This is a genomic window from Nocardia barduliensis (assembly GCF_013315795.1).
In the GTDB taxonomy this organism is placed as follows: domain Bacteria; phylum Actinomycetota; class Actinomycetes; order Mycobacteriales; family Mycobacteriaceae; genus Nocardia; species Nocardia barduliensis.
In genome coordinates this window covers 1-48,009 of record NZ_JABLTE010000062.1, presented here as the reverse complement: position 1 = coordinate 48,009, position 48,009 = coordinate 1, and the positions used below count along the sequence as shown (strand labels likewise).

Sequence of the window (48,009 nt, the reverse complement as noted above, 5' to 3'; positions counted from 1 at the left end):
TTTGCAGCGCCTGCGGCGCTGCGTGTTCGCGGCCCCTTGATGGCTCGCGTTCCAGCGGTCGAGACTCGCGCCTGCGGCGCATGCGCTTCGACCGCTGGAACGCGAGCCGGGCCGCGAACGGCGCTCGCAAGACTCGCTTCTCGGTGCTCGGCGAGTGGTTGGGAGGTCGCGTGGGCGGGTCGGTGTGTCGTTCGCGCACGACAGAGGCCCACGGCCGGTGCGCACGGCGGATGGGATCGGGCGGGTTCAGCGCACGCGGGTCGGTTTCGCCCGGACGCGTAGGAACTGCTGGATGGCGTGGTTCACCGGCTCGGGGTGGGTCATCGTCACCGCCAGTCGGGCGTCCGCGATCTCGATGAACGTGGCGCCGGACAGCCCGTGGGCCAGTTCCTGGGCGCGCTCGCGGTCCATGCCGCTGTGCGTGGGGTGGATCACCAGAGCGGGACAGGAGATCTCGCGCAGGCGATCCAGCACCGAATCCCGGCTGAGCAGGCAGCCCGCCGCGACCTCGATGCCGCGGCGGTCGCGAACCAGCCAGCGCTGGGTCCAGATCGAGCGGTACCACTCGTCGTCGCCGATCAGCCAGGAAGCCAGCTGGTGCACGGCTCGCTCGCGGGAGCCGTCGTCGTACCACTGCTCGAGGAACTTCTGCGTGGCGGTCGACTGCTCCGGGGTGGGGCCGTGGGCCTCGGTGCTGATCAGGATCAGCGCGGAGACGCGTTCCGGCGCGATCAACGCGGTGCGCAGCGCGGTGAAGCCGCCCTGCGCGGTGCCGCCGATGACGGCCTGCTCGGCGCCGAGATGATCGAGCACGGTCAGCGCGTCCCTGGCCGCGGTCCAGTACGTGAAGGGTAGGCCCTCGTCCCTGGTGCGGCCGTGGCCGCGGGCATCCCAGGAGACGATCCGGAATTCCGGTGCGAGCGCGGCCGTTTGGGCGGCGAACATGGTGCGGTCCATGAAGAACTCGTGCGCCAGCAGTACCACCGGGCCGTCCCCGCCGCTGTCCTCGTAATGGATGTCGGCATCGATCGCGCGGGCGAAGGGCACGAGCAGAAGGATAACCAGCGAGCCGGGCCGCGCGGGACGATTCGGGCGGTCGGCTCGACTCCCGCGCCGGGCCGCTGTGCCGATGATTCGCTCGATTCGCCGCTCACTAAACTGGGTGGGTGGCACAAACCCAGAGACCGGTCCTCGTCGTCGACTTCGGAGCACAGTACGCCCAGCTGATCGCACGGCGCGTTCGCGAGTCGAGTGTGTACTCCGAAGTGGTTCCACACACCGCGACGGTGGAGGAGATCGCAGGCAAGCAGCCGCTCGCGGTGATCCTCTCCGGCGGCCCGGCCAGCGTGTACACCGAGGGCGCGCCGCAGCTGGATCCGCGGTTGTTCGACCTGGGTCTGCCGGTCTTCGGCATCTGCTACGGCTTCCAGGCGATGGCCCAGGCGCTGGGCGGCACGGTCGCGCACACCGGCACCCGCGAGTACGGGCGTACCGAGCTCAACATCGATGGCGGTTTGCTGCACGGCGGCCTGCCCACCATTCAGCCGGTGTGGATGAGTCACGGTGACGCGGTCACCGACGCGCCGGAAGGCTTCGAAGTCACCGGCACCACCGCGGGCGCTCCGGTCGCCGCGTTCGAGCACCGCGCGCGCCGCCTGGCCGGTGTGCAATACCACCCGGAGGTGCTGCATTCTCCGCACGGGCAGCAGGTGCTGAGCCGTTTCCTGCACGAACTCGCCGGCATTCCGTCCACCTGGACCCCGGCGAACATCGCGGATTCGCTGGTCGCCTCGGTGCGTGAGCAGGTCGGTGACAAGCACGCGATCTGCGGACTGTCGGGCGGGGTGGACAGCGCGGTGGCCGCCGCGCTGGTGCAGCGCGCCATCGGTGACCGGCTGACCTGCGTGTTCGTCGACCACGGCCTGCTGAGGGCGGGGGAGCGCGAGCAGGTGCAGCAGGATTTCGTCGCCGCGACCGGCGCCAAGCTGGTGACCGTCGACGCGGTGGACAAGTTCCTCGGTGAGCTGAAGGGCGTGACCGATCCCGAGGAGAAGCGCAAGATCATCGGGCGGGAGTTCATCCGGTCCTTCGAGGACGCGGTGGGCGAGGTGGTGCTCGAACACGGCGACGCCGACGGCGCTACGCCGAAGGTCGAATTCCTGGTGCAGGGCACGCTGTACCCGGATGTCGTGGAGTCCGGCGGCGGCACCGGCACCGCGAACATCAAGAGCCACCACAATGTCGGCGGCCTGCCCGACGACCTGGAATTCGAGCTCGTCGAACCGCTGCGCCTGCTGTTCAAGGACGAGGTCCGCGCGGTGGGCCGCGAACTCGGCCTGCCCGAGGAAATCGTTGCCCGTCAACCGTTCCCGGGGCCCGGCCTGGCCATCCGGATCGTCGGTGAGGTCACCGCGGACCGGCTGGAGACGCTGCGCCGGGCCGACGCCATCGCCCGCGAGGAATTGACCGCGGCGGGTCTGGACCGGCAGATCTGGCAGTGCCCCGTCGTGCTGCTCGCGGAGGTCCGCAGCGTGGGCGTGCAGGGCGACGGCCGCACCTACGGCCACCCGATCGTGCTGCGTCCGGTCTCCAGTGAGGACGCCATGACCGCCGACTGGACCCGGCTGCCCTACGAGGTGCTCGAACGCATCTCCACCCGCATCACCAACGAGGTGGCGGAGGTCAACCGCGTGGTCCTGGACGTGACCAGCAAGCCGCCGGGCACCATCGAGTGGGAGTGAGCGCCCGGCCGCCCAGCGGACGGTAGCCGCGCCGCGTCAACTCGCCCGAGTTCAGCGGGGGCGGTGGAAGGCGCTGTGCAGGATCAGGTGGCCGAGAAGCGTGCCGTGGGCGGTGCCGGGGCGTGGCGGAGGATCCGGCGGTGTGGTCCGCCCGGTCGGAGGCGCTTGATCTGTGGGTTTGCCGGAGTTCATTCGGATTCTCCTGTCGTTACGGCGAGGGGCCTGTGGGCGGCGGCTGATCTCCAGCGCCCCAACTCGGGATGTACGGGCAACGGCCCGTCCGGATGGACGGGCCGTTCCGCGTCTTCAGGGTCGTTTGCGTGGGGATATCACCAGCGCGATGCCGATGACGATCGCGGCGAGCACGACGATCCAACCGATCGGGATCATGCTGGCCGCGGGCACGGAGGCGGGGCCGACGAAGGCCCACGCGCTGACCGCTAGGGCCAGCAGACCGGCGATGAGCAGCGAGGCGGCCGGGCCGCGGCGGGATTCGGTCGTCTCGTTCTTCTCGGTTTCAGCCACGGCGCACCTCCACGTTTCCGGCGCGGACGTCGACGTCGAGATCGAGCACCGGCGCGCCGGGAGTATTCGGACCGCTGATCCCCTCGGCGCACAGCGCCTCGGCCATGGTCGCCGTGCAGTGGGTGCGGACGGTCATGTCCGCGGGCAGCAGGATGTGGGCTTCGCCCATCCGGACGTCGACGTTGACGGTGCGGTTCTCGGTCAGTTTCACCGAGCGCAGGTCCAGCGTGCCGGAACCCATGGTCACCTGGTAGTCCGACGCCAGATCGGCGGCGGAGGCCGGCGCCCAGGTTCGGTCGCCCATCGCGGCTTGGTCGAACTCGACCGGACCGACCGCGGAGGCGAGCAGCACGAACCCGGCGAGTGGCGCGGTGAGCACCAGCAGGCCGTAACCGCGCCGCAGGAACGCGCCGAGCACCAGGCCCAGACCGATCACGGCCAGCGCCGCGGCGGCGATCCGGCCGGGCGTCATCCACTCCATGCCCGAGGCCGCGGCCGCACCCGCGCCCGCTGCCGCCAGGATGGCCGAGCCGAGCACCACCGGCGTCAGGCGCGAGCGCGGACGCTTCTGCGGCGGGGCGACGACGGTGCGGGCCGGTGGAGGTTCCGGGAGGTCCCAAGCGAGCGGGGCGACGCCGAGCGGGTCCCAGGACGGCGGGGTCGGGCCGCCGATGATCGCCGGGTGAGCGGCCACGACACGGTGCGGGTCACGTTTGCCCAGTGCCACCGCACTTTCGGGCCGTGCCGTGGATCTGACCGACTCGACATCGTTCGAGCTGCTCGGCGTATTCGGCGTGGGGGGCGCTGCGACAGACGTGCCCGCGTCCTCGCCGGCCGCCGAGGTCGGGCCGGTTTCGCCCACGTCGCCCTCGGTCTTCCGTCCGACCGAGGGCGCGGGATCCACCGGGCCGATGGCCGTATCCGATCCGGTTCGGTCGGCGATCGATGGGGCCGGACCGGCCTGGCTCGATCCGGTTTTTTCGCCGGTGGAGGGCCCCGAACCGGCATCGGCGCGGGTGGCCGCCGATTTGTCCAGCACCACGGTCGCGGGGTCGGCCTCTTGCTCGGCGGCGGGTTTGTGCAACGGGGTCGTTGCCGCATCGCCGTTCGCGGGGTACACCGGCGTCTCCGGGACATATGAATCCGGCAGCTTGGTGTACGGCGTGTACACGGCGGTCGGCGGCACGTACAGGTCGCCGACGGTGCGGGGCGCTCCCGGCGGGAAGACCGCGCCGGGGTATCCGGTGGCGGTGATCCCGCCGTCGGGGACGAATCCGCCGAACGCTTCGGCGGTGCCAGGCGGGGGGTTGGGCGTGCGCAGGTGCAGCATCCACCAGCCCGCCAGCATCAGCGCGAGGCTGATCAGGCCGGATCCGCCGAGGCCGACGCCCACCGGGCCCATCGTGCTGACCGCGATGGCCAGCGCGACGATCAGCACGATGGTCTTGGTCTGGGACTGCGAGCTGTGGCCCTTGCCGACCAGCGACTCGGCGGCGGACGCCTGGTCGCCCGCCGCGCTCAGCAGCAGCCAGGCCAGCAGATACAGCACGATGCCCGCGCCGCCGAAGATCGTCGAGACCACGAACGCGACGCGCACCAGCACCGGATCGATCTCGTAGCGCCGCGCGAACCCGGCCGCGATGCCCGCGACGGGGCCCTGCCGCGGCAATCGGACCGGCCGGGTCTGCCATATCTGCTGGACCTGGTCGCCGAAGCTCGTTTTCGTCATGTTTCTCATGGTGTGCCCGATTCGCGTATCGGCGCATCGGGGGGAACCCTGAAAAACAGCCTGAACACTTTGGACCGATCCGCTGATGTAGCAATCATTCGGCTATGTGCGCGACCGTACCGCGCGTGATCGTTGCGGTCCTGGTCGAGGCGGGTGCGGGCCAGCAAGATCAGGGTGATTACCGATGGCTGGCGGTTGCGTGGCCGTGCCAGTATCGAAGACATGTACCCGTCTGTTCCCGCGTTCGACACTCGGGGGTTCGACGCTGCCCGCGGGCTGGGTCCCGCGCCCGTGCCGCTGCCCGGACCGCCGCAGGTGCGGATGGTCCGTCGTTCCGGCGGCCGGATCGTCGGCGGGGTGGCGGGCGGTGTGGCCGACCACCTCGGCGTCGACGTGTTCAAGGTGCGGATGGCGTTCGTGCTGCTGTCCGCGCTGGCCGGGGCGGGCATCATGGCGTACGGGCTGCTGTGGATCTTCACGCCCGGTGGCTCGGACCAGGTGAGACCCTCCGGTGCGGAGCGGCGGCAGGCGATCGGGCTGGCCATGCTCGGGCTGGGCCTCGCGGTCGCCGTGTCGTGGGTGTTCAGCGGGACGGCGGCGAAGGTGATCGCGCCGATCATCGTGGTGGCGGTCGGCGCGGCGCTGGTGTGGCGGGAGTACGACGTCGACGGGCCGCGTTCGCTGCTCGGGCTGCCCGCGCGGCCTTCGGTGGTGACCTGGTCGCGCATCGTCGCCGGGACGACGCTGATCGTGGCGGGTCTCGGCGTGGTGGTGCTGGCGCGGATCGATCTCAGCTCGCTCGGCTCGGCACTGCTCGCGGTGGCGGTCACGCTGATCGGCGCCGGAGTGCTGACGGTTCCGCTGTGGCTGCGCATGATGCGCGCGTTGAACGCCGAGCGCGCCGCCCGCATCCGCAACGAGGAACGCGAGGAGATCGCCTCGCACCTGCACGATTCCGTGCTCCAGACCCTCGCCCTGATCCAGCGCCAGGCCGACGACCCGCAGGAGGTGCTGCGGCTGGCCCGCAGCCAGGAACGGGAACTGCGGAAATGGTTGTTCGAGGATTCCGGTCCCGCGCAGTCGAGCCTGGCCGCGGCCCTGCGCACCATCGCGGGCGAGGTGGAGGACCAGCACGGCGTGAAGGTGACGCCGGTGACCGTCGGTGACGTGTCGATGGACGTCGACGGCTCCGGATCGGGTCTGCCGAAGGAACACTTCACCGCGCTGCTCGGTGCGAGCAGGGAAGCGCTGGTCAACGCCGCCAAGCACGCGGGTGTTCCGGAGATCGACCTGTTCGCCGAGGCCGAACCGCACCAGGTGAGCGTCTTCGTGCGCGACCGCGGCTCGGGCTTCGACCTCGCGTCCGTGCCGGAGGACCGCCGCGGCTTGGCCAAATCCATCCGTGGCCGGGTCGAGCGTCGCGGCGGTCAGGTGGAGATCGTGTCGACGCCGGGCCGCGGCACCGAGGTCCGGATCACCATGCCGCGCACGGACTCCGGTTCCCCGCTCTCGGACGAAGAGCCCGCTCGAGCCGCCCGCTAGCCGTCGGTCTCGCCGAGGCCAAGCGGGTTCGCGCGGTTCGCAGCGCGGATGCGGTATGCGCGGAGCGCGTGGGGGACAGGTGTGGTACGGGTTGGGGGTCGAGGGTCAGTTAGGAGAAGTAGGTGGCCGTGCGGGTCTTTCTCGTCGATGATCACGCCGTTTTCCGGTCGGGTGTGCGTGCTGAGCTGAGCCGGGAGGCGGACATGGAGGTGGTCGGGGAGGCCGGTGGGGTGGCGGAGGCGGTGGCGGGGATCAACGCCGAGCGTCCGGACGTCGTGCTGCTCGACGTGCACATGCCCGACGGGGGTGGGGTCGCGGTGCTGGCGGGTATCGAGCCGGGGCCGGTGTGCCTGGCGCTGAGCGTGTCCGACGCGGCCGAGGACGTGATCGCGGTGATCCGGGCCGGGGCCAGAGGGTATGTGACCAAGACGATTTCGGGCACCGAGCTGGCCGACGGCATCCGCCGGGTGGCGGGCGGCGACGCGGTCTTCAGTCCGCGCCTGGCCGGTTTCGTCCTCGACTCGTTCACCGGGAAGTCACCGGTACCCGAACCGCCGCTGGACCCCGAACTGGACTCGCTGACCCCGCGCGAACTGGAGGTGCTGCGCCTGCTCGCCCGCGGCTATACCTACCGCGAGATAGCCGAATCCCTGTTCATCTCGGTCAAGACCGTGGAAACGCACGCCTCCAACGTGCTGCGCAAAACTCAGCAGTCCAATCGCAACGCTCTGACCCGCTGGGCCCACCGCCGCCGCATCGACTGACGCCGCGTGGACCGTCGTGGCGCGGACGTCAGAGGACGGCGACGATGATCCCGATGATGATGATCAGGCCGATCAGCAGGCCCACGGCGATGGCCAGGGGGGCGTTGCTCGGCTGCGGGTTCTTGGCGCGCTGCGCGGGAGCGGCCGCGGACGCTCCGGCGAGGTTGCGGTGCGGGCGGGGCAGCGGCGTGGAGTGGGGGCTGCGGATCCCGGACGCCGAATTGCGGGCGGCCCAGGCCGGGATGGTCCCGTCCTCGGTGCGGACGGGCGCGCCGAGAATGTACGGTCCGGTGCCGGGACCGAATGCGGCGGTGAGGATCTCGTCCCGCGCCTCGGCCATGGTCGGCCGCCGCTGCGGCGCGGGTTCCATCATGTGCAGCAGCGCCTGGGTGAGCACGCCGCTGCGGGTCGGCGGGATGATCTGCGCCATCGCGGCGCGGTGCACGATGACGTCGCTGTCCTCGTCGAAACCGAACGGCGGCTGCCCTTCGATCGCGGTGTAGAGCGTGGCGCCGAGGGAGAACACGTCGCTGGCCTTGGTCGGCTGTGCTCCGCGCGCCACCTCGGGGGGCAGGTAGGAGGGGGTGCCGGTGATCACGCCGTCCGGTTCGTCGGACATCTCGCCCGCACCGCGTGAGATGCCGAAGTCGCTGAGCTTCGCCATGCCCACGCCGGGGCCGCGATCGGCGACGAGGATGTTGCCGGGCTTGATGTCCCGGTGCACGATGCCGACCGCGTGCGCGGCGGCCAGCGCGTCGGCGACCTGGGCGCCGATCTGCGCGACCTCGATCGGCGGCAGCGTGTCGACCAGTGCGAGCGCCTTCGCGACACTGCGCGAGGGTAGGTGCTCCATCACCAGCCAGGGCTCACCGGCTTCGAGCACCACGTCGTACACGGCGATCGCGTGGTCGTGCGAGAGCTTCGCGGCGACCCGGCCCTCGTGCATGATCTGGTTGCGGACCGCTTCGGCCTCCTCCTCGCCGAGCCCGGCGGTGGTGAGCACCTGCTTGATCGCGACGTCCCGGTCGAGCAGGCGGTCGTGCGCCAACCAGACCGCGCCCATGCCGCCGCCACCCAGCTTCGATTGGAGACGGTAGCGGCCTGCGACGAGGTACTGGGGGCCGACAGTGGGACGAGCGCGTTCGGTCACGGTGCGAGGGTAGCGGAAAATGAGGCTAGCTGGCCTGATTCGTGTTCGCGCAGGCGAGAGACATGGGCACGAATCGTACGCCGCGCCCGCCCTCGGCCCTCGGTTCGGATGCGTGCCACTCACCATACCGCTGAACCGGGGCCGGGCGTCGGAGTCGGGCACGCCGGCCTCATCGCGATCACGCCACTCGGCGAGCGGGAAGTAGCGGCCTCCGCGACACGAGGCTCGAACCCTTGACGAAACCCGGGGGTCGGTTTCTACTGAGTCCGTATCGAACGTATATTCGATATCAATCGATAGCTGAATCGGTGCTGCCGCTCGAATCAGGCCGGCCGCTCCGCATGCTTCGCCTCGGGTCCATCGTGGGAAGTGGGTGGTTGAGATGGGTTCGGATGCGATATCGCAGGGAGGGGTGAATCGGGGCGCGCTGCCGCGCGGTGGCGGGCGGGAGAATGCTCCCACGCTTGCTGAGCTGCGCAGACGCATGGAAGCGGTGCCGGGGCGCGGTGAATCTTCGGCGCAGCGGGTCCCGCTCGACGGCGGGTCGCGCAGCGCGGCGTTGCCGGTGCCCGCCGCGCTCGCTCCGCTGTTGCCTGATGGTGGCTTGGTCAAGGGTTCCGTCGTGGCGTACACGGGCGCCAGGTCGCTGCTGGCCGGTCTGCTGGCCGCGGTGACCGAGAGCGGCGGGCATGCCGCGGTGGTCGGCATGCCCCGGCTCGGTCTGCTGGCCGCGGTGGAGATGGGGGCGCAACTGCGGCGGCTGGCCGTGATCGCCGATCCCGGCCCCGATCCGGTGGAGGTGGCCGCGGTGCTGCTGGACGGACTCGATCTGGTCGTGCTCGGGCTCGGGGGCGGGACCGTCGCGCCCGCCCGCAGCCGGGTGATCGCGGCCCGCGCGCGCAACAAGGGCGCCACCCTCGTGGTCGCCGACGGTCGCTGGCCCGGTGCGTCCCTCCAGCTCGACGCCCGCGTCGCGGGTTACACCGGTCTCGGCCGCGGGCGCGGACGCTTGCGCTCGCTCGGCTTGACGGTCGAGGTGCGCGGCAAGGCGGGGCCACCGCGGTGCGGACGGCTGGATCTGTGCCCGAATGCGGGTCGCGTGGAATGGGTGCTGCGCGAAAACGCGGCCCGTGCCGCCGAAGCCGTCGACACACAGGAAGCGGTGTCGTGAGCGCGTCGGCCTGCGCAGCGGCTTGCCTCGGCGGCTCGATCCGAGCGATGGCCGAGGCGCACCGCTGTCGTGTCCGGTCGCTGCGCGCCTGGTCCGGTGCGCCGATCGAGCGATTCGATTCCGCAGGCCACGCCTGCCTCGGGCGTGGAACGCTGCCGCGAACGGGCGGCGGCCGGTGCGCGGAGCCTGGCCGGAGCTGCTGGGCGGGTCTCGTATGCCACTGCGATGGCCTGTCGCACGCTATGAGGGTTTTCGCCGTGCGCGTGCGTCTGCGCGGACTCGATCCTCGGCAACCGCGGGTTGCGGGGGACGAAGGTGGCGCGTCGCCGTGAACCGGCCGGGGTCGAGGCGGGTACTGGCGCTGTGGTGCCCGGACTGGCCCGCGGTCGCCGCGGCGGCGATGGCGGGGCTGCCCGCGACGCGGCCGGTGGCGGTGCTGTTCGCCAATCGGGTGGTGGCGTGTTCGGCGATCGCGCGCGCCGAAGGGGTGCGTCGTGGCCTGAAGCGCAGAGAGGCGCAGGGACGCTGCCCCGAGCTGTTTCTCGCGCAACAAGACGTGGATCGGGACGCGCGGCTGTTCGAACCGGTGGTCGCGGCGGTGGCCGCGACGATGCCCGGTGTGGAGGTGCTGCGTCCCGGATTGCTCGTGCTCGGCGCGCGCGGTGCGGCGCGATTCTTCGGGTCCGAGGAGGCGGCGGCCGAGCGCCTGGTCGACGCGGTGGCCGCGGCCGGGGCGGAAGCGCAGGTCGGGATCGCCGACGAGCTGTCAACGGCGGTGATCGCCGCCCGGCGCGCCGCGATCGTGCCCGCGGGTGCGGGAGCGGGATTTCTCGCACCGCTGCCGGTGCGGGAACTCGCGGCCGAGCCGAGCCTGGCCGCCCCGGAACGCGCCGACCTGGTCGACCTGCTGCACCGCTTGGGCTTGCGCCGGATCGGTGATTTCGCCGCGCTCTCCGCGGCGGAGGTCGCCTCCCGGTTCGGGACCGACGCCGTGCTGGCGCATCGCTGTGCCAGGGCCGAGCCGGAGCGTCCGCCGTCCGCGCGGCAACCCCCGCCGGATCTGGTGGTGGAGTACCGCTGTGATCCGCCGATCGAGCGGGTCGATGCGGCCGCCTTCGCCGGGCGGCTGCTCGCCACCCGGCTGCACAGCGCGCTCGCGGATGCCGGGCTGGCCTGCACGAGGCTGTCGGTGCACGCGGAAACCGCGGCGGGAGAGGATCTCTCGCGAATCTGGCGATGCGCGGAGCCGCTCACCCCGGAGGGCACGGCGGACCGGGTGCGCTGGCAACTGGACGGCTGGCTCACCCGGCGGGACGGCGCGCGGCCCACCGCGCCGATCACCGTGCTGCGGCTGGAACCTGTCGAGGTGGTCACCGCGGGCGCGCTGCAACTCGGGCTGTGGGGCGGGGCCGGGGAAGAGGACGAGCGCGCCCGCCGCGCGCTGATCCGGGTGCAAGGGTTGCTCGGCGGGGCAGCGGTGCGGGTCGGCGTGCTCAGCGGCGGACGCGGCCCCGCCGAACGCGTCACCATGGTCGCGCTGGGTGACGAACTCGTGCCCGCGGCCGACCCCGCGCAGCCTTGGCCGGGCCGGCTGCCCGAGCCCGCCCCCGCCGTGCTCCTGCTGAACCGTCCGCCGGTGCGGCTGGAAGCCGCCGACGGCGCGCTCGTCGAAGTCACCGATCGCGCCATGTTCGACGCCGACCCCGCACTGCTGCGCTGGGGAAGCAGACAGTGGCGGGTGACCGGCTGGGCGGGACCGTGGCCGGTGGACGAGCGCTGGTGGGCGCCCGATTCGGCCGACACGGAATTCACCGCCCGCGCTCAAGTCCAACTGGACGACGCCCCCGCCGCCGACAAAGTCCTGCTGCTGGTCTATCACGACGAAACCTGGCGCGCCGAAGGGCTTTACGACTGACCGTCCCAGCGCGCGCCGAATGCGACTGCGAACCTCTGGGAGCGAGCCCGGTCCGATCCGGTGACCTGTACCGCCCGGCGATCCGCTGCCCGTGCTGCCGAGCCGTCGCGCTGTCGCCTGTCGCGCTGTCGACGTGCCAAGGTGACGGCCCGGTCGTGATCCGCGCCGGTTCAGTCCGGGCGTGACCACACCGTCGCCAAGGTGAACGGATGTCCGCGCAGGGCGGCCCATTTCGGCTTCCGGGCCAGGAACTTGTCGTCCACCAGCGCCTCGGCGACCTCGGTGAGGACCCATCCGGCGGCCAAACCGGCCGACAGGTGCTCGCTGATCAGATGCAAGTGGGTGCTGATGGCCACCGGTTCGCCGGAGGGGTCGGTGTAGTGCGTCGGCATTCCGGACACCATGATGAATTGCGGGTGGTAGCTGACCAGTACGCAGCGCGCGCCCGGCGCGGCCAGGCGCCACGCCTCGGCGTAGAACGGCGCCAATTCCGGTAGGTGCTCATCGATCAGCGACGCGATCACCAAGTCGTAGGCGCCTTCCGGCAGGCCGGTGGCCCGCACGTCCGCCTGGGTCAGCGTGGTGTGGGCGCCGCGCGCGGCCGCCAACGCCAGCATCCCTCGGCTCACGTCGACCCCGTCGAGGTGCGGGATTCCCTTGTCCCGCAGCCATGTTCCGGTTCGCCCGGTGCCGCAGCCGAGGTCGGCCGCGCGCCGCACTCGGCTCAGGTCCAGGTTCAATCGTCCGAGCAGCGCGAGATCCATCTCGTCCAAGACGGTCTGCTCGTAAGTGGGCGCCCACCCGTCGTAGCCTGTGGCGACGTCGACGGTGCGGTAGTCGCGGCGGTCGAAATCGGCGAAGGAAGGCATGCGGCGAGTATCGTGCCGTGCGCACTCCCGCGCCAGGCAATTATCGAGTTGCTCGAAACACCGTTGTGCGCCGGAAAGTTCGCGACGTCCGATGCTCCGGTAAACGTGCTTGGGTGGGTGATCCGTGCTACACCGCGCAGGCCGCGTGCATAACGGCCGGTATCCTCGTTCGTCGTGGATCTGACGGTGGGCCAAGTGGCATTCGGCGACGTGCGGATCGCCTATCGGGATTCGGGGGTGGGCGCGGTCAGCGACATCCCCGTGATGCTGGTGCACGGCATGGGCGGCGACGGGCACACCTGGGACCGGTTCGCGCGTGTCCTGGTGCAATCCGGGCGTCGGGTGATCATCCCCGACCTTCGCGGGCACGGCCGTAGCTCACACGCCGATTCCTATCTCTTCGACGACTTCGGCGACGATCTGCTGCGCCTCTGCGATCAGCTGGAGCTGCCCGCGGTGGACCTGGTCGGGCATTCGCTCGGCGGCTACGCGGTGTCGCGCGTGGCGCAGGAGCGGCCGGAACTGGCGCGCAGGCTGGTCATCGAGGAGTGCCCGCTCCCGCTGCAATCCGGCGCCGAGGAATTGCGCCTGACCCGCCGCTTTCCCACCGCGCCCGAACTGTGGCACGCCACATCCAGCCTGGTCCGGCACCCGCGCGCGGTGCTCGCCTTCGATCGCTCCATGACGAAGACGGCGCTGGAGCAGTTCCGCAAGCCGAACCCGGAGTGGTGGGATCGGCTCTCCGACATCACCGCGCCCACCCTGGTGTTGTGCGGCGGGCCGGGCGGCATGGTGGATCCGGACAAGCTCGCCGTCTTGCAGGCCCGGCTGCCCGACTGCACGGTGACCACGTTCACCTGCGGCCACAGCATCCATCGCGACCGGTACCGGGAGTTCGCCGCGACTGTCCGGCCGTTCCTGGCGGGCTGACGGGGGCGCGCGGCGTCCTGAGCCGGCGCCGAACGCGCGGGTTACGCGCTCGTCCTGGTTTCTCGGTACGAAACCACCGGCTCACCAGTGCGTGCCGGGCACCCATCGGGCAGCGCGCCGCAAGGCCGTGCCCGTGACCCGCCGCGCGGCCGATCGGGGCCGTCGCGGAGGAAGCACATCAGCGGGTTCGGCCGTTTCGTCGCCGGGTGCGCTCTGCTCGCCCTTGGCCGCTGGGGAGTCGGGCAGGGAGCGGTAGTAGCGGTGCAGGACGCGGTCGCGGATCTTCGGGGTGAGCAGGGCGCCGTACTCGGCGATGGTGCCCAGCGGGACGTCGATGCGTTTGGGCCGTTCGATCAGCGCGCGCACGATGGTCGCCGCCGCCCACTCGGGAGACTCGGCCGGGCCCTGATCGCCGCTCGGGGCGATCATCGGCGTGCGCACCAGCGGCAGGTGGATGGTGGTGAACGTGACCCCGTCCGCCAGGGTCTCCACGGCCGCCACCTCGGTGAACTTGTCCAGCGCCGCCTTGCTGGCCAGATACGCCGAGAAGCGCGGCGTGGCCATCTGCACGCCCGCGCTGCTGATGTTCACGATGTGCCCGAATCTGCGTTCCCGCATCTGCGGCAGCAGGGCCAGCGTCAGCCGCAGCGCGCCGAAGTAGTTGACGGCCATGGTGCGTTCGAAGTCGTGCAGCCGGTCGGTGGAGCGGTGGATGGCGCGGCGGATCGAGCGGCCCGCGTTGTTCACCAGCATGTCCACGTGGCCGTGCTCGTCCAGGATGGTCTCGACGACGTGGTCGACGGAGCCGGAGTCGGTGATGTCGCAGGCGTATCCATGGGCCGAGCCGCCCGCGGCCCTGATCTCGTCGACGACCGAGGCGAGTTCGTCGCCCCGGCGTGCGAGCAGGAACACGCTGGCGCCCTTGCCCGCGACGGCCACCGCCGCCGCCCGGCCGATGCCGGAGGACGCTCCGGTGATGAGGACATGCCGTCCGGTGAGGTCACGGTTGCGGCGCCGGGCGGGCACAGCGGCTGCGTCGGTCATCACTGCTCCTTTGCAGGTCTGGTGGCCAAGAACTTACTCTGAAGTAAGTTAACTGCCAAGTGGTCCTGGTCACAGCCGTGGGGGTCCGCTTCGGCTGTCGCGGCGCGTCGCCCGGTGTGGCGGGCGCGTTCGAGACCGCACGGGCGTCGGGGTTTCGGGGGGCGGGAAACGCATCGAACAACGCTCGAAACGTTCGAACATATGTGCGATACTTCAGCGCATGTCGGACGATCGGATGGCGGAGGTGTTTGCCGCGGTGCGGCTCGGTGGCCTCGACCCCGCGGCGGGGCGACGGGCGTTGGAGAAGCTTTGGGACGAACTCGGCGATCACGGCGAAGCGCTGCATCGCTGCGTGGTCGCCCATCATCTCGCCGACCTCCAGGAGGAGGCCGCCGAGGCGCTGCGCTGGGATCAGCGCGCGCTGGCCGCGGTGTTCGGGCCCGGCGTGCCGCTGGACGAAGGTCTGCGTGGATTCCTGCCGTCGCTCTATCTGAACCTGGCCGACAGTCATCGCCGGGTCGGTGAGTTCGAAGTGGCCAAGATGCAATTGGCCATCGCTCGTGGGCATCTCGACGTCCTGGCCTCCGACGCCTATGGCGCGCTCATCCGGGCCCGTCTGCGTGGCGTCGAGGACGCGCTTGCCGCCGGGTCCGTCGAACGGCTCCAGGCATCCTGACCTGCCTGTACATCCCCTGTCTTCGAATGTATGTTCGAGAAAAGGAGGTGTGTGGTGGGCTGGGACGACGGTCCGCCCAGCTGGGCGGAGATGGAGCGGGTGCTGTCCGGCCGGGCCGGGCGCAACCCCGACGCGGAGTATCCGGGCGACGGCGGCGACAGCCCCGCGTGGTCGCGCAAACGCGAGCCGTACCGGCCCGAGCCGGTGCGCCGCGCGGACGCGCCGTCGGTCCCGTACGCCGAGCTGCACGCGCACTCGGCCTACAGCTTCCTGGACGGCGCCAGCCATCCGGAGGAGCTGGTGGAGGAGGCGGTGCGGCTCGGCTTGGCGGCGATCGCGCTCACCGACCACGACGGCTTCTACGGCACCGTCCGCTTCGCCGAGGCGGCCAAGGAATGGGGGATGCCCACCGTCTTCGGCGCCGAACTGTCCCTCGGCACGGCGCCCGAGCCGCGCGTTCCCGGCACCGGACGCGGGCACGCCGCCGCCCCCGACTCCGCGCCGCGCACCGGAGCGCCGGACCCGGCCGGTCCACACCTGCTGGTGCTGGCCCGCGGCCAGGAGGGCTACCGCAGGCTGTCGCGCGAGATCGCCGCGGCGCACATGGCCGCGGGCGAGAAAGGCGTTCTGCGCTACGATCTCGACACGCTCACCGCGGCGGCCGAAGGGCACTGGCAGATCCTCACCGGATGCCGGAAGGGACACCTGCGCCGAGCCCTCGAACTCGACCTGCGCACGGGAAGCACCCGGCTGGAGCGGGCGGAGGCCGCGCTGCGCGAGCTGACCGACCGCTTCGGCGGGGACCGGGTGAGCGTGGAACTCACCCACCACGGCATCCCGGAGGACGACGAGCGCAACGCTCACCTCATCGCCTTGGCCGAGCGTCTCGGCCTGCCCGTGCTCGCCACCACCGGAGCGCACTTCGCCGCACCGAGCCAGCGCCGCCGAGCCATGGCGCTCGCGGCGATCCGGGCCAGGCAGAGCCTGGACGAGATGGCGGGCTGGCTGGCCCCCGCGGGCGGCGCGCACCTGCGATCCGGGGCGGAAATGGCGCGGTTGTTCGCCGACTGCCCGCAGGCGGTGGCGAACGCGGCGGCCCTGGCCGGCGAATGCGCCTTCGATCTGCGGCTGATCGCCCCCCACCTGCCGCCGTTCGACGTGCCCGCCGGGCACGACGAGCAGTCCTGGCTGCGTGAACTCACCCTCACCGGCGCCGCGTCGCGCTACGGCTCGCCCGCGCAGAGCCCGGAAGCCTACCGGCAGATCGAGCACGAACTCGCGGTGATCAACGACTTGGAGTTCCCCGGCTACTTCCTGGTGGTGCACGACATCGTCAGCTTCTGCAAGGACAACGACATCCTCTGCCAGGGCCGGGGTTCGGCGGCCAACTCCGCGGTCTGCTACGCGATCGGCATCACCAATGTCGATCCGGTGCGCAACCAACTGCTGTTCGAACGTTTCCTCTCCCCGGAGCGCGACGGTCCGCCGGACATCGATGTCGACATCGAATCCGACCGTCGCGAAGAGGCGATCCAGCACGTCTACCGCAAGTACGGCCGCGAGTACGCCGCGCAGGTGGCCAATGTGATCACCTATCGCGGCAAGTCCGCGGTGCGCGATGCCGCACGGGCGCTGGGGTTCTCGCCCGGCCAGCAGGACGCGTGGAGCAAACAGGTGAGCCGCTGGACCGGCGTCGGCGCCGAGACGAACACCGACATCCCCGCCGAGGTGCTGGAACTGGCCGCCGACATCGAGGGCCTGCCCAGGCACCTGGGCATCCACTCCGGCGGCATGGTGATCTGCGACCGGCCGATCGCCGACGTCTGCCCGGTGGAGTGGGCGCGCATGTCCGGCCGCAGCGTACTGCAGTGGGACAAGGACGATTGCGCCGCCGTCGATCTGGTGAAGTTCGACATGCTCGGCCTCGGCATGCTCTCCGCACTGCACTACATGATCGACCTGGTGCGCGAGCACAAAGGCGAGACCGTCGAGCTGCACTCGCTCGACCTGGCCGAACCCGAGGTCTACGAGATGCTCTCGCGCGCCGACTCGGTGGGCGTCTTCCAGGTCGAGTCGCGCGCGCAGATGGCCACCCTGCCCCGGTTGCGTCCGCGCAGCTTCTACGACCTGGTGGTGGAGGTGGCGCTGATCCGCCCCGGTCCGATCCAGGGCGGGTCGGTGCATCCCTACATCCGCAGGCGCAACGGTGTGGAGGACGTCGTCTACGACCATCCGGCGCTGAAGAATTCGCTGGAACGCACGCTCGGCGTGCCGCTGTTCCAGGAACAGCTCATGCAGATGGCCGTCGACGTCGCCGGATTCACCGCCGTCGAGGCCGATCAGCTGCGCCGCGCCATGGGTTCCAAGCGGTCACCGGAGCGCATGGAACGCCTCAAGTCACGGCTCTACCAGGGCATGCGCGAGCTGCACGGGATCACCGGTGAAATCGCCGACCGCATCTACGAGAAGCTCTACGCCTTCGCGAATTTCGGGTTCCCGGAGAGTCATTCGCAGAGTTTCGCCGCGATCGTGTACTACTCGGCCTGGTTCAAACTGCATCATCCCGCCGCGTTCTGCGCGGGCCTGCTGCGCGCCCAGCCGATGGGTTTCTACTCGCCGCAGTCGCTGGTCGCCGACGCGCGCAGGCACGGGGTCGCGGTGCACGGCCCCGACGTCAACGCCAGCCGTGCCGAAGCCACCCTGGAGGCGGAGGGCAGCGAGGTGCGCCTCGGGCTCGCCTCGGTCCGGCAGATCGGCGACGACCTCGCCGAACGCATCGTCGCCGCCAGGGGCGAGCGGCCCTACACGTCCTTCCTCGACCTGACCGGGCGGGTGGAACTCACCGTCGCCCAAGCGGAATCCCTCGCCACGGCGGGCGCGCTCGGCAGCCTCGGCGTCAGCCGCCGCGAAGCGCTCTGGGCGGCGGGCGCCGCCGCGGGCGAGCGTCCGGACCGGCTGCCCGGTACCGGCGCGGCCACCACCGCGCCCACCCTGCCCGGGATGAGCGATCTGGAGACGGCCGCCGCCGACGTGTGGGCCACGGGCGTCTCGCCGGACAGCTATCCGACGGAGTTCCTGCGCCCGCGCCTGGACGCCCTCGGCGTCATACCGGCCGCGAGTCTGCTCGACGTGCCCGACGGCTCCCGCGTCCTGGTGGGCGGCGCGGTGACGCACCGGCAGCGCCCCGCCACGGCGGAGGGCGTCACCTTCCTCAACCTGGAGGACGAGACCGGCATGGTGAACATCGTCTGCTCGCTGGGGCTGTGGCGGCGCTACCGGCGCCTCGCTCAGGGCGCCGCGGCCCTGCTCATCCGCGGCCGGGTGCAGAATGCCGAGGGCGTGGTCAGCGTGGTCGCCGAACATCTGCAGCGGATGGATCTGCGGATGGCGTCCAAGTCGCGCGACTTCCGTTGAGCCGCTGCTTTAAAGAAGTGTTAGAAGCGTTCTAGAGAACGGTTATGCGAGGCTGTCCGCGCAGCGTAAACGGCTACTGTGCCAGGCATGAGGAAGCTTGCTGTGCTGTGTGTCGGCGTGCTGGGGTTGATTCTGCTCGCCGGCTGCGGGGCCGATGACGCGAAGCCCGCGCGGGACCGGACGTCGTCGGCGGTCACCGGCCCCGCCGCCCCCGCGCTCGTGCCGCCGGGGGTCCACGAGCTGGCGCCGCCGAAGCGGGACAACGGCTCCGGCGGCGAACCGATGGTCGCCCGCAAGGAGGTGGTCACCGGCAGCGTCGAGATCACCGCCGACGCGCCGGTCGCGGCGGCGGGCACGATCATCGAGCGGGTGCGCGCGGCAGGCGGCCGGGTCGACAGCCGCACCGAGCAGCCCGGCACCGACGACAGCGAGCCCAGCGCCACCCTCATCGTCCGGCTGCCCGCGGACAAGACCGACGCGTTCATCGCCGACCTCGACGGGATCGGCCAGGTCACCCGGGTCACCACCAACCGCGACGACGTCACCATGCAGTGGGAGGACCTGGACGCGCGGATCAAGGCGCTGCAAGCCTCGGTCGAGCGGCTGCGCGCGCTCATCGCGGGCGCCACCACCACCTCCGATCTGATCACCGCCGAGCAGGCGCTGTCCAGCCGCCAGGGCGAGCTGGACAGCCTCACCGCGCAGAAGCGACGGCTCGACGACCAGGTCGCCCTGTCCACGCTGACCATCGAGATCACCACCGACGAGAAGAAGTCCGACGACGACCCGGACAGCTTCTGGGACGGCATCGTCTCCGGCTGGAACTCGCTGGTGGACTGGTTGCAGGACGCGGTCGTGTTCAGCGGCAAGGCTATTCCCTGGCTCGCCTTCCTCGCGGTGGCGGCCGCCGTGCTGTGGGGCATCGTCCGGCTGGTGCGGCGCCGCGGGAAGCGCGCGCCGGGTGCGGGAGAATCGGCAGCGGCTCCCGCGGAGCCCGTGAGCAGCGCCTCGGACGGCGCGGAAACCAGCACAGGAGGCAAGAGTGCCGACGGTGGTAAGGGCGGTGATCAAGCCGAACAGCCGTAAGGGCCCGCTGGTGGAAACCCTCGACGACGGCAGCCTGCACCTGTACGTGCGGGCTCCCGCCGTCGAGGGCAAGGCCAACAAGGCGGCCATCGAGTTGCTCGCCGAACACTACGGAGTCGCCAAGTCCGCCGTCCGGCTGACGGCGGGCGCGACCTCCCGTTTCAAACGGTTCGAGATCGACCCGCGCTGACGTCGAACGTGCGGCCGCCTCGGGATCCCGCCGGCGGAGTGTTCAGACGCCGCCGGGAAAGCCGAGCTGACGCCACGCTTCGTACACGGTCACCGCCGCCGCGTTGGAGAGGTTCATGGAGCGGCGGCCGGGCACCATCGGGATGCGCAACCGGTCGGTGATGTGCGGGTCCGCCAGCACCTCCGCGGGCAGTCCGGTGGGTTCGGTGCCGAACAGCAGCACATCGTTCTCCCGGTAGGCCACGTCCGTGAACCGAGTGGTGGCCTGCGTGGTGAACGCGAAAACCCGCTCCGGGCGCAACGCCTCCCACGCCGCCGCCAGATCCGCGTGCACCGTCACCGACGCCAGATCGTGATAGTCCAACCCGGCCCTGCGCAACTTCGGCTCCGACAGCTCGAACCCCAACGGCTCGATCAGATGCAGATGACACCCGGTCCCCGCGACCAACCGAATCGCGTTGCCGGTATTCGGCGGAATGCACGGCTCGTGGAACATCAGATGGAACACCGCCCCAGTCAATCAGGCGTCGCCACCGCCGGGTCGCCGGGACTCCCCGGCCGGGCTCAGCCGAAGCTGCCCGTGCTCGGCTTGCCGATCACGTCGACGGTGACGATGTCGGTCACCGCGGTGTAGCCGTCGCGGGGATCGCCGGGGGGGCGCTCCCAGGCGCATGCGCCACGAACGCGCATCTGTCCGGCGGGCAGGGAACCGTTGCCGAGGGACGTCTGGACCATCTTGCCGTTCGCGATGGCGAACGACGTGGGGTTGTTGCCGCCGAAGATCTCGCCGGTGTCGTCGTTGTACACCCAGCACACACCCTCGGCGTTCGGGTTGTGGAATTTCGCCGACACGGTTCCGGGCACCGAGAAGACTTCCTCGAGCACCGGCGGCGACAGCGGGGGCGTCGCGGTAGCGGTGGCGCCGGAGCCGAGCGCCATCGCCAGCGCCGGAAGGGCGGTGACGGCGAGAAGGGGGAGTCGTCGAGCGATCATGATCGACATGTTGTCAGCCTCCGAGCGCGCCCCTGTTCCCAGGGGTGCGGAAATAGTTGGACAACAATGCTTTTGGTCCAGACATAAGTGGTACCCACAGGCCGGGAGCGAATGTCAGGTTCCGCGGGTACCGATCGGCCCGTGGTCGGGTGCCAACAGCTGGATCAGCGCTGTGATGCTCTGCTCGCCCCGGCCCTCGGCTACCGCTCGGTGCAGCAGGTCGTGCATCGGAGCATGCCAGGACATATCGACGCCCGACTCCGCGCCGAGTCGCTCATCGTCACCGATCGTGGTGTGGAACAGGGCGATCGACGAGCCGAGCCGGGTGTAGTCCCGATTGTCGATCTCGTCGGCCATGACCGGTAGCAGTGACTCGATCATCTGTAGCCATTTAATCGAATACGGCACCATTGTGCGTGCTGCCAGACCGCGCCCGGACAGTATCGCGGCGCCTTCGAAGAATCCGAGCAGTGTGGGCAGCAGTGTGGCGCCGACGGCGGATTCGTAGAGAGCGGCGAGGTCGGGTTCGGCGCCCAGATGGACGAGGTCACCGCCGAGTACTCGCAGTGTTTCCCTGTGCTCCTCGAATACGTCCGGTTCGCCGCCGAAGTACAGCAGCGTGTCCGGTTTTCCGACGGCCGAAGGTACGTTCTTGATCGCGCCACCGAGGAAACGCGCTCCCCGATCGGTCGCCCACCGCGCGAAGTCCCGAGCGTCGGCCGGGGTGCCGCTGTTGAGAGTGACGAGGGTTCGCCCGTTCAGCTCGGTCTCAGCAGCGGTCAGACTGTCGCGGGTCGCTCGGAACGTGGTCAGGCAGGTGATGATCAGCGGGCCGGCGGTGACGGCATCGGCGACGGCGAGCTGTTGGTGCGCGCCCGCGGCCACCAGGGGAGCCGCCCGCTGCGGGCTGCGATTCCACACGGTGGTCGAATACCCCGCTGCGAGAAAGGCCGCTGCGAGGGCGTAACCCATCGAACCTGTGCCGAGCACGGTCACCGCGGTTCTCTGATCGTTCATGCGACTCCAATCGCGCTGTGCCCGTAAAGCGCACTACCTCGTGACAGGATCGAGTGTTTGCCCATCCAGCGACAACGACAAGTACGCACTTTCGGGAGCAGTTCCGAACGTTCAGGTAAGTGCGCAGGCTGCGGGAAGCGGCATCGTAGTTTTGTGACTGGAGTCGCAATCGGCAGCAGTCACGTGCCGCCGCTGCTGATAGACGACGTCATCTCGGAGCTTGCCGCCGGTCGAGCGCTGTCCTGATCAGCTTCCGCACGGCTTCGCCAGTGACGGACTGCCCGGCAAGCGTGTTGAACGCCCGGCCGTAGGTCGCTATCTCTCGCGGCTGGTTGATGGTCAACTCTGCGGCTGTTCCTTCCACCATGACAAGCCGGTTATCGAACATGGCGAAGTTGGTGGACACCACCAGCGCCTCGGCCATGGCCGGAACGATGCCGAGCGTGACACGGGGCATACCGAGGATCGACGCCAGCCGGTCGAGCTGGCCGATCATGACGCCGTCGGTGCCGACGGTCGTGTAAAGGGCCTGCTCGGCGATGAGGAAGTGGAACCGGTGGTCACGCTGGTAGAGCACGCGTTGCCGCTCCATCCGCTTGGACACGGCGTCGTCCACGTCGTCGGGTACCTGGTGGAACTCGATACCCCGCCTCAGCTTGGCTTCGGCATACTCGGCGGTTTGAAGTAGGCCGGGGATGATCTGGGGTTGATAGTCGCGGATGAAGGTCGCTCCGGCTTCGAGTTCGAGCGACTTCTGTTGCCGACGCTTCAGTCCGGTACCGAGGACTCTCCGCCATTCGAGGTATGCCGCGTCGATATTGTGCAGCGTGGCCAGCAGATCAGCGAGCAGGTCACTTCGATCGGCGTGCCTGCAGTAGGCGCGTAGGTCGTCATCGGACGGTTTGATCCGGCCGTATTCGATCTTGGACACCTTGGACTCGTGCCAGCCGGACAACTGGGCGAGCTTCCGATTGGTGAGTCCAGCGGTGCGGCGAAGCTCCCGGAGTTGTGCTCCGAGAGCTTCCCGCGCATCGTGAACGTTGGTCACTGGTTGGCGTACTCCGCGTACGGGGTCGACAGGTCCCATAGTCGCTGCTTCACGCTCCGGCAATAGCCGACGATCCTCGGATCGGTGGTCACCGCCAGTCCCGATGGCTTCCCGCTCTCATTGACCAAGTTGTAGACAACTCGCTCGTTGTCGATCAGCCACCAATCATCGGGTGGCACTTCACCGGCGAGATGCCGGGGTACGTACCGGATATCTTCACCGGCTGCTGTGTTGGTATCGGTGACCGACAACAGCCAGCGGTGATAGTCGGTGTGTGGCACCGTCACAACGCGGACCCGGCTCACGGTCACTCCCCGACGGGTCGTTTCCTCGACCAGATCGTTCCATCGGCTCTTGTGTTGGTCCGGCAAGGCGGGCTCTCCGGCGAGGAAGCGCCGAAACCGATCGGACTCCGCGGGCACAGCGTAGGCGTCCCTCACTTCCAAATGGAAAGCCTCAGCTTCGCAAGCACGAAACAGGGCCACCCAATCCGGTGGCTCATGCTGGAGGTAGAGCACCGTAGAACGTCCTCCTGATCTTCGGAACTTCGATGGCTGTCTCGTTGGCCGCGAGGTCTAGTTGAGCCAGCGTGTCAGGTTCGGTGATCGGCCGGCCGGAAAGGGTGAAGGTACCCCGGCCGGTGTCCGTCATCGTTGCCCCGATGAACGTATCGGCTCGAGCGAAACCCGTGAGCAAGTGCGGGATTTCGATGGTCTCGGGCGAGGTTGTCTCCCATCCCTGGACGAGATACGTGTCTCGGTCGGTGGTGTACAGCGTCGGGCACCCGCCGACATCCGAACCGCCTTTGCCGAGGAACTGTAGGCGCACGTTCTTTCCCCCTGTCGAATACTGAGCACGAGTTTTCCTGTGCAACGTAGATGATCCTCCTCTCGAGCCGGTTTTGTTGGCTGATAGTGGATTTCGAGCACAGTTGTGCAAACACCTGGTGTCTATGTGCAACGGCTCTCTACCGTCCATTCCGGCACGCGGCATCGGGTGAACTCTCCTCGGTGCCGGGTGCCTGCCAACCACGACGGATGGAGTGGACGAATGAGGCCACGGCCGCCAGCGATCGGGTATCTGCGCCGAGATGTATCCGGCGTCTCGCAGACCTGGGATGAGATCCAACTCCGCAGTCTCGCGCAGCGTCTCGGCTACGAACTCGCGAAGACGGTGGCGTTCGGCCCGGAGACCGACAGCCCGCTGAGTCGGCTGATGAACGTCGTTCGCCGAGTGGACGTCGATGCCGTGATCGTTCCCGGTGTCCGGCACTTCGGTGGGGAGGTGCCGCCCGCGTTGGTGCAGGTCGTCGACGTGGTCACGGTGAATCCAGAGCGGACTTACGCGCGCTGGGCGCCCGGGTGCGCCGAGGGCCGGAGGTTCTCACCGGCTGAGCACGACGCATGGCTGAGGTCTCTGGGCAGGTGAGCGAGCGCAATCAACCTCCCGGCGGACCGGGCGCGGATCGGTCTGCAAGAATCGGGGCGTGACCGATGCCGACACGCCGATCGCCGGGCGCCGCAGTCTGGGGGCGCAATTTCTGCGCTGCCATCTGCCGATGGTCGTGGTGACGCTCGTCATCGTGGTGGCGGTGGTGTTCGTCGCGTCCGACCGGTGGCGGCGCGGGGCTTTCTTCTTCGGCGGTGCGACGCTGTTGGCGGCGGCATTCCGGCTGTGCCTGCCGACCGCGCGGGTCGGGTTGCTCGCGGTGCGCAGCAAACCCTTCGACGTCGGCGCGCTGACTCTGCTCGGCTCGAGCATCCTGTTCCTCGCGGCCACGATCAACACCCTCGGCGTCGGCTGACCGCTCGGCGATTCGATGGGCGACCCGGCCGTGCCGGGCCGCCCTCGTGCTCAGCGTGCGGCGGCGTATCGCTCGGCGAAAACTGTTCGCTCGGTCGGACGCCGCCCGGGATGCGGCGGGAGGACGTCGCTGTAGCCGATGGCGACCAGCACCGCGACGGCGAGATCGTCCCGGTCGCCGACCCCGACGGCCTGCTTGACCAGGTCGGCGTCCCACCCGTTCATCGGCGCCGAGGCCAGGCCGAGTCCGGTGGCCGCCAGCATCGCGTAGGTGGCCGCGATCATCGCGTTCTTCACCGCGTTCTCGCGCAGCAGCCCGCGCCGCTCGAGCGCGTGGTACTCGGCGCGCGCGTCGAACATGGCCGTGAAGTCGGCGTTCCACGCGCCGCTGCGGCCGGCGAGTTCGGCGATATCGGCGTTGCCCGCCCGCCATGCGTCGACATCGGCGAGGAAAACCAGCACCACCGGCGCCTCGAGCGGCTGAGGCTGGCCGAACGCCGCTTCGTGCAGTGCGCGGCGACCGGCTTCACCGGTCACCACGACGACCGATCGGTCCTGCATATTCCAGGCGCTCGGCGCCTGCATGGTCAGTTCGAGGAGTTCTTCGATCAGCTCCGGCGGCACCGGATCGGCCCGGTAGTGGCGGACCGTGCGGCGGGTTCGAATGGCTTCGGCGACCGAAAGTGTCTGCGCTTCCATGATTCTTACTATCGGAGAGTCACGCCCTGATAGGAAGAAGGCACTTATTAGTGCGCTACACTCCGAAAGGTGCCCACGTACTTGGATGGTTCCGGTCTACCCGCCGACGTGTACTCCGCGAAGTGCCCCACCCGGGAGGTTCTCGACCACATCGCGGGCAAGTGGACAGTGCTGATCATCGACGCACTCGCGGACGGCACCATGCGCTACACCGATCTCCGCAACCGCATCGAGGGCATCTCCCAGAAGATGCTGACGCAAACCCTGCGGCTGCTGGAGGCGGACGGATTCGTCACGCGCACAGTGCATCCGACCATTCCACCCCGGGTCGACTACACCCTCACCGAACTCGGTCACAGCCTGCGCACACCGATCGCGGCGCTGCGGGACTGGATCGAAAGCAACATCAACCGGATCGAAGCGGCGCGACGAGCGGCGCGGTGACCAGTCGACGCTGCGAGCCAGGTCTACGGCGGGAAGCTCGATCAGCGTTCGGGCCGCACGCCGTCCCTGGCTAGTCGCATCGTCTCGGTGAGCAGCTTCGACACCGCCGCCGCCTCGGTGAGGAACCCGTCGTGCCCGTCGCGGGAGTGCACGATCTCCAGTCCGTCGCAGCCGGGTAGCAGATCGGCGAGTTCCTGCTGGGTGCGCAGCGGGTACAGGCGGTCGGAGTCGACGCCGCCGACCACGCAGGGCACCGGCGTCGCCGCGAGCGCCGCCTCGATGCCGCCGCGACCTCGGCCGACGTCGTGGCGGTTCATCGCCTCGGTCAGCAACACATAGGTGGCGGGATCGAAACGCTTGCACAGCTTCTCGGCCTGGTGGTCCAGGTAGCTCTGCACCGCGTACCGGCCGCCGTGCCACGGGTCCTCGTCGTCCTGTGGCTTGTTCTCGAACCGGTGGTCCAGCTCGAACTCGGTGCGGTAGGTCAGGTGCGCGATCCGCCGAGCCAGGGCCATGCCCGTCATCGGGGCGCGGCCGGTGCCGTGATACTCGCCGCCCTGCCAATCCGGATCGCTCTTGATCGCCGCGATCTGGGTGGTCTGGGTGCCGATCTGATCGGCGGTGGCGCGGGCGCCGACCGCGAGCACCAGCGCGGCGGCGACCCGCTCCGGTGCGCCGACCATCCACTCCAGCACCCGCATGCCGCCCATCGAACCGCCCACCACGGCGGCGAGCCGCTCGATGCCGAGCAGGTCGAGCAGAGCGGCTTCCGCGGTCACCTGGTCGCGGATGGAGATCTCGGGAAACCGTGCTCCCCAAAGCTGCCCGTCCGGAGCGGGCGTGGACGGCCCGGTGCTGCCCTTACAGCCGCCGAGCACGTTCGTCGCGATCACACACCATTCGTCGGTGTCCAGTGGCGCGCCGGGACCGACCATGCCGTCCCACCAGCCGGGCATATCGTGCACGTCGTCGGGCTTGCCGACGACGTGCGAATCGCCGGTCAGCGCGTGTTCGACCAGCACGACGTTGTCCAGTTCGGGGGAGAGCTCACCCCACCGCTGCACCGCCAAGTGCACGTCCGGGATGACCGCTCCGTTCTCCAGCCGCACGTCGCCGATGGCGATGACGCCCAGTTGCCCGTCCGGGGGCGGCAGCGCGGCGGCGGAAGTCCGGGCGCTCCGTTCGGTACTCACGGTCACGTCGTCGCCGCCGCGAAACCGGTGCGCGGGTCGGCCGGAATGTTCGGGATGCCGACCGCGAGCCGGGCCGGTCCGGCGGCGAGCCGTTCCTCGGGTGTGAGCCGCGAATGCGTCGTCGACGCGGGGTGAATCACGAGGGAACGCATCCTGCCGATGTTAGCCATGCGGCGGTACGGGGCTGCTCCGTCCTGAGCGGGCCGGTGGATCGGCGAAGCAGGCGCGGCGGTGGCCCCGTGCGGGGTGCGGCCCGCGCGGATCCGCTCGGTCCCGTAGGACCACTGCGCCGGGTCGTGCTCGACCCCGCGCGCGATGGATTCACTCATGGTTGCTCCCAAGAAGGTGTACGCCGGTACAGCAGGGTTAGCGGTGTGTCCAACAACACATCCCGGCGACCTCCTGTTACGCGCTTGCTCCCGGCTTTCGGGAGCCAGGTCATCACCCGGAGCACCCCACCGCGGATGGAGGGTTGCCGACCAGCGAGCCGGGGCTTGGCGCTGGTACTCATGACCTGCCCGGCATCATAACCGGCGCGCCGTCAGCGTTCGAAATCCTCCCGCGCACCCACCGCATCGGGGGACGTCGGCGTGACGCAGCAGGTGCGCACGAATTCGTCGTAGGTCTCGGTGAAGGCCGCGCGCCCCGCCCGGGCCGCGACGGCCATGTCCTCGTCCAGGAACGAAGCGTCCGAGCACTCCATACCGAGGTGGCCGATCAGCTGCCAGGTGCCGACGATGAGCCGCACCGCGCGAGCGTCCGGTTCGGTGCCAAGGCGCTCGGCGACCGCGGCGGCGATGGCCGCGTTCTTGTCGTCGGCATGTTCCAGACCGCGCGCGCTGACCGACGGACTACTGCGCAGTATCCGCTGGATCTGCTGGAACTGCCGGAACGACAGCGGGTCGGCCTCGCCCGCCTCGGCGGCTTGGTCGACCACGCGCAGGAAGGCCTCCCTGAGCGCGGCGAGTTCGTTGCCGGTGCGCGGCAGCCCGCGCAGGGTCTCGGCCACGGTGCGCCCGAAGTCCTGGGTCGGCGCAAGGACGATGTCCTCTTTGCTGTCGAAATAGCGGTTGATCGTGCGCGGCGAGACGTCCGCTACGTGGGCGATCTGCTCGATGGTGGTCGCTTCGAAGCCTTGGCTGTCGCACAGGTCGAGGGCCGCCGCGATGATGCGCGACCTCGTCTGCTGCTTCTTGCGTTCGCGCAGGCCGGGGGCGCTCGCGGCTGCGGCGGCGCTCGCGCCCGTCGGCGCCGATGACTCGAGCATGTCCCGATGGTAACGCAACCTCCCGTTTTTCTGTCCTTAACAGTCAAATGTCGGATTGCGACATTTTTCGCTTGACGACAAATGTCGCTCGATGTCAGGATGGCTCGAGTTCATCGAGGGACGAGGAGATGACCGTGACGGACACGGGGACAGCGGTGCACACACCGCGCAAGACGGGGGGCTCAGCGCGCTGGCTCGCGCTGGCAGTGATCGCATTGGCCCAGCTCATGGTGGTTCTGGACGCCACCATCGTGACCATCTCGCTGCCATTCGCGCAGCGTGATCTCGACATCAGCGACGGCAACCGGCAATGGATGCTGACCGCCTACACGCTGATTTTCGGCGGCCTGCTGCTGTTGGGTGGCCGGATGGCCGACTACCTGGGCCGCCGCCGGATCTTCATCATCGGCCTGATCGGCTTCGCGGGGGCTTCGGCGCTTGCCGGTCTCGCCCAGAACGGTGCGGAGATGTTCGCCGGACGGGCGCTACAGGGCGCGTTCGCCGCGCTCCTCGCGCCCGCCGCGCTGTCGCTGCTGTCGGTGACGTTCACCGAGCCCGGTGAGCGGGCCACCGCCTTCGGTGTATTCGCGGGTATCTCCGCGGGCGGCGCGGCGCTCGGCCTGATCGCGGGCGGCGCGCTCACCGAGTACGCGTCGTGGCGCTGGTGCCTGCTGGTCAATACGCCGATCGCACTGCTCGCGCTGCTCGGAGCGCTGGCCTGGGTGGTGAAGGACGTCCCGGCGCCGCGGGTCGGGGGATACGACGTGCCCGGTGCCGTCACCGTGACGCTGGGCCTGATCGCCATCGTGTACGGCTTCAGCCGCGCCGCCGAGGACGGCTGGCTGGCCGGCGGCACCCTGGCGCTGCTGATCGCCGGACCGGTCCTGCTCGCCGCCTTCGTCGTGATCGAACGGCGGTCGTCCAACCCGCTGCTGCCGCTGCACATCCCGGGCGAGATCAACCGGGGCGGGGCGTTCCTCGCGGCACTGCTCATCCCGATCGCGATGTTCGCGATGTTCCTGTTCCTGAGCTTCTACTTCCAGATCACGCTGGGCTACTCCGCGCTGAAGGCGGGCTTCGCGTTCCTGCCCTTCCCGGCGGGCATCGCGATCTCGGCGGGCGTCACCAGCGCCCTGCTGCCGAAGCTCGGCCCCCGCCCGCTGATGGTGGCCGGCGCCGTGCTGGGTGTCGTCGGCTTGGTCCTGCTGGCGCAGCTCGGCTATGGCGACAGCTTCGTCGCCGGGGTGCTGCCCGCCCAGGTGCTCATCGCGCTCGGCATGGGTCCGCTGTTCGTCGGGATGCAGACGGTCGCGCTGCACCAAGTGGAGGAAGCGGACTCGGGTGTCGCGTCCGCGCTGCTGAATGCGGCGCAGCAGGTCGGAGGCGCGGTCGGGACGGCGCTGCTGACCACCATCTCGGTGCAGGTCGCCGAGAGCTTCGCGCGGGCCAACCCCGGCCTCGACGACCTGGCCGCGCGCGCCGCGATCCACAGCTACGACGTGGCCTTCTACGTCGGCGCCGGGTTCTTCCTCGCGGCCGTCCCGATCATCGCGCTGATGATCAGGGACCGGCCGCAGAACCTGATCGAAGGCTCCGAGGAAGGGGCGCGGGTTCCGGTCGCGGTCTGATCCACCGGCGGCGAGGTCCGCGCGGCGTCACGGCGTCGCGCGGACCCGGTCGTTTGCGGAGTAGTTGCCGCGATGGTTGCCGAGCCCGGAGGGAAAGCGGATCATGGCGACGACGGCGGTCGCGCGGGAGCCCGCCGCGGTGCTGGAAAACGCCGCTGACCTACCAATCGGTAACAAAGGAGTCCGGCTCACTCCGGGGGCTGCCCGTGCGGTGAGGACTTGGGCAGCAGTACGCTTGTCTTGTTTGCACCACACGTCTCGCCGACAACGCGAGACATATACGTTGTCTGTTGGAACAGCTGGGGTCCGCTCACAAGCGTGTTCGCCTGGCCGTGCAATGAGGGCACCATCCTAGGAGGACACGAAGATCCATGTCCAAGATCAAGGTTGAAGGCACCGTCGTAGAACTCGACGGCGACGAGATGACCCGGATCATCTGGCAGTTCATCAAGGACAAGCTGATCCATCCGTATCTCGACGTGAATCTGGAGTACTACGACCTCGGCATCGAATACCGAGACAAGACAGACGACCAGGTCACCGTCGACGCCGCCGAGGCCATCAAGCGGCACGGCGTCGGCGTGAAGTGCGCCACCATCACCCCGGACGAGGCGCGGGTCAAGGAATTCGGCCTCAAGAAGATGTGGCGTTCGCCCAACGGCACCATCCGCAACATCCTGGGTGGCACCATCTTCCGCGCCCCGATCATCATCTCGAACGTTCCCCGGCTGGTTCCCGGCTGGACCAAGCCGATCATCATCGGCCGTCACGCTTTCGGTGACCAGTACCGCGCCACCGACTTCAAGGTCTTCCAGGGCGGCACCGTCACCTTGACCTTCACCCCGGACGACGGCAGCGAGCCGATCGTGCACGAGGTCGTGAAGATGCCCGAGGACGGCGGCGTCGTCATGGGCATGTACAACTTCCGCAAGTCGATCGAGGATTTCGCGCGGGCCTCGTTCAACTACGGCCTGCAGCAGAACTATCCGGTGTACATGTCGACGAAGAACACCATCCTGAAGGCCTACGACGGCATGTTCAAGGACACCTTCCAGGACATCTTCGACGCCGAGTTCAAGAGCCAGTTCGACGCCGCGGGCCTGACCTACGAGCACCGCCTGATCGACGACATGGTCGCCTCCTCCATGAAGTGGGAGGGCGGCTACGTCTGGGCGTGCAAGAACTACGACGGCGACGTGCAGTCCGACACCGTGGCCCAGGGCTTCGGTTCGCTCGGCCTGATGACGTCGGTGCTGCTCACCCCGGACGGCCAGACCTGTGAGGCGGAGGCCGCCCACGGCACCGTCACCCGGCACTACCGCCAGCACCAGCAGGGCAAGCCGACCTCGACCAACCCGATCGCGTCGATCTTCGCCTGGACCCGGGGCCTCGAGCACCGCGGCAAGCTGGACAACACCCCTGAGGTCATCGGCTTCGCGCAGACCCTCGAAGACGTCGTCATCAAGACCGTCGAGGGCGGCCAGATGACCAAGGACCTCGCGCTGCTCGTCGGCGGGGACCAGGGTTACCTGAGCACCGAGGAGTTCCTCGGCGCGCTGGACGCCAACCTGGCTCGCGCACTGCGCTGAGTTCGCGGGGCCGAGCGGCGTCGCTCGGCCGACTCCGGCGCTGGGTGCTCACCCAGCGCCGGGCCGACATCATCGGGCACCCGCCCCACCCTCGGTGGAACGGGTGCCCGGACTGTTTGCGTGAAATGCGGGGTTGACCTGCGTCATTCGTTCGCGGCGCGGTGGGCGAACTCACGTCGGCCCGGGAAGCGAATACCGGCCGCGGACGGTTACATGAACACGTGACCAGCCCCGTGACCACGAGTACTCCCGCGCCGCCCGAGCGAACCGATTGGCACGTGCCCGCCATGCTGGCTCTCGCCCTCGGCGGATTCGGGATCGGCACCACCGAATTCGTGACCATGGGATTGCTGCCGGACATCGCTTCGGCCGTCGGTGTCTCCGAGCCGACCGCGGGGCACGCGGTGTCGGCCTACGCGCTGGGGGTGGTGATCGGCGCGCCCCTGATCGCCGCGCTGAGCGCGCGGGTGGCGCGCAAGCGGCTGCTCGTCGCGCTCATGGTGGCGTTCACGCTGGGTAATGCGGCGACCGTGCTGGCGCCCTCGTTCCAGACGCTGGTCGCGGCCCGATTCGTCTCGGGATTGCCGCACGGCGCCTACTTCGGCGTCGCCTCGCTGGCCGCCGCCACACTCGCACCGGTAGGGCAGCGGGCCAAGGCGGTTGCCGCGGTTATGCTGGGCTTGAGCGCCGCCAATGTCGTCGGCGTTCCCGCGGCTACCTGGCTCGGTCAGCATCTCGGCTGGCGGGACGCGTTCGTGGTGGTCGCGCTGATCGGGGTGGCCACCGTCGCCGCGCTGCTGCGCTTCGTCCCGGAACTCACCGGCGTGACGATGACCGATCCGATGACCGAACTCGGCGCGCTGCGCCGTCCCCAGGTGCTGTCGACGCTGCTGGTCGGGGCCATCGGATTCGGCGGGATGTTCGCCGTATACACCTACATCGCGACCACGCTCACCGACGTCGCGGGACTGCGGCCCTGGGCGGTGCCGTTGGTGCTGATGCTGTTCGGCGTGGGCATGGTGATCGGCAACATCGCAGGCGGCGTGCTCGCCGATCGCGGCGTGGACCGCGCCGTCTTCGTCGCGATGATCGCGATGGTCGTCATCCTCGGCGGATTCGTCGCCGCCGCCCACAACCCCTACACCGCGGCCATCGGCGCGTTGCTCGTCGGCGCTTCCGGTGCCGCGCTGGCGCCCGGCCTGCAAACCCGGCTGATGGACGTCGCGGCCGATGCCCAGACCCTCGCCGCCGCCCTCAACCACGCCGCCTTGAACATCGCCAACGCCGCGGGCGCCTGGCTGGGCGGACTGGTCATCGCCGCGGGCCTCGGTTACACGGCCCCGGCTGCGGTCGGCGCGGGCTTGGCCGCGACCGGCGTGTTGTTGTTCGTCGTGACGGTTCGGACCGCGCGGAAAGGTCCGGCGCAGGTAGCGAGCGACCGAGTGCAGGTGCTGCAGTAGCGCCCTCAGCCGGTGAACTGCGCCGGTGACAAGGGAACGGTAAGGCGCCCGTAAGCCGCCCGTTGCACCGTGGCGGTATGAGTTCCCACGGTTGGCCGAAGCCGAGATGAAGGGTCCGCTGTTGGCGGCCATGGACGAGGTATGCCGGATGCTGAAGGGACTGCTCGGAACCTCGGAGGACGCCTCCCACGGGCGTCGCACCGCAGGCGAGGCACTGGATCAGTTCTACCGGGCGGAGGGCAAGGCCTTCCGCATGGGGGCGGAAGAGCTCGATCGGGCCGATCGTGACAATGCGGCACCGATCGCGGGAACCGTCTTCGATTCGACACCCGCGGCCGTGCGATCCGGTGACCCGGTCGCTGTGCCGCTCGCCGAGATACGCCCCGCCGGGGTGTCCCGGTTGATCCGCAACGCGCACCAGCCGACACCGGTCGAGGTGGAGGCCATGCGGCGTGCTTACGCGGCCCAGGCCACGATCATGTCCCGCATCGGTGACCGGCCCCCGACCCTCGCCGAGGTGCGGGAGCTGCTGCTGCTGGTCAACCCCACCAGGTCGCGGACGGCGGGCAATTGTATGGAGTGCTCCTGGGCGGTGCGCGACATCTTGGCCGGGCGACCCGCCGTCGCCGGGCCGAGCGGCGCCCAGAAGTTCATCGAGCCCGCGACGGAACGTTTCCAGGGTGACAGCCACCGCGAGATCCACGAAGCGATCTCCGAGAACCTGTACCGGCGCGGGCAGAACGCGATCATGTCGGGGAACCGGTACTCCGACGCCTTCGGGCATCACTACAACGTCGCCAATATCGAGGGGGAGATCTACTACCTCGACGGTCAGACCGGCACGGTGACAGAGGAGAACATCGTCCCCGACGGCGATTACTACGTCGTGTTCCCGATGCGCGACAACCGCGCCTGACGCCATTGGGGCGGTCGGATCACGGGCTCACCCGCTCGAGCACCGGGGCCGGGCGGACGTGCCGGGCGAAGACTACTCGGCGGATCGGCCGACCAGAGCGCGCCCGGCGAGTTCGTGCAGGTGTGCCGAGGCACGCCGCCAACGGCGCCGCGCCCGTTCGGCATCCGGGTCGATGAAATTGGAGATCAGGATGCCGCGCAGCGCGTCCATGGCCGTGTAGATGAAGTCGCGCGCCTCCTTGCGGCGCACGTCGTCGGGCACGAAACGGGCGACCGCCAGCAATACGGCGTTGTTGACGAACGGTTCGACCTTCTCCATCGCCGCGGCCAGCACCGGATCGGTCCGCCCCGCCACCCACAGCTCGACCGTCGCGATGAACAGCGGACCCTGGTGCAGGTCCCAGAGGAATTCCAGGGCTGCCGCCACCGGATCGTCACCGGTTTCGACCCGGGACATCTCCCGCATGGCGCTCTCGGCGCGCAACTGCGCCAGATGGCTGATCGCGGCGACCACCAGATCGGTCTTCGAGCCGAAATGATGCACTTGGGCCCCGCGCGTCACCCCGGCACGCTCGGCTACCCGGGGCGTCGTGGTTCCCGCGTATCCGTACTCGACCAGACACTCCACCGTCGCGTCCAGCAGGCGGGTGCGCATCTCGGTGCTGCGCTGCTCTTGGGTCCGGCGCTGCTGCTTCACGACTACGCTCCTGGCCACCGGTCGATCTTACACTTACATACAGCGCTGTATGTTCCGTCTGTCGAGTGGAGCTGTCCAGGTGGCGGACGGACGTGGCCGGTTCCGCGGCCCCGGCGGTCGCCGCCTCTTTCGTGGGTTATCGAAACACATGCGTGTCTCATTGTATGTAGCAGGCAGAAAGTAATCGCCTGGTTACCGGCATGATCCTATTTCTTCCGGGCAGACCCCTTGCTCACTTACATACAAGTTTGTATGTTTGTTTCAGCTCGTTCCGGGCGGCCGCACGCGCGGTGCACGCACAACCTGAGGAGTTCGATGGCGAACAAGGTCTACGTCGTCGGTGTCGGCATGACGAAGTTCGAGAAGCCGGGCCGCCGCCGCGTCGAGGAAGCCGACGGCACCACCCGCGCCTGGGACTACCCGGACATGGCAAGGGAATCGGGTACGAAGGCGCTCGCGGACGCGGGCATCGCCTACGACCTGGTCGAGCAGGCCTACGTCGGCTACGTCTACGGCGAATCCACCTCCGGTCAGCGGGCCGTCTACGAACTCGGCCTGACCGGTATTCCGGTGGTCAACGTGAACAACAACTGCTCCACCGGCTCGACGGCGCTGTACCTCGCGGCGCAGGCGATCCGGGGCGGGCTGGCCGAATGCACGCTGGCGCTCGGCTTCGAGAAGATGCAACCCGGCTCGCTCGGCTCCACCTGGGACGACCGCGAGCAGCCCATGGCCAAGCACGTCATGGCGCTGGCCGAGATCTCCGAGGTGCTCTTCCCGGTGGCGCCGTGGATGTTCGGCGCCGCGGGACGCGAGCACATGAAGCAGTACGGCACCACCGCCGAGCATTTCGCCAAGATCGGCTACAAGAACCACAAGCACTCGGTGAACAACCCGTATTCGCAGTTCCAGGACGAGTACACCCTCGAGGACATCCTCGGCTCGCGGATGATCTACGACCCGCTCACCAAACTGCAGTGCTCGCCGACCTCCGACGGCTCCGGCGCGGTGATCCTGGCGAGCGAGGCTTTCGTCGACGCGCACGACCTCGCCGGGCAGGCGGTGGAGATCGTGGGCCAGGCGATGACCACCGACTTCGCCTCGACGTTCGACCGGACCGCCAAGAACCTGATCGGCTACGACATGAACGTTCAGGCGGCGCGGAAGGTCTACGAGCAGGCGGGGCTCGGTCCGGACGACTTCCAGGTGATCGAGCTGCACGACTGCTTCTCGGCCAACGAATTGCTGCTCTACGAAGCGCTCGGGCTGTGTGGCGAGGGCGAAGGCGGGCAGCTGGTCGACGACGGTCTGACCACCTATGGCGGCAAGTGGGTGGTGAACCCCTCCGGCGGCCTCATCTCCAAGGGACACCCGCTCGGGGCGACGGGTCTCGCGCAGTGCTCGGAGCTGACCTGGCAGCTGCGCGGCGCCGCGGACAAGCGTCAAGTGGACGGCGTCACCGCCGCCCTGCAACACAACATCGGCCTCGGCGGCGCGGCCGTCGTCACCGCCTACCAGCGCGCCGACCGCTGAACCGCGGCCGGTCCGCGGACGAACTCGACGAGGAGTGCAATACATGGGACACATCGAATCCACCAAGGACGTCAACGCGACTCCGGAGGCGCTGTGGGCGGTCGTCTCCGACCCGCAGACCTGGGACAAGTGGTTCACCATCCACGAGCGCTTCATGGAGGAGCCGCCCGCCGTGCTGAGCGAGGGCGCCAAGCTGGTCGCCAAGATCGTCATGCTCGGCATGGCGAACAAGCTGGAGTGGACCATCGTCTCGGTGGACGCGCCGCACCGGCTGACCCTCGGCGGCACCGGCATGGCCGGAGTGAAGACCGAGTTCACCTTCGACATCCGGCCCAACGGCGCGGGAAGCACCATCCTGGTGTCCGGCGACTTCGAAGGCGCCTTGATCAAGGGCGCGCTCGGCAAAGCCGTGGAGAAGGACGGCATCAAGCAGCTGGACCGATCCCTCGAACAGCTCGACACCTTGGCCGCAGCGGCATGAGCACCGCGGCGCGTGTGGTCGAGTTCGACGACAGCGGCCTGGAGACCTGGTCCGACGAGGAGCGTTTCGAGGTCACCGCCGAGCGCGTCGCGGAGTACGCCGCCGCGACGAACGATCCGATCCCGGCGCATCTGGCCGGGACGGTGGCCGGGCCGGTCTTCGCCATCGTCCCGGTTTTCGAGGCCATGATGATGCCCGTCATCGATGTCGCCCCGATGGACATCTTCGGCCGGGTGGTGCACGGGGAGCAGGACTTCCACTTCCATCGCGCGATCCGGCCCGGTGACCGGCTGGTGTCGCGGGCCAAGGCGATCGGCTACACCAGCCGCTCCAACGGGACGACCATCACCATCCGCATCGAATGTCGCACCGAGGCGGGCGAGCCGGTCAACGACCAGTATCTGACCGCGTTCTTCCGCAACATCGACGCGGGCAGGACGGTCGGCGCGGCCGCTCCGGCGCACAAGTTCGACGAACGACTGCGCGAGCGGGAGCCGGTCGCGGTGGTGGCGCAACACGTCGACCACGACCAGACCTTCCGCTACGCACCGGCTTCCGGCGATCCGGTGCCGCTGCACTTGGACGAGCAGGTCGCCAAGGACGCCGGCCTGCCCGGCATCATCGCGCACGGGCTGTGCACCATGGCGTTCGCGTCCTGGGCGGTGCTCACCGAGGTCGCGGCCTCGGATGTGCACCGGATGCGGCGGTTCGCGGTGCGCTTCGCCAAGCTGGTGTTCCCCGGCGACGACCTGGAGACCCGCATCTGGCAGGCCGGCTCGGCCGACGGCGTCACCCGCTATGCCTTCGAAACCGTGCGCGGCGACGACGTGGTGCTCAGTGACGGACTGGCGGAGATCGCCGACTGATCCCGGTGCGGCGGAGCGGGATTCCGCCGCACCTTCCCCCTCATCGCCGGATTCGGCGGGACTTCAGGAGACAACATGGGCGCACTGGCCGGACGGGTCGCCGTCATCACCGGCGCGGGCCGCGGCATCGGCCGCGAGCACGCACTGCTGTTCGCGAAGGAGGGCGCCGCGGTGGTCGTCAACGATCTCGGCGGCAGCAATGCGGGGGAAGGGGCCGATTCCGGTCCTGCCCAGGAGGTGGTGCGCGAGATCGCCGCCGCGGGCGGCACGGCGGTAGCCAACACCGACGACGTCGCGACCTGGGACGGTGCGCAGAAGCTCGTCGAACAGGCGGTCACCGAGTTCGGCGGCCTGGACGTGGTGGTGAACAACGCGGGCATCCTGCGCGACGCGTTCATCGCGGGCATGGACGAGGCGCAGTGGGACGCGGTGATCGCCGTGCACCTCAAGGGGCACGCGGCGGTGCTGCACCACGCCGCGGCGTACTGGAAGCAGCGGTCCAAAGCGGGTGACCGGCCCAAGGCCGCGGTGATCAACACCGCTTCGGCGTCGGGCACCACGCTGCCCAACCCGGGCCAGGCCAATTACGGCGCGGCCAAGGCGGGCATCGCCGCGCTGACGCTGGTGGCCGCCGACGAACTGGCGCGCTACGGCGTGCGGGTGAACGCTATCGCGCCGATCGCGCGCACCCGCCTCACCCTGGCCACCCCCGGCATGGGCGAGATGCTGGCGGCCGAGGCGGAGGCATCCGAGGGCGAGTTCGACGCCTTCGCCCCGGCCAATATCGCGCCGCTGGTCGCCTACCTGGCCGCCGAATCCTGCCCGATCACCGGCAAAGTGTTCGCGGTGCAGGGCGGCGCGATCTCCGAGCTGGCCGGTTGGCACGATGTGAAGACCATCGAGACCGAGGGTCCCTGGCTGATCGACGACATCGCCGCCCGGCTGCCCTGATCTCGGGGAACGTAAGGAGAACGACGATGTTCGAATGGTCCGAGACCGATGTGATGATCCGCGACGCCGTCCGGGCGTTCATCGACAAGGAAGTCCGCCCCAACCTCGACGCCCTGGACAGCGGTGAACTGCCGCCGTATCCCGTCATCCGTAAGCTGTTCAGTCAGTTCGGCATCGACGTGATGGGCGGCGAGGCCGTGCAGAAGATGCTGGCCAAGGAGGCGGCGCGGGAGGCGGGGGAGCCGAAGCCGGAGCGGAAGGCGTCCGGCTCCAGCCCGTTCGCCGGACAGGAATCACTGATGGCGGTGCTCATCGGTGAGCTGTCGGGGGTGTGCATGGGTCTGGTCACCGCGATGGGGGTGAGCATCGGCCTCGGCGCCACCACGATCATGTCGCGGGGCACGCTGGCGCAGAAACAGCGCTGGCTCGAGGACATCGTCACCATGCGAAAGGTCGCGTCCTGGGCGATCACCGAACCGGACTCCGGTTCCGACGCCTTCGGCGGCATGAAGACCTACGTCAAGCGCGACGGTGAGGACTACCTGCTCAACGGTCAGAAGACCTTCATCACCAACGGCCCCTACGCCGACGTGATGATCGTCTACGCGAAGCTGGACGAAGGCGCGGGCGGCGACAAGCGCGAACGCAAGGTGCTCACCTTCGTGCTGGACAAGGGCATGCCCGGCCTGACCCAGGGCAAGCCGTTCAAGAAGATGGGCCTGCACTCATCACCGACCGGTGAGCTGTTCTTCGACAACGTGCGCGTCGGCCGGGACCGGCTGCTCGGCGAGACCGAGGAGCACCGCGGCGGCGACGGCCGGGAGAGCGCCCGTTCCAGCTTCACCGCCGAGCGCATCGGCGTGGCCTTCATGGCGCTGGGCATCATCGACGAATGTCACCGGCTGTGCGTGGAGTACGCCAAGAGCCGCAAGCTCTGGGGCCAGGAGATCGGGCGCTTCCAGCTGGTCCAGCTGAAGCTGGCGAAGATGGAGATCGCCCGGATCAACGTGCGGAACATGGTCTTCAACACGCTGGAACGAGGCCGAGCGGGCAAACCGCCGACCCTCGCCGAGGCGTCCGCGATGAAGCTGTACGCCTCCGAGGCGGCCACCGAGGTCGCGATGGAGGCGGTCCAGCTCTTCGGCGGCAACGGCTATATGACCGAGTACCGCGTGGAACAACTCGCACGCGACGCCAAGTCCCTCATGATCTACGCGGGCAGCAACGAGATCCAAGTGACCCACATCGCCAAAGGATTACTCGCGCAGTAATCCGAGCCGGGCAGCGTCCAGACCCAGCCCTGAGGGTGCCTCGAACACACGGTGCGGAGCCACCGCCGAACTTCAACAGCGGCACCGCGCCCCCTCGGTGTCGCGGTTTCTCGTCTACGCGCCCAGCGCACCCCAACTACGTCTTTCGAGCGAAGCGAGATCGAGCATGCGCGGTTCGCGGCCCGGCTCGCGTTCGAGTGGCCGCCGCGTCTGCGACGAAGTCGCCAGCGGTGGTCGCTCGGGCGCGAGCCACATGGGGGCCGCGAACATGCCGCGACGAAGTCGCGGCCGAATCACACAGTTCGCGTACTCCGAGGTGTTGCGGTTTCTCGTCTACGTGCCCAGCGCACCGCAACTACGTCTTTCGAGCGAAGCGAGATCGAGCATGCGCGGTTCGCGGCCCGGCTCGCGTTCGAGTGGCCGCCGCGTCTGCGACGAAGTCGCCAGCGGTGGTCGCTCGGACGTGAGCCATAGGGGGGCCGCGAACACGCCGCGACGAAGTCGCGGCCAAAAATACAGTTCGCGTACCCCGAGTTGTTGCGGTTTCTCGTCTACGTGCCCAGCGCACCGCAACTACGTCTTTCGAGCGAAGCGAGATCGAGCATGCGCGGTTCGCGGCCCGGCTCGCGTCCGAGTGGCCGCCGCGTCTGCGACGAAGTCGCCAGCGGTGGTCGCTCGGACGTGAGCCACAAGGGGGCCGCGAACACCCCGCGCCGAAGGCGCTGGAAAAACTACACAGCCCGCAACCGCGTGCGGCTGGCGTAGACGTGTTCGGCGATGAGGGTGGCGATGCGGTCGGGCGCTTCCAGCATCGGCACGTGCCCGACGCCGTTGACCAGGATGCGGTCGGCGGATTCGGGCAGTTCTTTCAGGTAGCGGCGTGCGTAGACGCGGTTGGGGATGACCCGGTCGTGCTCCGCCAGCAGCAGCCGGACCGGCGTCCGCAGGGTGGACAGGTCTTCCTGTTCCGCGGCGCGTAGGGCGCTGAGGATCATCGGGAGCATCGCCGAGCAGTTCAGTGCGGCCGTCAGGGCCGCGGTGGCGTCGCGCCGGGATACCGCGGAGGCGTGCTTGCTCAGCGCGAGCAGGGCGACGCGCCGGGCGAGCGGGTTGCCGATCGCGAATCCGCCGAGCCGCTTGCCGATTTCGACGAGCGGTACCAGGGACAGGAATTTCAGGTTGATCCGCCATTGGATCAGCGAGGGCGCGTGCCAGCCGCCCGCGGGCGCGATCAGCGTGAGGGTGCGGGCTCGACCGCGGCGGGCCAGTTCGACACCGACCAGGCCGCCGAGCGAGTTGCCCGCGATATGGCAGGTGCGCCAGCCCAGTTCGTCGAGCTGGTCGCAGATCCGGTCGGCGAGTGAGTACACGTCGACCGAGCGGCCGTCGGTGGGTGCGCCGCCCCAGTGACCCGCGAACGCGGGCGCGAACACTTCGCAGTGCGTCGACAGTCGCGCCGCGGTCTGCTCCCAGCAGTGCGGCGACAGCATGAAGCCGTGCAGCAGCAGCAAAGGGTCGCCGGAACCGAGGTGCAATGCCTTGATCGGCTGGGGCCGGTCGGCCCGGGTGGAGCCGCGCGCGGCGGCGGAGGACTGGGAGGCGTCAGACGACATCGTCATCACCCCTTCCTGGACGGCAGTGTCCGGGGGACTTCATCAGAACAGCATTGTACGGTCGTGGGGTGCCGTATATCTCGACAGTGAACGTGAACGGTGTCCGCGCGGCCGCGGGGAAGGGGTTGCTGGCCTGGCTCGCGGTCACCGAGGCCGACGTCGTCTGCGTGCAGGAGACCCGCGCCACCGACGAGCAGGTCAGGGCCGCGCTCGCGCCCGCGCTCGATGCGGGATGGCAGCTGTCGCATGCCGAGCCGGAGTCCAAGGGCCGCGCCGGTGTCGGCATCCTGTCCCGGCGGAGGCCGAACGCCGTGCGAATCGGTTTCGGCAGTCTCGAGTTCGCGTCCGCGGGACGCTACCTCGAGGCCGACTTCGACGATGTCACCGTCGCGAGCGTCTACGTGCACTCCGGTGACGCGGGCACCGTGCGCCAGGACGAGAAGTATCGGTTCATGGCCGAACTCGGCGCCTACCTCACCGCGCGTACGGGAGATTTCGTGGTGGCCGGGGACTGGAACATCGCGCACACCGAGCGTGACCTGAAGAACTGGAAGGGCAACCTGAAGTCGGCCGGGTTCCTGCCGCAGGAGCGCGCGTGGATCGACGAACTGCTCGCCGCCGGGTACGTGGACGTGGTGCGCAGCCTGCACCCCGGGGTCGACGGCCCGTACAGCTGGTGGTCCTATCGAGGTCGCGCGTTCGACAACGACAGCGGCTGGCGCATCGACTATCAGTTGGTGCGCGGGGAACTGGCCGCTCGCGCGAAAGAGGCGGTGGTGGAGCGTGCCGCGACCTATGACCAGCGCTGGTCGGACCACGCGCCCGTCACGGTGCAGTACCGATGAACCGGTCGCCGTGGGTCAAGCGCGTAGTCGGCCTGGTCGGCGCGGTCGCTCTGGTGTTGATCGCCGCGGTGCTCGCCCTGTACGAGGGTGGCGATGCCACCACGTCCGCCCCGGCGAGCCGCGCGACCACCGTCGCGGCGAGCACTGCCACCGCACCGCGTGGCGGTGATACCGCGTCGCCGGTCACGCAAGCCGTGGGCGTTCCGGAGCGCGCGTACGCCACATTGCGGGAGATCGATGCGGGCCGCTGGCCGGGCTCGGCGAACGCTCCGGGCACCAAGGGGGGCGAGCGATGGATGAACCGTGGTGGCGACCTGCCCGCCTATGACGGCTCCGGGAAGCCGATCACCTATCAGGAGTGGGACGTCAATCCCAAGCAGCCCGGCCGGTCCCGCGACGCCGAACGCATCGTCACCGGCAGCGACGGCACGGCGTGGTACACCGGCGACCATTATAAGACCTTCACGAGGATGCGCTGATGACAAAGACCGTCACGCTGTCGCAGTTCCTTGCCCGTCCCGACGCGGACGACGCGCCGCCCAGCGCCGAACTGGCCCCGCCGCGGGTCACCTTCGGCGCCCTCGCGGTCGACGCGGCCGAGTTCAGCGGGGTGCGCGACAAGGCGCCCTCCGGCTACCTGGTGCGCGAGGTGCGCGGCACGAAGATGCTCACCACCGCAGGCCTGTTCGACGAGTTCGCCGCGGCGTTCCAGTTCCCGTACTACTTCGGGGCGAACAAGGACGCCTTCGACGAGTGCCTGCGCGACCTGGACGATTTCATCGGCGAAGGGGCCGGATACGTTGCGGTCGTGCGCGACTCGGCCGAGTTGCTCGCCGAGGAGCCGATCGAGCGTGACTGGTTCGCCGAGGCCATGCGGGATTGCGCGACCTACTGGTCACGGCGCAACGTGCTGTTCCGCGTGGTCCTGCAGGGCGAAGCGCCCGATCTGGAGGACGTGTCCCTGCGGCTGTGACCGGGGCCGTCACCGCAATTTGTCCGCCAGGTCCTCGCCGAGCAGCACGAACACGTCCACCGTGTGCTCGATCAGTTCGTCCCGGGTGAGGTGCAGATCGCCCTGGAGCCACGCGGTCAGTGTCTGCACGAGCCCGCCCACCAGGTACAGGGCGCGGAAGTCGATCGCCGGGTCCGGGGGCGCGTCGGGCATCCGGTAGAAGTCCCTGCCTTCCGCGGCCACCATCCGCGCGAACGCGCGCACCGTCTCGGTGGTGCGCGCGCGCAGCTCGGGCGTCGCCATGGCCGCGATCAGGGCGACCTTCGCCTTGCGCGGGTCGTCGGTGAGCAGGTGCACGCCCGCGGTGATCGCGGCGTGCGCGGTCGCGCGCGTGTCCGGCGGGGCGGTGCCCACGGCCGCGAGAATGGCCGCCGCGAGTTCCGCGGCGATCCCGTCGAGCAGGGCGGTGAGCACGGCGTCGCGGCTGTCGAAGTTCTCGTAGTAGTACCGCTCGTTGAGCCCGGCCTGCCCGCACAGTCCCGACACCGTCAGCTTCGACAATCCCTCGGTGCCGATGATCTCCAGCGCCGCCTCCAGCAGGGCCGTACGCCGCTGCGCCCGGCGCTCCTCGGCGGAGATGCCTCCATACGTCCGTTGCGCAGCCACGGTTCGATTCTTACAGACGCCAATTCTGGCAGAGGGTATTGCCAGAATGATCGATTCTGGTGGATGCTATTGCCAGATGATCTCGACGAGGAGGCGGCGGTGTCCGAGCCCGGCTATTTCAGTGACCACTCGATGGTTCGGCGGGTGATGAGCAAGCGTGCGGTGGGCCTGACCTACGGCCTGCGCGCCCTGGTGATCGGCGCGGTGCACCCGCTGCTGTACGTCGGCACCGCGGAGAACACCGAGCACCGGACGACGCCCTACACCCGGCTCGCGCTGACCGGGCGGCTGTTCGAGGCGGTGTTCCTCGGCAGCAAGGCCGAGGCCGACCGCGCGCTGGCGTTCACCAGGAAGCGTCATGTCAAGGTGCGTGGCGCGCTGCCCGAGGACGCCGGAGCCCACCACCCGGCGGGCACCGGGTACGCCGCGCACGATCCGCACCTGATGTTCATGACGATGGCCTTCACCTTCGACTCGGCCGAGGTGATGTACGACCTGCTGGTGCGCACCATGACCGACGGCGAGCGCGAGGGGCTCTACCAGGACTACGTGCGCTGGGGCGAGCTGTTCGGCATGCCGGTGGACGCGGCGCCGGGCAGCTACCGCGAGTTCCGCGCGTTCTTCGACGGCTACCTGGCCTCCGACGAGTTGTTCCTCACCGACGAGGCGCGGCTGGTCGGCTCCTACCTGGCCGGGCAGCGCGTCCCCTATCCGCAGGGCGTGCCGCTCCAGCAGGTCACCTCCGCGTTCTACCTGCTGGTGCAGGGCAGCCTGCCGCGGCGGATCCGCACCATGTACGGGATCCGCTGGGGTGTGGCCGACGAGGTCGCCTACCAGGCGTTGTCCCGGGCGGTGCGCACCGCGCACGTATCGTTTCCGCTGGTACCCCCGGTGCTGCGCGGTAGCCTCGCCGGACCCAGCGCGCCGGTCTACAGACTGCTGTCCAAGCGCGAACACGAACTGGTCAGCGGCGGACGGCCGAGCATGCCCGGCGTGCACCCGCGCAACTGGGTGCAGCGAAATTCCGCTTGAGCCGCGTGCGAAAATCGGAAGCATGTCCAGTCCTGCGCCCAGCCCGGCCGCCGAACGCAAACAGCGGGTCCTGTCCGGGATCCAGCCGACCAGCTCCTCGTTTCACTTAGGGAACTATCTTGGCGCGCTGCAGTACTGGGTGACCATGCAGGACGACTACGACGCGCTGTATTTCATCCCGAATCTGCACGCGATCACGGTGCCGCAGGACCCGAAGGAGCTGAAGGCGCGCACCAAGGCCGCCGCCGCCCAGCTGCTCGCGCTGGGCATCGACCCGAAGAAGTCCACCCTGTTCGTGCAGAGCCAGGTGCCCGAGCACGCCGAGCTGGCCTGGGTGCTCAGCTGCATCACCGGATTCGGTGAGGCCGGCCGGATGACCCAGTTCAAGGACAAGTCGGTGAAGCAGGGCGCGGAGAACGCGACCGTCGGCCTGTTCACCTACCCGGTGCTGATGGCCGCGGACATCCTGCTCTACCGCGCCCATCAGGTCCCGGTCGGCGAAGACCAGCGCCAGCACCTGGAGCTGACCCGAAACCTGGCCCAGCGCTTCAACACCCGGTTCAAGAAGACGTTCGTGGTGCCGGAGGCCCATATCGTCAAGGGCACGGCGAAGATCTACGACCTGCAGGACCCGACCGCCAAGATGAGCAAGTCGGCTTCCACCGACGCGGGCCTGATCAACCTGCTCGACGACCCGAAGGTCACCGCGAAGAAGGTGAAGTCCGCGGTCACCGATACCGAACGGGAGATCCGCTACGACCCGGAGCAGAAGCCGGGCGTCAGCAACCTGCTGGTGATCCTGAGTTCGCTGACCGGTGCGCCGATCGTCACCTTGGAGAAGGATTTCGAGGGTAAAGGTTACGGCGAGCTGAAAGCCGACGTGGCCGACGCGCTGGTCGAATTTGTCACGCCGCTGCAGGCGAAGGTGCAAGAGTACATGTCTGATCAAGGCGAACTCGACCGCATCCTCGCCGCCGGAGCCGAGCGTGCGCGCGAGATCGCCGGCAACACCCTCGCACAGGTTTACGACCGGGTCGGTTTGCTGAGCCGCTGAAACGGCTACCTCGCCATCGCGCGGCCCATCAGGTGTCGTGTGAGGTCTCTTGGTCGAAGGGGCGAATGGTGCAGGTGATCGACAATGTCAAGGCCGGGATCGAACGCCGGATCCAGGCGCAGCCGTGGCTGGACCATCTGGTCCGCGCGGTGGGGCGCTATCAGCGGCAACGGGGCGACTACTACGCGGCGGGCATCACGTATTTCACTGTGCTGTCCCTGTTTCCGCTGCTGATGATCGCTTTCGCGGTCGCGGGCGTGGTCTTGTCCAGCAATCCGGAGCTGCTCGAGGAATTGCGGGCCAAGATCGTGGAGAACATTCCCGGCTCGTTCGGCACCCAGCTGAACGACCTGGTCGATCAGGCAGTCCAGTCGCGGCGGACGGTCGGTGTGCTGGGTCTGGTCACCGGCGTCTACAGCGGGCTGGGCTGGATGGCCAACCTGCGAGCCGCGCTCACCGAGCAATGGGAGCAGAAGAGTCCGGACGGTAATTGGCTGAGGACCAAGGTGTCCGATCTGGGGGCGCTGGTCGGTCTCGGTCTCGCCTTCGGAGTGTCGCTGGGGTTGTCGGCGCTGGCCTCGAGCACCCTCGGTACCCGGCTGCTCGACAGCCTCGGCCTCGGCGACGCGCCCGGTGCGGGCGTGCTGCTGTGGCTGTTGTCGACGTTGCTCGGGTTCCTCGCCTCCTGGGCGGTGTTCGCCTGGGTCATCGCCCGGTTGCCCCGGGAACCGGTGACACTGGCCAGCGCGGCCAAGGCGGCCGCCTTGGCCGCGGTGGTGTTCGAGGTGTTCAAGATCGTCGCGTCGATCTACCTGCGATCGGTGCTGAGCAGCCCGGCCGGGGCCACCTTCGGCTCGATCATCGGCCTGATGGTGTTCAGCTACGTCACCTACCGGATCGTCTTGTTCGCCACCGCCTGGGCCGCCACCGCCGCGGAGAACGAGCCGGAGGCCGAGATTCCGGTGCCCGGTCCCGCTGTGATCGCGCCGCGGGTCAGCGCACGCGACATATCGGTGGGTGTCGGGGCTGCCTACTTCGGCGCGGGTGCGCTTGCGGCCCTTGCTCTTTCCGGGTTGCGCCGATTGCCCGGACGTCGGTGACCGGTCCGGCGGTGCGCGTTCGTTCGGGTGCCGGATCGATCAGCGTCTCCGATTGGCTCGCCGTGCTGCGAGCAGCAGCGCGACGGTCAGCAGGACGCCGCCGACGATCGCCACGGTCCTGGCGCTGCTCCCACGATCTTCGGCGGCGGGCATGGCGGACGGGTCGCTTCCCGGCGCCGACGGCGCGGCCAGGCCCGCTCCCGGCGCCGGAGGCGCGGCCAGGACGACCGAACTCTGCTCACGCTGGGGCACCACCGCGCCGGGCAGGTTGCCGATCGAGGCGCTGCGGGGCAGCGCGAATCCGTAGTCGAGCAGCCGGGCGGCCTGTTCCCAGGGGCGGAGCGGTCGCACCTCGGCTTGCAACAGGGTGACGGCGAGCCTGCGGCCGTCGCGCTGGGCGGCGGCGACGAAGGTCTGACGCGCGTCGTCGGTGAAGCCGGTCTTACCGCCGAGGGCGCCGGTGTAGTTGTAGAGCAGCTGGTTGTCGTTGCCGATCGGGTAGCCGGGGCGGTCGGCGTCACCCGGGACGGCCGGGTCGGCGGGGTAGCCGGGGAAGTCGACTTGCTCGGTGTGGATCAGTTCGGCGAACAGCGGGATGGTCATGGCTTCGCGGAACAGCACGGCGAGGTCGTAGGCCGAGGTGCTCATGCCGGGGCCGTCCAGGCCGGAGGGGGTGGCCGCGCGAGTGTCCATGGCGCGCAAGGATCTCGCCAACTCGTTCATCTTCGCGACGGTCGCGTCGTCGCCGCCGAGCTGCGCGGCGATGGCGTGCGCCGCGTCGTTGCCCGAGGCCATGATCAGCGCCTGCATCAGCTGCCGGTTCGTGTAGCGGCCGCCTGGTCCGATGCCGACCCGGGTGCCGTCGACGTTGGCGTCGGCCTGCGTGCCGATGACCACCTTGTCCAGGTTCAGCGTTCGTAGCGCCAGCGTGGCGAGCAGCACTTTGATCGTGCTGGCCGGCCGGTAGCGCCCGTGCGGGTCCTTCGCCGCCAGCACTTCGCCGGTGTCCAGATCCGCCACCAGCCAGGCTGTCGCCGAGATGTCCTGCGGCGCGGGCGGTGCGGATCGGGGGAGCACGACGCCGCATTCGCCGAGGCGGGTTCCGCCGATCGGCGGGGACGGGATCGGCAGCGGCGCCGGGGTGGGT

At 69.2% G+C, this 48,009-nt stretch carries 47 protein-coding genes, 1 pseudogene and 1 riboswitch; of the genes and pseudogenes, 28 read left to right on the top strand and 20 right to left on the bottom strand.

What is annotated here, in order from left to right; genetic code table 11:
• Positions 1 to 246: 246 nt before the first annotated feature.
• Complete coding sequence (locus HOV91_RS24450; RefSeq protein WP_174187730.1) at positions 247 to 1,047, bottom strand: alpha/beta fold hydrolase; 801 nt, start codon at positions 1,045 to 1,047, stop codon at positions 247 to 249.
• A gap of 119 nt (positions 1,048 to 1,166) precedes the next feature.
• Here HOV91_RS24450 and guaA point away from each other — a divergent pair, with 119 nt between their 5' ends.
• Positions 1,167 to 2,741, top strand: a complete 1,575-nt coding sequence (gene guaA, locus HOV91_RS24445; protein WP_174187729.1) for a glutamine-hydrolyzing GMP synthase — start codon at positions 1,167 to 1,169, stop codon at positions 2,739 to 2,741.
• 306 nt (positions 2,742 to 3,047) lie between these two features.
• Here guaA and HOV91_RS24440 read toward each other — a convergent pair whose 3' ends face one another.
• The gene (locus HOV91_RS24440) at positions 3,048 to 3,266 is read right to left on the bottom strand and encodes a hypothetical protein (protein WP_174187728.1); all 219 of its coding nucleotides are present in this window, start codon (positions 3,264 to 3,266) and stop codon (positions 3,048 to 3,050) included.
• Entirely contained in the window at positions 3,259 to 4,995 is a 1,737-nt protein-coding gene (locus tag HOV91_RS24435) for a PspC domain-containing protein (RefSeq protein WP_438822691.1), read from the bottom strand. Before HOV91_RS24435 ends, HOV91_RS24440 begins: the two co-directional genes overlap by 8 nt.
• Before the next feature lie 222 nt (positions 4,996 to 5,217).
• On the opposite strand from HOV91_RS24435, the gene HOV91_RS24430 reads away from it, so the two are divergent.
• Positions 5,218 to 6,537: a PspC domain-containing protein gene (locus HOV91_RS24430; protein ID WP_174187726.1), complete on the top strand. Its 1,320-nt coding sequence runs from the start codon at positions 5,218 to 5,220 to the stop codon at positions 6,535 to 6,537.
• A gap of 128 nt (positions 6,538 to 6,665) precedes the next feature.
• Positions 6,666 to 7,301: a response regulator gene (locus tag HOV91_RS24425; protein WP_174187740.1), complete on the top strand. Its 636-nt coding sequence runs from the start codon at positions 6,666 to 6,668 to the stop codon at positions 7,299 to 7,301.
• A 28-nt stretch (positions 7,302 to 7,329) separates the two neighbouring features.
• Here HOV91_RS24425 and HOV91_RS24420 read toward each other — a convergent pair whose 3' ends face one another.
• Positions 7,330 to 8,451: a serine/threonine-protein kinase gene (locus tag HOV91_RS24420; protein ID WP_174187725.1), complete on the bottom strand. Its 1,122-nt coding sequence runs from the start codon at positions 8,449 to 8,451 to the stop codon at positions 7,330 to 7,332.
• 382 nt (positions 8,452 to 8,833) lie between these two features.
• Here HOV91_RS24420 and imuA' point away from each other — a divergent pair, with 382 nt between their 5' ends.
• Positions 8,834 to 9,622: a DnaE2-dependent mutagenesis accessory factor ImuA' gene (gene imuA' / locus HOV91_RS24415; RefSeq protein WP_438822690.1), complete on the top strand. Its 789-nt coding sequence runs from the start codon at positions 8,834 to 8,836 to the stop codon at positions 9,620 to 9,622.
• Positions 9,623 to 10,022: 400 nt separating this feature from the next.
• Positions 10,023 to 11,537: a DNA polymerase Y family protein gene (locus HOV91_RS24410; protein WP_246350684.1), complete on the top strand. Its 1,515-nt coding sequence runs from the start codon at positions 10,023 to 10,025 to the stop codon at positions 11,535 to 11,537.
• A 170-nt stretch (positions 11,538 to 11,707) separates the two neighbouring features.
• Here the strand turns inward: HOV91_RS24410 and HOV91_RS24405 are convergent, their stop codons facing one another.
• Positions 11,708 to 12,406, bottom strand: a complete 699-nt coding sequence (locus HOV91_RS24405) for a class I SAM-dependent DNA methyltransferase (RefSeq protein ID WP_174187723.1) — start codon at positions 12,404 to 12,406, stop codon at positions 11,708 to 11,710.
• 174 nt (positions 12,407 to 12,580) lie between these two features.
• Between HOV91_RS24405 and HOV91_RS24400 the strand changes: the two genes are divergently transcribed.
• Positions 12,581 to 13,336: an alpha/beta fold hydrolase gene (locus tag HOV91_RS24400; protein ID WP_312884753.1), complete on the top strand. Its 756-nt coding sequence runs from the start codon at positions 12,581 to 12,583 to the stop codon at positions 13,334 to 13,336.
• Positions 13,337 to 13,417: 81 nt separating this feature from the next.
• On the opposite strand, the gene HOV91_RS24395 is transcribed toward HOV91_RS24400, so the two are convergent.
• The gene (locus tag HOV91_RS24395) at positions 13,418 to 14,380 is read right to left on the bottom strand and encodes an SDR family NAD(P)-dependent oxidoreductase (RefSeq protein ID WP_174187722.1); all 963 of its coding nucleotides are present in this window, start codon (positions 14,378 to 14,380) and stop codon (positions 13,418 to 13,420) included.
• A gap of 220 nt (positions 14,381 to 14,600) precedes the next feature.
• Between HOV91_RS24395 and HOV91_RS24390 the strand changes: the two genes are divergently transcribed.
• The 4 genes from HOV91_RS24390 (at position 14,601) to HOV91_RS24375 (ending at position 19,746) form a co-directional block, all read left to right on the top strand.
• Positions 14,601 to 15,056, top strand: coding sequence for a hypothetical protein (locus HOV91_RS24390; protein ID WP_174187721.1), 456 nt, complete (start codon positions 14,601 to 14,603; stop codon positions 15,054 to 15,056).
• Between the two features lie 54 nt (positions 15,057 to 15,110).
• Positions 15,111 to 18,470, top strand: a complete 3,360-nt coding sequence (locus HOV91_RS24385) for an error-prone DNA polymerase (RefSeq protein ID WP_312884752.1) — start codon at positions 15,111 to 15,113, stop codon at positions 18,468 to 18,470.
• An 87-nt stretch (positions 18,471 to 18,557) separates the two neighbouring features.
• Complete coding sequence (locus tag HOV91_RS24380) at positions 18,558 to 19,556, top strand: DUF4349 domain-containing protein (protein WP_174187720.1); 999 nt, start codon at positions 18,558 to 18,560, stop codon at positions 19,554 to 19,556.
• Entirely contained in the window at positions 19,513 to 19,746 is a 234-nt protein-coding gene (locus HOV91_RS24375; protein WP_174187719.1) for a DUF167 domain-containing protein, read from the top strand. The genes HOV91_RS24380 and HOV91_RS24375 overlap by 44 nt, the downstream gene beginning before the upstream one ends.
• 42 nt (positions 19,747 to 19,788) lie before the next feature.
• Here HOV91_RS24375 and HOV91_RS24370 read toward each other — a convergent pair whose 3' ends face one another.
• The 6 genes from HOV91_RS24370 to HOV91_RS24345 all read right to left on the bottom strand — a co-directional run bounded on the left by HOV91_RS24370 (position 19,789) and on the right by HOV91_RS24345 (position 23,676).
• Positions 19,789 to 20,253 carry a tRNA (cytidine(34)-2'-O)-methyltransferase gene (locus HOV91_RS24370; RefSeq protein ID WP_174187718.1) on the bottom strand — a complete coding sequence of 155 codons (465 nt, stop codon included), beginning with the start codon at positions 20,251 to 20,253 and terminating at the stop codon, positions 19,789 to 19,791.
• Between the two features lie 56 nt (positions 20,254 to 20,309).
• Complete coding sequence (locus HOV91_RS24365; RefSeq protein ID WP_174187717.1) at positions 20,310 to 20,747, bottom strand: hypothetical protein; 438 nt, start codon at positions 20,745 to 20,747, stop codon at positions 20,310 to 20,312.
• Positions 20,748 to 20,852: 105 nt separating this feature from the next.
• Positions 20,853 to 21,755 carry an NAD(P)-dependent oxidoreductase gene (locus HOV91_RS24360; protein WP_174187716.1) on the bottom strand — a complete coding sequence of 301 codons (903 nt, stop codon included), beginning with the start codon at positions 21,753 to 21,755 and terminating at the stop codon, positions 20,853 to 20,855.
• 208 nt (positions 21,756 to 21,963) lie between these two features.
• The gene (locus tag HOV91_RS24355; RefSeq protein WP_174187715.1) at positions 21,964 to 22,803 is read right to left on the bottom strand and encodes a helix-turn-helix domain-containing protein; all 840 of its coding nucleotides are present in this window, start codon (positions 22,801 to 22,803) and stop codon (positions 21,964 to 21,966) included.
• A complete protein-coding gene (locus HOV91_RS24350) occupies positions 22,800 to 23,321 on the bottom strand; it encodes a DUF6879 family protein (RefSeq protein WP_312884751.1) in 522 nt (173 codons plus the stop codon). The genes HOV91_RS24355 and HOV91_RS24350 overlap by 4 nt, the downstream gene beginning before the upstream one ends.
• The gene (locus HOV91_RS24345) at positions 23,302 to 23,676 is read right to left on the bottom strand and encodes a hypothetical protein (RefSeq protein ID WP_217441091.1); all 375 of its coding nucleotides are present in this window, start codon (positions 23,674 to 23,676) and stop codon (positions 23,302 to 23,304) included. The genes HOV91_RS24350 and HOV91_RS24345 overlap by 20 nt, the downstream gene beginning before the upstream one ends.
• Before the next feature lie 177 nt (positions 23,677 to 23,853).
• On the opposite strand from HOV91_RS24345, the gene HOV91_RS24340 reads away from it, so the two are divergent.
• Together HOV91_RS24340 and HOV91_RS24335 are read left to right on the top strand one after the other, a co-directional pair.
• Positions 23,854 to 24,231, top strand: a complete 378-nt coding sequence (locus HOV91_RS24340; protein ID WP_174187714.1) for a hypothetical protein — start codon at positions 23,854 to 23,856, stop codon at positions 24,229 to 24,231.
• A gap of 130 nt (positions 24,232 to 24,361) precedes the next feature.
• Positions 24,362 to 24,607, top strand: a complete 246-nt coding sequence (locus tag HOV91_RS24335) for a DUF3017 domain-containing protein (RefSeq protein ID WP_051174893.1) — start codon at positions 24,362 to 24,364, stop codon at positions 24,605 to 24,607.
• A 50-nt stretch (positions 24,608 to 24,657) separates the two neighbouring features.
• Here the strand turns inward: HOV91_RS24335 and HOV91_RS24330 are convergent, their stop codons facing one another.
• Positions 24,658 to 25,305, bottom strand: a complete 648-nt coding sequence (locus HOV91_RS24330; RefSeq protein WP_174187713.1) for a nitroreductase family protein — start codon at positions 25,303 to 25,305, stop codon at positions 24,658 to 24,660.
• Positions 25,306 to 25,374: 69 nt separating this feature from the next.
• On the opposite strand from HOV91_RS24330, the gene HOV91_RS24325 reads away from it, so the two are divergent.
• Positions 25,375 to 25,749, top strand: a complete 375-nt coding sequence (locus HOV91_RS24325) for a winged helix-turn-helix transcriptional regulator (protein WP_174187712.1) — start codon at positions 25,375 to 25,377, stop codon at positions 25,747 to 25,749.
• Positions 25,750 to 25,790: 41 nt separating this feature from the next.
• Here HOV91_RS24325 and metX read toward each other — a convergent pair whose 3' ends face one another.
• The 3 genes and pseudogenes from metX to HOV91_RS24310 form a co-directional block, all read right to left on the bottom strand.
• A complete protein-coding gene (gene metX / locus HOV91_RS24320; protein ID WP_174187711.1) occupies positions 25,791 to 26,948 on the bottom strand; it encodes a homoserine O-acetyltransferase MetX in 1,158 nt (385 codons plus the stop codon).
• A pseudogene (locus HOV91_RS24315) lies at positions 26,945 to 27,121 on the bottom strand (O-acetyl-L-homoserine sulfhydrolase); the annotation flags it as partial. The gene metX and the pseudogene HOV91_RS24315, both read right to left, overlap by 4 nt.
• A 225-nt stretch (positions 27,122 to 27,346) precedes the next feature.
• Positions 27,347 to 27,457: riboswitch (SAM riboswitch) on the bottom strand.
• Between the two features lie 26 nt (positions 27,458 to 27,483).
• Positions 27,484 to 28,209 (bottom strand): TetR/AcrR family transcriptional regulator, encoded by a 726-nt coding sequence (locus HOV91_RS24310; RefSeq protein ID WP_174187710.1) that lies wholly within the window; start codon positions 28,207 to 28,209, stop codon positions 27,484 to 27,486.
• A 128-nt stretch (positions 28,210 to 28,337) separates the two neighbouring features.
• On the opposite strand from HOV91_RS24310, the gene HOV91_RS24305 reads away from it, so the two are divergent.
• The 4 genes from HOV91_RS24305 to HOV91_RS24290 all read left to right on the top strand — a co-directional run bounded on the left by HOV91_RS24305 (position 28,338) and on the right by HOV91_RS24290 (position 33,802).
• Positions 28,338 to 29,837 (top strand): MFS transporter, encoded by a 1,500-nt coding sequence (locus tag HOV91_RS24305; RefSeq protein WP_174187709.1) that lies wholly within the window; start codon positions 28,338 to 28,340, stop codon positions 29,835 to 29,837.
• Positions 29,838 to 30,208: 371 nt separating this feature from the next.
• Complete coding sequence (locus tag HOV91_RS24300) at positions 30,209 to 31,426, top strand: NADP-dependent isocitrate dehydrogenase (protein ID WP_040864988.1); 1,218 nt, start codon at positions 30,209 to 30,211, stop codon at positions 31,424 to 31,426.
• A 287-nt stretch (positions 31,427 to 31,713) separates the two neighbouring features.
• On the top strand, positions 31,714 to 32,886 hold the full coding sequence (locus tag HOV91_RS24295; RefSeq protein WP_174187734.1) for an MFS transporter: 1,173 nt from the start codon (positions 31,714 to 31,716) through the stop codon (positions 32,884 to 32,886).
• A gap of 91 nt (positions 32,887 to 32,977) precedes the next feature.
• Positions 32,978 to 33,802, top strand: coding sequence for a toxin glutamine deamidase domain-containing protein (locus tag HOV91_RS24290; protein WP_174187708.1), 825 nt, complete (start codon positions 32,978 to 32,980; stop codon positions 33,800 to 33,802).
• Between the two features lie 72 nt (positions 33,803 to 33,874).
• Here HOV91_RS24290 and HOV91_RS24285 read toward each other — a convergent pair whose 3' ends face one another.
• Complete coding sequence (locus tag HOV91_RS24285) at positions 33,875 to 34,456, bottom strand: TetR/AcrR family transcriptional regulator (RefSeq protein ID WP_174187733.1); 582 nt, start codon at positions 34,454 to 34,456, stop codon at positions 33,875 to 33,877.
• Between the two features lie 357 nt (positions 34,457 to 34,813).
• Here HOV91_RS24285 and HOV91_RS24280 point away from each other — a divergent pair, with 357 nt between their 5' ends.
• The 5 genes from HOV91_RS24280 to HOV91_RS24260 all read left to right on the top strand — a co-directional run bounded on the left by HOV91_RS24280 (position 34,814) and on the right by HOV91_RS24260 (position 39,600).
• Entirely contained in the window at positions 34,814 to 36,031 is a 1,218-nt protein-coding gene (locus HOV91_RS24280; protein ID WP_174187707.1) for a lipid-transfer protein, read from the top strand.
• Between the two features lie 43 nt (positions 36,032 to 36,074).
• Positions 36,075 to 36,512 carry a type II toxin-antitoxin system Rv0910 family toxin gene (locus tag HOV91_RS24275; protein ID WP_174187706.1) on the top strand — a complete coding sequence of 146 codons (438 nt, stop codon included), beginning with the start codon at positions 36,075 to 36,077 and terminating at the stop codon, positions 36,510 to 36,512.
• Positions 36,509 to 37,378, top strand: coding sequence for a MaoC/PaaZ C-terminal domain-containing protein (locus HOV91_RS24270; protein ID WP_174187705.1), 870 nt, complete (start codon positions 36,509 to 36,511; stop codon positions 37,376 to 37,378). Before HOV91_RS24275 ends, HOV91_RS24270 begins: the two co-directional genes overlap by 4 nt.
• Positions 37,379 to 37,453: 75 nt before the next feature.
• The gene (locus HOV91_RS24265; protein WP_174187704.1) at positions 37,454 to 38,329 is read left to right on the top strand and encodes an SDR family oxidoreductase; all 876 of its coding nucleotides are present in this window, start codon (positions 37,454 to 37,456) and stop codon (positions 38,327 to 38,329) included.
• Positions 38,330 to 38,355: 26 nt separating this feature from the next.
• Positions 38,356 to 39,600, top strand: coding sequence for an acyl-CoA dehydrogenase family protein (locus HOV91_RS24260; protein ID WP_174187703.1), 1,245 nt, complete (start codon positions 38,356 to 38,358; stop codon positions 39,598 to 39,600).
• A 731-nt stretch (positions 39,601 to 40,331) separates the two neighbouring features.
• Here HOV91_RS24260 and ephH read toward each other — a convergent pair.
• Entirely contained in the window at positions 40,332 to 41,219 is an 888-nt protein-coding gene (gene ephH, locus HOV91_RS24255; RefSeq protein WP_174187702.1) for an epoxide hydrolase EphH, read from the bottom strand.
• 80 nt (positions 41,220 to 41,299) lie between these two features.
• Between ephH and HOV91_RS24250 the strand changes: the two genes are divergently transcribed.
• Genes HOV91_RS24250 through HOV91_RS24240 form a run of 3 tightly spaced genes read left to right on the top strand, consistent with a single transcriptional unit; the run spans position 41,300 to position 43,031 of the window.
• Positions 41,300 to 42,058 (top strand): exodeoxyribonuclease III, encoded by a 759-nt coding sequence (locus HOV91_RS24250; RefSeq protein WP_438822688.1) that lies wholly within the window; start codon positions 41,300 to 41,302, stop codon positions 42,056 to 42,058.
• On the top strand, positions 42,055 to 42,537 hold the full coding sequence (locus tag HOV91_RS24245; RefSeq protein ID WP_174187700.1) for a guanyl-specific ribonuclease: 483 nt from the start codon (positions 42,055 to 42,057) through the stop codon (positions 42,535 to 42,537). The genes HOV91_RS24250 and HOV91_RS24245 overlap by 4 nt, the downstream gene beginning before the upstream one ends.
• Complete coding sequence (locus HOV91_RS24240) at positions 42,537 to 43,031, top strand: barstar family protein (RefSeq protein ID WP_174187699.1); 495 nt, start codon at positions 42,537 to 42,539, stop codon at positions 43,029 to 43,031. The genes HOV91_RS24245 and HOV91_RS24240 overlap by 1 nt, the downstream gene beginning before the upstream one ends.
• 9 nt (positions 43,032 to 43,040) lie before the next feature.
• Here HOV91_RS24240 and HOV91_RS24235 read toward each other — a convergent pair whose 3' ends face one another.
• A complete protein-coding gene (locus tag HOV91_RS24235) occupies positions 43,041 to 43,676 on the bottom strand; it encodes a TetR/AcrR family transcriptional regulator (protein WP_174187698.1) in 636 nt (211 codons plus the stop codon).
• 63 nt (positions 43,677 to 43,739) lie between these two features.
• Here HOV91_RS24235 and HOV91_RS24230 point away from each other — a divergent pair, with 63 nt between their 5' ends.
• The 3 genes from HOV91_RS24230 (at position 43,740) to yhjD (ending at position 46,862) form a co-directional block, all read left to right on the top strand.
• Positions 43,740 to 44,708 (top strand): oxygenase MpaB family protein, encoded by a 969-nt coding sequence (locus HOV91_RS24230; RefSeq protein WP_217441089.1) that lies wholly within the window; start codon positions 43,740 to 43,742, stop codon positions 44,706 to 44,708.
• Between the two features lie 22 nt (positions 44,709 to 44,730).
• A complete protein-coding gene (gene trpS, locus HOV91_RS24225; RefSeq protein ID WP_174187697.1) occupies positions 44,731 to 45,762 on the top strand; it encodes a tryptophan--tRNA ligase in 1,032 nt (343 codons plus the stop codon).
• A 68-nt stretch (positions 45,763 to 45,830) separates the two neighbouring features.
• The gene (gene yhjD / locus HOV91_RS24220; protein WP_174187731.1) at positions 45,831 to 46,862 is read left to right on the top strand and encodes an inner membrane protein YhjD; all 1,032 of its coding nucleotides are present in this window, start codon (positions 45,831 to 45,833) and stop codon (positions 46,860 to 46,862) included.
• A gap of 39 nt (positions 46,863 to 46,901) precedes the next feature.
• Here yhjD and HOV91_RS24215 read toward each other — a convergent pair.
• Positions 46,902 to 48,009 (bottom strand): D-alanyl-D-alanine carboxypeptidase family protein (locus HOV91_RS24215; protein ID WP_174187696.1); only part of this gene is annotated, 1,108 nt, incomplete at its 5' end.

Bases quoted from the DNA above. Each gene is read 5' to 3' on its own strand.
- HOV91_RS24280 (WP_174187707.1), top strand. From the start codon at position 34,814: ATGGCGAACAAGGTCTACGTCGTCGGTGTCGGCATGACGAAGTTCGAG.
- HOV91_RS24245 (WP_174187700.1), top strand. From the start codon at position 42,055: ATGAACCGGTCGCCGTGGGTCAAGCGCGTAGTCGGCCTGGTCGGCGCG.
- HOV91_RS24295 (WP_174187734.1), top strand. From the start codon at position 31,714: ATGCTGGCTCTCGCCCTCGGCGGATTCGGGATCGGCACCACCGAATTC.
- HOV91_RS24395 (WP_174187722.1), bottom strand. From the start codon at position 14,380: ATGACCGACGCAGCCGCTGTGCCCGCCCGGCGCCGCAACCGTGACCTC.
- HOV91_RS24300 (WP_040864988.1), top strand. From the start codon at position 30,209: ATGTCCAAGATCAAGGTTGAAGGCACCGTCGTAGAACTCGACGGCGAC.
- HOV91_RS24275 (WP_174187706.1), top strand. From the start codon at position 36,075: ATGGGACACATCGAATCCACCAAGGACGTCAACGCGACTCCGGAGGCG.
- HOV91_RS24335 (WP_051174893.1), top strand. From the start codon at position 24,362: ATGGTCGTGGTGACGCTCGTCATCGTGGTGGCGGTGGTGTTCGTCGCG.
- HOV91_RS24390 (WP_174187721.1), top strand. From the start codon at position 14,601: ATGTCGGACGATCGGATGGCGGAGGTGTTTGCCGCGGTGCGGCTCGGT.
- trpS (WP_174187697.1), top strand. From the start codon at position 44,731: ATGTCCAGTCCTGCGCCCAGCCCGGCCGCCGAACGCAAACAGCGGGTC.
- HOV91_RS24405 (WP_174187723.1), bottom strand. From the start codon at position 12,406: ATGCCTTCCTTCGCCGATTTCGACCGCCGCGACTACCGCACCGTCGAC.
- ephH (WP_174187702.1), bottom strand. From the start codon at position 41,219: ATGACGATGTCGTCTGACGCCTCCCAGTCCTCCGCCGCCGCGCGCGGC.
- HOV91_RS24340 (WP_174187714.1), top strand. From the start codon at position 23,854: ATGAGGCCACGGCCGCCAGCGATCGGGTATCTGCGCCGAGATGTATCC.
- HOV91_RS24240 (WP_174187699.1), top strand. From the start codon at position 42,537: ATGACAAAGACCGTCACGCTGTCGCAGTTCCTTGCCCGTCCCGACGCG.
- HOV91_RS24285 (WP_174187733.1), bottom strand. From the start codon at position 34,456: ATGCGCACCCGCCTGCTGGACGCGACGGTGGAGTGTCTGGTCGAGTAC.
- HOV91_RS24430 (WP_174187726.1), top strand. From the start codon at position 5,218: ATGTACCCGTCTGTTCCCGCGTTCGACACTCGGGGGTTCGACGCTGCC.
- HOV91_RS24305 (WP_174187709.1), top strand. From the start codon at position 28,338: ATGACCGTGACGGACACGGGGACAGCGGTGCACACACCGCGCAAGACG.
- HOV91_RS24410 (WP_246350684.1), top strand. From the start codon at position 10,023: ATGGCGGGGCTGCCCGCGACGCGGCCGGTGGCGGTGCTGTTCGCCAAT.
- HOV91_RS24380 (WP_174187720.1), top strand. From the start codon at position 18,558: ATGAGGAAGCTTGCTGTGCTGTGTGTCGGCGTGCTGGGGTTGATTCTG.
- HOV91_RS24435 (WP_438822691.1), bottom strand. From the start codon at position 4,995: ATGACGAAAACGAGCTTCGGCGACCAGGTCCAGCAGATATGGCAGACC.
- HOV91_RS24260 (WP_174187703.1), top strand. From the start codon at position 38,356: ATGTTCGAATGGTCCGAGACCGATGTGATGATCCGCGACGCCGTCCGG.
- HOV91_RS24270 (WP_174187705.1), top strand. From the start codon at position 36,509: ATGAGCACCGCGGCGCGTGTGGTCGAGTTCGACGACAGCGGCCTGGAG.
- HOV91_RS24230 (WP_217441089.1), top strand. From the start codon at position 43,740: ATGCTATTGCCAGATGATCTCGACGAGGAGGCGGCGGTGTCCGAGCCC.
- HOV91_RS24330 (WP_174187713.1), bottom strand. From the start codon at position 25,305: ATGGAAGCGCAGACACTTTCGGTCGCCGAAGCCATTCGAACCCGCCGC.
- HOV91_RS24265 (WP_174187704.1), top strand. From the start codon at position 37,454: ATGGGCGCACTGGCCGGACGGGTCGCCGTCATCACCGGCGCGGGCCGC.
- HOV91_RS24360 (WP_174187716.1), bottom strand. From the start codon at position 21,755: ATGAACGATCAGAGAACCGCGGTGACCGTGCTCGGCACAGGTTCGATG.
- HOV91_RS24310 (WP_174187710.1), bottom strand. From the start codon at position 28,209: ATGCTCGAGTCATCGGCGCCGACGGGCGCGAGCGCCGCCGCAGCCGCG.
- imuA' (WP_438822690.1), top strand. From the start codon at position 8,834: ATGGGTTCGGATGCGATATCGCAGGGAGGGGTGAATCGGGGCGCGCTG.
- HOV91_RS24365 (WP_174187717.1), bottom strand. From the start codon at position 20,747: ATGTCGATCATGATCGCTCGACGACTCCCCCTTCTCGCCGTCACCGCC.